This window comes from Streptomyces sp. NPDC006296 (genome assembly GCF_040613235.1).
Lineage (GTDB): Bacteria > Actinomycetota > Actinomycetes > Streptomycetales > Streptomycetaceae > Streptomyces.
In genome coordinates, this window is the sequence record NZ_JBEXRT010000012.1 from 98,218 (window position 1) to 153,783 (window position 55,566).

Consider the following 55,566-nt stretch of genomic DNA (forward strand, 5'->3'; position numbering starts at 1 on the left):
CTATCTTTTACCTGAGCCCCCGCTCCCCGGTGTCCGGGCGGGTCCGCGTGCACGCGCACCGGCCGGAGTGCGTCGTACCGCGCTCAGCCCTCCCAGGCCCAGTCGGCGACCTCGGGCAGGTCCGTGCCGTGCTCCCGGATCCAGGCGTGGTGCCGGGTGCGGGCGTCCGCCATCGTCTGCCGGACGGCGGCGGCGCGGACCGCGAGGCCGGGCACCCGGTCGAGGACGTCCATGACCAGCCGGTAGCGGTCCAGGTCGTTGCGGACCACCATGTCGAACGGCGTGGTGGTGGTCCCCTCCTCCTTGTAGCCGCGCACGTGCAGGTGGGCGTGGCCCGCGCGCCGGTACGCGAGCCGGTGCACCAGCCACGGGTAGCCGTGGTAGGCGAAGATCACCGGCTTGTCCCGGGTGAAGAGCGCGTCGTACTCCGCGTCCGGCATCCCGTGCGGGTGTTCCTCGTGCGGCAGCAGGCGGGTCATGTCGACCACGTTGACCACGCGCACGGCGAGCTCCGGAAGATGACGGCGCAGCAGGCCGGCCGCGGCCATCGTCTCCAGGGTGGGGACGTCGCCGGCGCAGGCCAGCACCACGTCGGGCTCGCGGCCGCCGTCCTCGGTACCGGCCCACTCCCAGACACCGGCTCCCCGGGCGCAGTGCGCGCGGGCCTGGTCGAGGGTGAGCCAGTCGAAGCCGGGCTGCTTGCCGGCCACGATCACGTTGACGTAGTCCCGGCTGCGCAGCACGTGGTCCGCGGTGGACAGCAGGGTGTTGGCGTCCGGCGGCAGGTAGACCCGGACGACCTCGGGGCTCTTGTTGAGGATGTGGTCGACGAAGCCGGGGTCCTGGTGCGAGAAGCCGTTGTGGTCCTGCCGCCAGACGTGCGAGGTGAGCAGGTAGTTCAGTGAGGCGACGGGCGCGCGCCAGTGCAGCCGCCGGGCGGTGCGCAGCCACTTGATGTGCTGGTTGACCATCGAGTCGACGATGTGGGCGAAGGCCTCGTAGGAGGAGAACAGGCCGTGCCGCCCGGTGAGGAGGTAGCCCTCCAGCCAGCCCTGGCAGAGGTGCTCCGACAGGACCTCCATCACCCGGCCGTCGCGGGCGAGGTGCTTGTCGGTCGGAAGGGTCTCCGCCTGCCAGGCCTTCGCGGTGGCTCCGTAGAGGGCGCCGAGACGGTTGGACTCGGTCTCGTCGGGGCCGACCACCCGGAAGTCCCTGCGGTCGGCGGTGGCCGCCATGACGTCCTCGAGCAGTCCGCCCAGGATCCGGGTGGGCTCGTGCAGGACGGTCCCCGGCCTGTCGACGTGCACCGCGTGGTGGTCGAGGGGAGGCAGCGGAAGGTCACGCAGCAGGAGCCCGCCGTTGGCGTACGGCGTCGAGCCGAGCCGGGCGGTTCCCTCGGGGACGCACGCCAGCACCTGGGCGGTGGGCCGGCCCTCGGGGTCGAAGAGTTCCCCGGGCCGGTAGGAGCGCATCCACTCCTCCAGCTGGCGCAGGTGGTCGGGGTTGTCCCGGACCCCGGACAGCGGCACCTGGTGGGCCCGCCAGGTGTTCTCGACGGGGAGTCCGTCCACGTGCCCGGGCCCGGTCCAGCCCTTGGGGGTGCGCAGCACGATCACGGGCCAGCGGGGGCGCGTCCGCGCACCGTCGGCGCGGGCCGCGTGCTGGTACTCATCGATGCGGTCCACGGCGAGGTCCAGGGCGGCGGCCATCGCCCGGTGCACCGCCGCCGGCTCGTCCCCCTCGACGTGCACCGGTTCGTGGCCGTACCCGCGCAGGAGTGCGTCGAGCTCGTCGCGGGGCAGCCGGGCGAGGACCGTGGGGTTCGCGATCTTGTATCCGTTGAGATGGAGGATCGGCAGGACCGCGCCGTCGTGCACGGGGTCGAGGAACTTGTCGGAGTGCCAGGACGCGGCCAGCGGTCCGGTCTCCGCCTCCCCGTCGCCGATGACGCAGGCGACGAGAAGTTCCGGGTGGTCGAAGGCCGCGCCGTAGGCGTGCGCCAGGGCGTAGCCGAGCTCGCCGCCCTCATGGATGGATCCCGGGGTCTCGGGGGCGACGTGGCTGGGGACGCCGCCGGGGAAGGAGAACTGCTTGAACAGCGCCCCCATCCCGGCCCGGTCGCGGGTGACGTCGGGGTACGTCTCCGTGTAGCTGCCCTCCAGCCAGGAGTTGGCGAGGACGGCGGGGCCGCCGTGGCCCGGTCCCCAGACGCACATCGCGGGCCTGCCGCGTGTCCGGACGATCCGGTTGAGGTGGGTGTGGACCAGGTTCAGCCCGGGTGAGGTGCCCCAGTGGCCGAGCAGCCGCGGCTTGATGTGCTCGGGGGCGAGCGGCTCCTCCAGCAGCGGGTTGGCCATCAGGTAGATCTGGCCCACGGCGAGGTAGTTGGCGGCACGCCAGTGCGCGTCGAGGGCCGCGAGCTCGGTGTCGGAGGGGGCGGATGCCCGGGACGGCGTGCGGGTGTCGCTCATGGGACGTCTCCCTGGGGTGGCGGGGGTGCTCCGCGTCCGTACGGACCTATCGGGCGTCCGATCCGGGTCCGTACCAGACGGTGGTGGCGTTGCAGAACGCGCGGATGCCGTGGCCGGCCAGTTCCCGCCCGTATCCGGAGCGCTTGACGCCGCCGAAGGGCAGCGCGGGGTGGGAGGCGGTCATGCCGTTGAAGAAGACGCCGCCGGCCTCCACGTCGCGCACGCAGCGGTCCATCTCCTCCGGGTCACGGGTCCAGACGGTGGAGCTGAGCCCGAAGGGGGTGTCGTTGGCGAGGTCCAGGGCCTCGTCGAGGTCCGCGACCCGGTAGAGGGTCGCCACCGGTCCGAAGGTCTCCTCGTGGTGGATGCGCATGTCCGGGGTGATCCCGGTGAGGACCGTGGGCTCGAAGAACCAGCCGGCGTCGAGCCCTTCGGGACGCCGGCCGCCGCACAGGGCGGTCGCGCCCTTGTCGAGGGCGTCCTGGACGAGCTCCTCCAGGTCGGCGCGGCCCTGCTCGCTGGAGAGCGGCCCCACGTCGGTGGACTCGTCCAGGGGGTCCCCCACGGTCAGGGCACGCATGCCCGCGGTGAAGCGTGCGGCGAACGCGTCGTGGACGTCGGTGTGGACGATGAACCGCTTGGCGGCGATGCAGGACTGCCCGTTGTTCTGGACGCGGGCGGTGACCGCCGTGTCGGCGGCCTTCTCGACGTCGGCCGACGGCAGGACGACGAACGGGTCGCTGCCGCCCAGTTCCAGCACGGTCTTCTTCACCTCGTCGCCCGCGACGGAGGCGACGGCGCGGCCGGCGGGTTCGCTGCCGGTGAGGGTCGCCGCGGCGACCCGCGGGTCGCGCAGCACCGCCTCGACGGCGCCCGAGCCGATGAGCAGCGTCTGGAAGCAGCCCTCCGGATAGCCGGCCCGGGTGAACAGGTCCTCGAGGTAGAGGGCGGTCTGCGGCACGTTCGAGGCGTGCTTGAGCAGGCCGGTGTTGCCGGCCATGAGCGCGGGCGCCGCGAAGCGCATGACCTGCCAGAGCGGGAAGTTCCAGGGCATCACGGCGAGCACCACGCCCAGCGGCCGGTGGTGCACCCGTGCGCGGGAGGCACCGGAGTCCCGGACGTCGGCCTCGTCGGGGTGTTCGTCGGCCAGCAGCCGCTCGGCGGCGCCGGCGTACCAGCGCATCGCCTTGGCGCACTTGGCGGCCTCCGCGCGGGCCGCCCCGACCGGCTTGCCCATCTCGGTCGTCATGGTGCGGGCGATGTCCTGCCGGTCCTCGTCCAGGAGATCGGCGGCCCTGTTCAGCAGCCGGGCGCGTGCGGCGAAGTCCGTGGTGCGGTAGGAGCGGAACGCGCGGTGGGCGGCGGCGATCCTGCGTTCGGTCTCCTGCCCGTCCATCGCCTCGAACGTCCTGAGCGTCTCGCCGTTCGCGGGGTTGACCGTCGCGATGGGCATGGCTGTGCCTCCTTGCGTCGTGATTCGACCGTGGCCCGCGGCGCGGCGGTGCGCGACGCGGCTCCGCACATGCGCGTACCCGGCCGGTGCGGATCATGCGTGCCGGCGGCACACCGTCCGCACCGGCCGGGCGGGGAACCGGGGTACGTCACACGGGTTCGGTCACCGGACCGTCGAGGAACGTCCGGCCGCCGGGGAGCGGTGCCTGCGGGAGCAGCCCGGTGGTGCAGGGGCTCTCCGCGTAGCGCGTGAACCACACGACCTTGCCGTCGGTGGTCCGGCAGGTGCCCCAGCTGTCGCTGAGGGCCATGACGCGGCTCAGTCCGCCGCCCCCGCCCTCCAGCAGCCGGGGCATCCGGGGATCGTCGTCGGCCACGGACACCGTCAGGTGGCGGCCGGTCCAGCGGAGTTCGAGGACGCAGCGGCCGGTGTCGCCGACGTGCCGCCGGACGTTCACCAGCAGCTCCTCCGCGGCCCGGCACACCGGCCGGACGTGCAGTTCGAGGTTCCAGTGGCGCAGGTGCGCGGCGACTATCCGCCGCAGCTGGGACACGCGCTCCGCGGTCACCCGCAGTTCGACCAGGTAGTGCCGGTCGGGTGGAACGGTCATCGTTGAGGCTCCTCCTCGCGAGGCTCACGTGCTTCACCCCGTTCGACCGGACGACCCCCGAACACGAAGCGTGAGCAGCCATCACTTCTCGGTCACTTCTCAGGGTGGCCCCGGGGGGCCCGTCCCGCAACCGAGGGCCCCGTGCCGGTGTCACGGCAGGTAGGGGAGCACCGTGTCCGGGGTGAGGGGCAGGGTGCGCAGCCGGGCGCCGGTGGCGTGCCGCACGGCGTTCCCGATCGCGGCCGCGGTGCCGACGATGCCGATCTCGCCGATCCCCTTGCTGCCCATGGGGTTGAGGTGCGGGTCGTCCTCGTCGATCCAGTGCGCCCGGATGTCGGGGACGTCCGCGCAGGAAGGCACGTGGTAGGAGGCCAGGTCGCTCTCGGTGAAGTCGCCGAAGACCGGGTCGAGGGTGCTGCCCTCGGTGAGGGCCATGCCGAGGCCCATGACCATGCCGCCGATGAACTGGGAACGCGCCGTGCGGGAGTTGAGGATGCGTCCGGCGGCGTACACACCGAGGAGCCGCCGCACCCGCACCTCGCCGGTGAGGGAGTCGACCGCGACCTCGGCGAAGTGGGCGCCGAAGGCGTGCCGGGCGTACGGCGACTCGCGGGCCGTCTCCTGAGCGGTGTCAACGGTGACGGTGACGCCCTCCGGCGGCAGCGGCCCGGTGTGCCCGGCGAGCCGGTCCAGCAGGGCGGTGGCGGCCTTGTGCACCGCCCAGCCCCAGGAGGCGGTGCCCGAGGAGCCGCCCGCGACGGAGGCGGTGGGCAGGTCGCTGCTGCCGATGTCGATCCGTACGTGCTCCGGGCCGGTGCCCAGCACCGACGCGGCGATCTGCGCCAGGACGGTGCGGGCGCCGGTCCCGATGTCGGTGGCGTTGACCCGGACGCGGTAGGAGCCGTCCGGGAGGGCCTGCGCGGAGGCCGCCGCCTTCGCAACGAGCACGGGGTACGTCGCCGAGGCGACCCCGGTGCCGGTCAGCCACGGCCCCTCCTCGCGGACCGCGGGCCGGGGGTCGCGGTCGTGCCAGCCGAAGCGTGCCGCCCCCTCGGTCAGACAGGCGGTGAGGTTCCGGCTGCTGAAGGGGCGTCCGGAGTCGGGCTCGGCCGCGGGTTCGTTGCGCAGCCTGAGCTCGACCGGGTCGATCCCGAGGGCGCAGGCCAGTTCGTCCATGGCCGACTCCAGCGCGTACATGCCCGACGCCTCCCCCGGCGCGCGCATCCAGGACGGGCTGGGCACGTCGAGCGCCACCACCCGGTGCTCGGTGCGGCTGTGGGGCGAGGCGTACATGACGCGGGCGGGGACGGCGGCCTGCTCGACGAACTCCTTGATGCGCGAGGTCTGCGTGACGATCTCGTGGGAGACGCTGGACAGGACGCCGTCGCGGTCCGCGCCGAGCCGGACGCGTTGCAGGGTCGGTGCCCGGTGGCCGACGACCGCCGCCATGGACCGCCGGGGCAGGACGACCTGGACCGGGCGTCCGGTGTGCCGTGCGGCCATCGCGGCGAGCACGGAGGTGGGGCGTGGCGTGCCCTTGGAGCCGAAGCCGCCGCCGACGTGCTCGGAGACGACGGTGATCCGGTCGCGGTCGAGCCCCAGGGCCGTGGCGAGGCTGTTGCGCACGGCGGTCGATCCCTGGCTGGAGTCGTGGACCGTGAGGTGCCCGTCGGCCCACCGGGCGGTCGAGGCGTGCGGCTCCATCGGGTGGTTGTGCAGCCCCCGCAGGGTGTAGGTGGCGTCGATCCGGACCGGGGCGGCCTCGAACGCGCGCAGCGCGTCGCCGCGTTCGCGCAGGCCCGGGTGGCCGCCGTTCGCCTCCTCCGGGACGTAGAGGCCCGGGTGGTCCGCGGTGAGGACGACGTCGTGCGCAGTGGTGGCGTACTCGATGTGCACGGCCTCCGCCCCGGCCCGGGCGGACTCCTGCGTCCCGGCCAGCACGAGGGCGACGGGCCAGCCCCGGTGCGGCACCCGGTCGTCCTGGAGCACGGCGAGGATCGGGTCGTCGGTCTCCTCGAGCTTCGGCGCGTTGTCGTGGGTCAGGACGGTGTGCACGCCCGGCACGGCCAGCGCGTCGGCGGTGCGGACCGCGGTGACCCGGCCCGCGGGGACGGCGGCGGGCACGATCCAGCCGTACAGGAGGTCCGGCGGGGTGTGCTCGGCGGCGTAGCGGGCGGTGCCGGTGACCTTGTCCCGGCCCTCGCGGCGGACCACGGGGGCGCCCAGCGCCCGGAGGGAGTCGCTCATGACGTGGAGTCCTCGGTTCGTCGGGGGTGTGCGGTGCGGCCTCGGGTTCAGACGGGTACGGACCGGGAGGCCAGGCCGCCGAGTGCGGCGACGGCCATCCGGCGCGCCAGCTCGACCTTGAAGGCGTTGTCGCGCAGCGGCCTGGCGGCTTCGAGTTCGGCGTCCACCGCCCGGGTGAAGGCGTCCGCGCCGGGTGGGGCGCCGCGCAGCAGGTCCTCGGCGACCCGGGCACGCCAGGGCCGGTGCGCGAGCCCGCCGAACGCGAGCGAGACGCGGTCGACCCGGCCGTCCCGCAGGCTCAGCACAGCCGCGACGGAGACCAGCGCGAAGGCGTACGAGGCGCGGTCCCTGGCCTTGCGGTACAGGGAGACGGCACCGGCGGGCGGCGGCGGCAGCACCACTTCGGTGATCAGCTCCCCGGGCCGGATCACCGTGTCCTGGTCGGGGTTGCCGCCGGGCAGCCGGTGGAAGTCGGTCGCCTGCACCGTCCGCTCCCCCTCGGGTCCGTGGAGCTGGACGGTGGCGTCGAGCGCGGCGAGGGCGACCGCCATGTCCGAGGGGTTCGTCGCGACGCAGTCCGGCGAGTGGCCGAGCACGGCGAGGTCGCGGTGCGCCCCCTCCCGGGCGGGGCAGCCCGAACCGGGGATCCGCTTGTTGCAGGGCTTGGTGACGTCCTGGAAGTACGGGCAGCGGGTGCGCTGGAGCAGGTTCCCGCCGGTGGTGGCGGTGTTGCGGAGCTGCCCGGACGCACCGGCCAGCAGGGCCTGCGACAGGGCGGGGTAGCGCCTGCGCACGTCGGGATGGGCGGCGAGGTCGCTGTTGCGCACCGTCGCACCGATCCGGAGGCCGTCGTCGTCCGTCCGGGTGATCCGGTCCAGCGGCAGCCGGCTGACGTCGACGAGCAGTCCGGGCTCCTCCACCCCGAGCTTCATCAGGTCGACGAGGTTGGTGCCGCCGCCCAGGAAGCGGGCGCCGGGGTGTCCGGCGCCGGCCCGGACGGCCTCGGCCACGGAGGCGGGACGCAGATAGGCGAAGGGTTTCACGGTGCCACGTCCTCGATCGCGTCGACGATGTGCGGGTAGGCCCCGCACCGGCAGAGGTTGCCGCTCATGCGTTCGCGGATCTCGTCCGCGTCGAGCGGGACCGGGCCCGGGGCGGCGAGCGCGTCCGGAGCGGTGGCGTGCGAGGGGAAGCCGTCCTCGGCCTCGCGGAGCATCCCGGCCGCCGAGCAGATCTGCCCGGGGGTGCAGTAGCCGCACTGGAGCGCGTCCCGCTCCAGGAAGGCCGCCTGCAACGGGTGCAGCCGGTCCCCCTCGGCCAGCCCTTCGACGGTGGTGACGGTCGCGTCCTGCTGGGCCACGGCGAGCAGCAGGCAGCTGTTGGCGCGCCGGCCGTCGACGAGCACGGTGCAGGCCCCGCACTGGCCGTGGTCGCAGCCCTTCTTGGCCCCGGTGAGCCCGAGGTGCTCGCGCAGCGCGTCGAGCAGTGTGGTGCGGTGATCGAGCGTCAGGGTCCGGACCGTGCCGTTGACGTGCAGGGCGAGGGTGGAGCGGTCGTCGGCGGTCGGCGTCCGGTCCGGTTCCGTCTCGACGGTCCACGGGGTGACGTCCATGGGCGGTTTCCTCCCGGGTCGGGTGGTGCGGTCGTCACGCGGGCCGGTGGCTCTCCAGGCGCAGGCGGATCTCCTGCTCCTGGTCGCCTGCGGCCGTTCCGACGAGCCGGACGGTGAAGGCGTCCGCCAGGCGTCTGCGCAGCCGGTCCACGGCCCAGTAGCCGCCCTGCGCCTCGACGGTCACGGGCGCGGAGAGCCGGGCCGGTGCGGCGCCGGCCTTCGCCCCGGAGACGTCGACGGTCGCCGTCCACACCGTGGGGCGGGTGTCCGACGCGCTCTCGGGGGTGTCACCCGCCGGGCGGTCGGAGACGAACGAGCGGCGCAGGACGTCGAACACGGTGCGCGCGTCCTCCGTGGGGCAGCCGGTGACCGCGACCACGACGTCGTCGCTCTCCCGGTGTTCCTGTGCGGGTTCCTGCGTGGTGTTCACCCTGCGTTCCTTTCCCTGGAAGTGCCGCGGGCGGACTTCGCCGACGGGACCCGCCCCCGCCCGCGGCGCGGCCTCCGTCTCCGGAGGGCGGCCGCCCCGGAGGACCGGAGCCGGTGCGCGGCCGGGGCCGAGCGGTCCGCCCGGTTTCCCTGCGGCGGTCCGGAGCTCCTCTCCAGGCTCGCCCCGCAGCTCCGTGTCGGCCACACGAACGGTCGCCGGCGCGGGGCCGGCGGGCTTGCGCGCGGCCGGATCCCGCGGGCCCGGGCCGCGTCCGCCGGATCCCGCCCGCCCCGCGGCGTCGCCGGCACGGACGCCGTGGGGCGGACACGAAGGCGATGAAACGCATTTGCCATGACATCGCCATAAAACATGAATTCGTGTCACCGGCCGTCTGTGATCGGTTCCCCGGGGTATGCGCCATGCATGGAAGCAACGAACCCAGCATGGGAATCGCTCGCCGGCACCGTGGCCGCCGGCGGGCCGGGCGCAGCAGGCGTGGTCATCGGCATCGTCGGCCTGTTCGTGGTGGTGCTGCTGATCGGGGGCTTCTGGTTCGGGATGAGGCGCCGCGACAAGGAGTCGCGGCCTCCCCGCCCCGACGAGCAGCCGACGCGCCCCGAGCACCGGACGGAGATCCGGGAGAGCGGGCACCACGGCTCGGACCACTTCCCGGAGAACGGCCGCGCCCTCTCCCCGTACGAGCTCGGCGACCACGGCAACGAGGCGATCCCGCCCGCCGAGGACGAGCGGCGGCGCGACTGAGTCCCGAGCGCGCCTGGGGACCGGGGTACGGGGGACGGCTGCTGATCGGGCGGCCCCGGACTGCTGTCTCCCACCGGGCGCGCCTCGGGGGCACGCGCTCCGGGGACGGGGCGTGAGCACCGGGGCCGCGTGTTGCGGGACGCGCCGCGTCGCACGAGGCTGATCCTGGCCGCGCGGCACGGAAAGGGTCATGCCGCAGAACCGATAGGGCAAGGGACCATGACTCCTGGCGATCCTCGGACCGTGCCGGAACCCGCAGTGCTGAGCGGCGCGAGCGCCCCGTGCTGGGTCCACCTGGTGACCCGCGACCTGGGCGACGCCCGGCGCTTCTACGGGGCCGTCCTCGGCTGGACGTTCCGCCGCGGACCGCTGGGCAAGGACTTCCTGATGGCGCGGTCCGACGGGGTGCCGGTCGCGGGGATCGGCGCGGTGGCGTCCGCCTACCGGGTGGCCGTGGCCTGGATGCCGTACTTCTCCGTCCGGGACACCGAGGTCGCGGCGGCCCGCATCCGCGAACGCAGCGGCACCGTGGCGGTCGGTCCGCTCACGGTGGGGCAGGGCCGTGCGGTGCTGGCCGCCGACCGGGACGGCGCGTCCTTCGGCGTCTGGGAGTGGACGGGCCGCGCCGCCACCCTGGCACCGTCCGGGAACCGGGCGCACGCCTGGCTCCGGCTGCGCACCAGGGACGCCTTCGACGCCGCGATCTTCTACGGCGAGGTGCTCGGCTGGGAGAGCGGCGAACCCGGGGGCTGCGACATCGCCTACGTGCGCGAGGAGGTGCTCGTACGCTGCAACGGCCGCCCGCTGGCCCGGATCAGCTCCGGCGCCGTGGAGGCCGCCCCGGACCCGCAGGTGCGCCCGCACTGGCAGGTGCAGTTCCCGGTGGACGACGTGGACGCGACCGTTCTCGCCGCCGAGCGCAGCGGCGGGACCCTGATGGAGCGGCGCGGGGTCCGGCACGGCAGTGAGGCGACGCTGCGGGACCCGGACGGCGGGCTGTTCACCGTGACGGACGTACGCAGCCCGGCCGACGAGGACGACGACCGGGACTGAGCGGGCGGCCGGGAGCGGAGCCGGGGAGCAGGACCGCAGGATCAGGGGCGGGGGCCGTCGGCGTCGTGGGTGCCCTGGGCGTTCTCGTCGTCCGGCCCCCGGTGGCCGCCCCGGGCGATGACCCGCAGCGGGATCACGAACCAGCAGGCCAGGAACCACAGGGCCATCCCGCCCACCAGCCAGAGGACGGCCGCGTTGTGCAGGGCCACCCGCAGGATGAGCAGCAGCGTGCTGCACATCGTGCAGAAGAGCAGGCCGAGCCCCGTCTTCGTCAGGCGGGCGGCCCAGGTCACGGTCTGCGGCTTCATCCGGCGGCCGGTGAGCAGCCGGTGGTACGACACGGGGCCGATCAGCGCGGCGGCGGTGGCCGACCCCAGCATGACGGTCACGACGTAGATGTTCCGGTCCGTGGTGGAGAGGTCGGCGAAGCGGGGCTGGAAGACGACCGCGAGCAGGAAGCCGAACAGGATCTGCACGCCGGTCTGCGCGACCCGGAGTTCCTGGAGCAGGTCGCTCCACTGGCGGTCCGCCCGCTCCTCCTCGGTCTCCCGCCGGCCGCTGCGCGGATTCACGCCGCCCGGGTCCGGCCCGGATCCGTCACCGTCCTCCGGTGTCCTTCGCATCGATGCCTCTCCCACCGCGTCGAGGTGGTGCCGGCCGCGGCCGGGGTCCTGTGTCGCCCGCAGCGGCGGGACCGTACGCCCGCCGGTCCCCTTCATGGTGGCAGGAGTCGGGGGAAGCACCACACCGGCGCCGGGGACGGGCCTCGGCGCCCGGCCGGGGCCACCGCCCCGTCGTGCCTGCTCCTCGCACCCGGGGCCCGGCAGCCCGTACGATCGTTGTCAGGGCATCGCGCGCCGGTCACCGGCCGGGTGAGGCGTGGAGGTGGCCCTGAGATGCCCGTTGGAGGCATTCCACCGTGTCGGTCGAGCTGAACCACACCATCGTCCACTGCCGGAACAACCGCGAGTCCGCCGAGTTCCTGGCCCGCCTTCTGGATCTGACCGTCGGGACCGAGTGGGGTCCCTTCGTCCCGGTCGTGCTGGCGAACGGCGTCACCCTGGACTTCGCGACCGTCCCCGACGGGCCGGTCACCCCGCAGCACTACGCCTTCCTCGTCTCCGAGGCGGAGTTCGACACCGCCTTCGCCCGCATCCAGGAGCAGGGGATCGCGTACTACGCCGATCCGCACCGCAGGCTCCCCGGCGAGATCAACCACAACGACGGCGGGCGCGGGGTGTACTTCCCCGATCCCAGCGGCCACGGGCTGGAGCTGATCACCCGCCCGTACGGCGGCTGGTCGTAGGGTCCGCCGTCGCCGTGCACGGGCGGCCGGGCCGCGCCCGTCGGTGCGGCCCGGCCGCCCGGCTCAGCCGTCGTCGACCGTGAGCAGCAGTTCGGGCCGGTCCCACATCACCGCGGGCGGTCGGGCCGCCACGGTGCCGGTGCGCCGGGCTCCCACCCCGCGGTAGAACCCCTCGGCCGGAGGGTGCGCGACCACGCGCACGCCGGTCAGGCCCGCGTGGCGTGCCCGTTCGCGCAGGTGGGCGATGAGGAGCCGTCCGATCCCCCGCCCCTGGGCCTCGTCGGCGACGAACATCAGGTCGAGTTCCGGCGGGGACGTGACCAGCGCGTAGAAGCCGAGCACCCGGCCGTCGTCGTCCACGGCCGCGTGGACCTCGTGCGCCTCGATGTAGTCGGGACCGACCTTGTAGCCCTCGACCAGGGGCGCGTAGGGGCCCCGGTAGGCGCCCGACCTGGTGACCAGGCGGGTGAGCCGCCTGGCGTCCCGGGCCACGGCCCGTCTGATCCGGACCCCGCCGCGGCGGCCCGTCGTGCTCGGTCTCATGCGCCGAGTATCACGCACGCGGGGAGCGGGGCGCGCCCGGCCCTCGGCGTCGGCGCACGGCGGTGCGGCCCTCCCCCGGCGTGCCCCGGGCGGCTTCCCGTCCGGCCGGGTGCGTCCGCTCCGGCCGCTTCCGTGATCCCGGGGAGGTTCGCGGCATGAACCGCGTGGAGGGGGTTACACGCCCTCATGCACGCAGCCCGGCCTCCTTCGGACCGGGACCCGGACCGGAAGGGGTTGACGAGAGTGACACAGCAGGACGCACCGACCGCGGGCCGACGGGAGCGCCGGCCATGACGATCGTGTTGATCATCGTTGCCGTCGTCCTGGTGGCAGCGGTCGCCGCCTTCCTCCTGCGCGGCCGGGGAACCACCGGCGGGCGTGGGCTCCAGCGCCGCTTCGGACCCGAGTACGACCGCACCGTCGCCCGCCACGACGGTGACACCAAGGCGGCGGAGCACGAGCTCTCGGAGCGGGTGAAGGCCCACGGCGACCTGCCCGAGCGGCCGCTGCGGCCGGAGGCGCGCGAGGCGTACACCCGCCGCTGGACCGAGGTGCAGGAACGGTTCATCGACTCCCCCGGGGACGCGATCGCGGAGGCTGACGCGCTGCTGGCTCAGCTGGCGCAGGACCGGGGTTTCCCGGACGGCGGCAGCTTCCAGGAGCAGACGGACGCACTCTCCGTCCACCATGCCGAGCAGGTCGACGGCTACCGCAGGGTGCACACGGCCGTGCGGGGCCAGGGCAGCACCGAGGAGATGCGGCAGGCCCTGATGGCGTCGCGGGCTCTCTTCGACGCACTCCTCGGGGACGCACAGGACGAATCCGGCCGGACGGGCCGGCACGACGGACCGGCCCGGACGGACCGGCACCAGACGAAAGGCAGTGCAGCATGACCGAGCACACCGAGCGCACCACGGAGTCCGTCCTCGGGACGGAGCCCCGTCACGGCGCCCCCGCGGTGGGCGCACCCGAGCAGGCTCCCCTCGGCACGCAGGACCGGGCCGCCGGCACGGCCGCCGCGCACCTGCGGACGGACCGGACGGGTGACCGCGAGCGCACGGCAGGCGGCCCCGACGGTCAGCCCGTCCCGCCCGCCCCGCACACCGCCCCCGACGGCCACGCCGCTCCTGCCGCACCGCGCACCGCGTCCGAGGACCACACCGTTCCTCCCGTCCCGCGCAGGTCCCCCGAGGACCACGGGGCGGCCGCCTCCGCCCCGCACACCGGCACCGGCACCGAGGACCACAGCGTCCCGCCCGCCCCGCGCACGGCCCCCGCCAACGGGCACACCGAGCGGACCGGCCGCCCGGAGGCCGCCGGCGCCGACCGGCCGCTGGTCGCCCGGGAGCACCGGGACGAGCTGTCCCAGCGCATGCAGCACGCGGTGACCGACTTCGTCGAGAGCCCCCGCAGGGCGGTCGAGGAGGCGGAGAGCACGTTCGACCAGATCGTCTCCGGTCTGACCGAGGCGCTGGCCGAGCGCAAGCGCGTACTGCGGGCGAGTTGGCACGATCACGACACCGAGGCGCAGACGGAGGAGCTCCGCGTGGCGCTCCAGCACTACCGCGACCTCAGCGAACAGCTGCTGAAGATCTGAGCGGCGCCCCGCCGCACACGGGCCCGGTGGCATGTCGGAGGACGTGCCACCGGGCCCGTGTGCGGGCCGGCCCGTCAGACGGGGACGGCCAGCTCGGTGCGCAGCCGCTCGGCCACCGCGGAGGGGAGGCGCAGCGCCTTGCCGAGGTAGCCGTCGAGTCCGCCCCAGCGCTCGTCCATGGCGTCCAGGGCGGCGTCGAGGTAGCGGGGCCGGGCCTCGATGACCGCGGACGCGATGTCCGGGTCCCCGCCCGCGTCGAGGAAGCGGCGTACCGCGGGTCCGAAGGCGGCGCGCACCGCCCGGTTCACCGCGAGGAACTCCGCGCGGACGACCTCGCGCGAGGCGCCCGCCGTCATCAGCAGCAACGCGGCGGCCCAGCCCGTCCGGTCCTTCCCGGTGGCGCAGTGGAAGAGCACCGGCCTGGCCCGCGGGTCGGCGACGGTGTCGAGGAAGGCGCGGTAGGCGGCGGCTGCCCCCGGGGAGAGCACCATCTTCCGGTAGGTCTGGGCGAAGAGTTCCTCCGCCTTCCCGCCACCCAGCACTCCGGCCGCTCCGTCCGGGTCGTCGAGCAGGGCCTTGAGCCGGGCGGGCGTGATCCCCGGATGGTCGCCGAGCACGTCGGCCACGAAGAGCCGCGCGCCCGTCGGCAGCCGGTCCGGCGCCCATCGGCGCTCCTCCGCGGTCCGCAGGTCGACGACGGTGCGGATGCCGAGCGCGGCCACCGCCCTGTCGTGCTCGGCGTCGAAGTCGCTCAGCTGGCCCGAGCGCAGGAGGATCCCCTGCCGCAGGCGGCTGTCGGGCCCCAGGGCGATGCCGCCCAGATCGCGCAGGTTGACAATGGTCGAGGCGGGTACGGCCCGGGCGGTCTGCACGATGAACTGCCTCTTTCCCGACAGACTGCAGGTCGGAATCAACGTCGCACGGCGTGCGCGTATCGACAAAAGGGAACGGGGGAGCACGGGCACCGGCATGCGGGACGGGTCAGTCGGCGAGGATCCTCGTCTTCTGCGCCGCGAACTCCTCGTCGGTGAGGACGCCCCGCTGCTTCAGGTCCGCGAGGCGCTCCAGCAGGGTGATGACGTCGTCCCCGCCGTCCGCGGGGACCCTGGCGTGCGCCAGGAGCCGGCCACCGGCCCCTTGGACCACCCGGGTGAGGGGCACGGACCAGAGGTCCTCCCACGCGATGAGCGCCGCGCAGGTGTCCGCGGGCAGCTCTCCGAGCACATCGAGCTCCGTGACCTGCGGCAGCCCGGCCGGGCGCTCGTCCGGCGGGTCGAAGGGCACGAGCCCCTGGGGGTCCGCCTCCGCCCGTTCGACGCGTTCGACGGCGCCGCCCGCTGTCCCGCGGGCGAAGTCGAGACCGAGGATGCGGACCGACTCGGTCGCCACGGCGCCGGCGAGCGCGGGGGCGATCGCTGCGTCGAAGCGTCCGGCGGGAAAGGTGACGACGAGGTACTCCACGGGTCCCACTGCCACGGTGCGTCCTTTCCCCGGGGTTCTGGATCGGGATTCCGGACCGGAGTCCCGGATCGACAGCAGCATAACTTCGGACAATCAGTGACGCACGGTGAGAATCCCTGACAGAAGCGATGCGGGTGCGGCGCCGCCCCGGGACGCTCCCGGCCGCCCGTCACCACCGGGGTGCTGCGCGGACCGCTCCCCACCCGGTTCCCGCACGGGCCCTGCCCGGTTCTGATAGACAACGACCGTCGCCGCGACCGCGCCGGTGACGCCGACGGCGGCCGTCCGGGCCGCCGCCGCGAGACGGATGGGAATCGACGAGCATGGCCACCAGGACGGACACGCCGGCGCCCGCGCCGCAGGTTTCCGACAGCCACGACCTGATCCGCGTGCACGGGGCGCGGGTGAACAATCTGAAGGACGTCAGTGTCGAGATCCCCAAACGCCGGCTGACCGTCTTCACCGGGGTCTCCGGCTCGGGCAAGAGCTCACTGGTGTTCAGCACCATCGCCGCCGAGTCGCAGCGGATGATCAACGAGACCTACAGCGCCTTCGTCCAGGGCTTCATGCCCACGCTGGCGCGGCCCGACGTCGACGTGCTCGAAGGGCTGACGACGGCGATCATCGTCGACCAGCAGCGGCTCGGGGCCGACCCGCGCTCCACGGTCGGCACCGTCACCGACGCCAACGCGATGCTGCGCATCCTCTTCTCCCGCCTGGGCGACCCGCACATCGGGCCGCCCGGTGCGTACGCGTTCAACGTGCCGTCGGTCCGGGCGAGCGGGGCGATCACCGTCGAGCGCGGCGACAAGAAGGCGGTGCGGGCGACCTTCAGCCGTACCGGCGGCATGTGCCCGCGCTGCGAGGGCCGGGGCACGGTGTCCGACATCGACCTGACCCAGCTCTACGACGACTCCAAGTCCCTCTCCGAGGGGGCGTTCACCATCCCCGGCTGGAAGTCGGACAGCCAGTGGACCGTTCAGGTCTACGCCCAGTCCGGTTTCGTCGATCCGGACAAGCCGATCCGCCGGTACACGAAGAAGGAGCTCCAGGACTTCCTGTACGGGGAGCCGGTGAAAGTGAAGGTCAACGGCGTCAACCTCACCTACGAGGGCCTGATCCCCAAGATCCGCAAGTCCTTCCTGTCCAAGGACAAGGAGGCCATGCAGCCGCACGTCCGGGCGTTCGTGGAACGGGCGGTCACCTTCACCGCCTGCCCCGCGTGCGCGGGCACGCGGCTCACCGAGGGCGCCCGCTCCTCGCTGATCGGAGGCGTCAGCATCGCCGACGCCTGCGCCCTGCAGATCAGCGATCTGGCCGCCTGGGTGGCCGGTCTGGACGAACCGTCGGTGGCTCCCCTGCTCACCGCGCTGGGCAGGACCCTGGACTCCTTCGTGGAGATCGGCCTCGGGTACCTCTCGCTCGACCGGCCGTCGGGCACCCTCTCGGGCGGTGAGGCCCAGCGCGTCAAGATGATCCGCCACCTCGGCTCCTCGCTGACCGACGTCACCTACGTCTTCGACGAGCCGACCATCGGTCTGCACCCGCACGACATCCGGCGGATGAACGGCCTGCTGCTGCGGCTCCGGGACAAGGGCAACACGGTGCTGGTGGTGGAGCACAAGCCGGAGACCATCGCGATCGCCGACCACGTCGTCGATCTCGGCCCCGGTGCGGGCTCCGAGGGCGGCACCGTCTGTTTCGAGGGGACCGTCGAGGGGCTGCGGTCGGGGGACACCGTCACCGGCCGCCACTTCGACGACCGGGCCGCCGTCAAGGAGACGGTGCGCCGGCCCACCGGGGTGCTGGAGATCCGCGGTGCGAGCACGCACAACCTGCGCGAGGTCGACGTCGACGTCCCGCTCGGGGTGCTGACCGTCGTCACGGGCGTGGCGGGCTCCGGCAAGAGCTCGCTCGTGCACGGGTCAATCCCTCCCGGCGAGAACGTGGTCTCCGTGGACCAGAGCCCGATCCGCGGCTCGCGGCGCAGCAATCCCGCGACGTACACGGGGCTGCTCGACCCGATCCGCAAGGCGTTCGCCAGGGCCAACGGCGTGAAGCCCGCCCTGTTCAGCGCCAACTCCGAGGGAGCGTGCCCGGGTTGCAACGGCGCCGGCGTCGTGTACACCGACCTGGCGATGATGGCCGGTGTCGCCTCGGTCTGCGACGAGTGCGAGGGGAAGCGGTTCCAGCCCGCCGTGCTGGAGTACCTCCTCGGCGGGCGCGACATCAGTGAGGTGCTCGCGATGCCGGTGACCGAGGCCGAGGAGTTCTTCGGGACGGGCGAGGCGCGTACGCCGGCCGCGCACCGCGTCCTCGGCCGGCTCTCCGACGTGGGGCTCGGCTACCTCACCCTCGGCCAGCCGCTCACCACGCTGTCCGGCGGCGAGCGGCAGCGGCTCAAGCTGGCCACCCACATGGCCGAGAAGGGCGGCGTGTACGTGCTCGACGAACCGACCGCCGGTCTCCACCTCGCCGACGTACGGCAACTGCTCGGCCTGCTCGACCGGCTCGTCGACTCCGGTACGTCGGTCATCGTGGTCGAGCACCACCAGGCGGTCATGGCGCACGCCGACTGGATCATCGACCTCGGCCCCGGGGCCGGCCACGACGGAGGCAGGGTCGTCTTCGAGGGGACTCCGGCCGACCTCGTCGCGGCCCGCTCCACCCTCACCGGCGAGCACCTCGCGGAGTACGTCGGCGCCTGAGCGGACGCCCGGGGCCCGGCACGCCGCTCACCGCGCGTGCCGGGCCCCTTCCTGCCGACGACCCCGGTCCTGGCCGGGGCCGCCGGCACGAAAGAGCCCGGCCGGGCCCGGCGCCGTGAGCGGCCGGTGGACCGGACCCGGTCGGTGGTACGCGACGAGCTGCCGGACGGCCCGCGGGGCCGCCCCGGGAGTACGCACCCGGACACCGGAGCCCGAACGGCGCGTCCGCGGGGGCGGGTCGACGGCCGCGCAGCCGGACGAGCAGGTCCTGCGGGCCCGTCGCGGGGAGGGCGGAGGACGCACCGGGCGGCCGGGCCCGGACGCGGGCGGGCCCGGGGCGGGCCCGCCCCGACGGTCAGCCGGCCGCGCCGAGTGCGTCGGACACCAGGGCGCGGGCCTCGTCCTGGACCCGTGCCAGGTGCGCGGCCCCCTGGAAGCTCTCCGCGTACACCTTGTAGACGTCCTCGGTGCCCGACGGACGGGCCGCGAACCAGGCGCTGTCGGTGCAGACCTTGAGCCCTCCGACGGCCGCGCCGTTGCCGGGTGCCTCGGTGAGCACCGCGGTGACCGGTTCGCCGGCCAGGGTGCCGGCGGTGACCTGGTCCGCGGAGAGCCGGCCCAGGACCGCCTTCTCCTCACGCGTCGCCGGGGCGTCGATGCGGGCGTAGGCGGGATCGCCGAACCTGGCGGTGAGTTCGCCGTAGTGCTGCGAGGGGGTGGATCCGGTGACGGCGGTGATCTCCGAGGCGAGCAGGGCGAGCAGGATGCCGTCCTTGTCGGTGGTCCACACCCGGCCGTCGCGGCGCAGGAAGGACGCTCCCGCGGACTCCTCGCCGCCGAATCCCAGGGTGCCGTCGAACAGCCCGTCGACGAACCACTTGAAGCCCACCGGGACCTCCACCAGCCGCCGTCCGAGGTCGGCGGCGACACGGTCGATCATGGAGGAGGAGACCAGGGTCTTGCCGATGCCGGCGCCGGCGGGCCAGCCCTCGCGGTGCGTGCAGAGGTAGCGGATCGCGACGGCCAGGTAGTGGTTGGGGTTCATCAGCCCGCCGTCGGGCGTGACGATGCCGTGCCGGTCGGCGTCCGCGTCGTTGCCGGTGGCGATGGTGTACGCGTCGCGGCGCTCGATCAGCGAGGCCATGGCGTACGGCGAGGAGCAGTCCATCCGGATCCTGCCGTCCCAGTCCAGCGTCATGAAGCGCCAGGTGGGGTCGGCGAGCGGGTTGACCACGGTGAGGTCGAGCCGGTGGCGTTCGGCGATGCGCCCCCAGTAGGCGACCGAGGCGCCGCCGAGCGGGTCGGCGCCGATCCGGATGCCGGCGTCCCGCACGGCGTCCAGGTCGAGGACGGCGGGCAGGTCGTCGACGTAGCCGGTCAGGAAGTCGTGCCGGCCCGTGGTGGCGGCGGCGAGCGCCCGGGCGTGGGGGATCCTCCGGACCTCCTTCAGGCCTCCCTCGATCAGGGCGTTGGCCCGGTCCTGGATCCAGGAGGTGGCGTCGGATCCGGCCGGACCGCCGTGCGGCGGGTTGTACTTGAACCCGCCGTCGGCGGGCGGGTTGTGCGACGGGGTGACGACGATGCCGTCCGCGAGGCCGGACGTGCGCTCGCGGTTGTACGTCAGGATCGCGTGCGAGACGGCCGGGGTGGGGGTGTAGCCGTCGTCGCTGTCGATCAGGACGACGGCGTCGTTGGCGGCCAGCACCTCGACCGCCGTGATCCGGGCGGGCTCGGACAGGGCGTGCGTGTCGGCGCCCAGGAACAGCGGCCCGTCGGTGCCCTGCCGCTTCCGGTAGTCGCAGATCGCCTGGGTGGTGGCGGCGATGTGGTCCTCGTTGAACGCCGCCGCGAGCGCAGATCCGCGGTGCCCCGAGGTCCCGAAGGCCACCCGCTGGGCGGGCTCGGCCGGGTCGGGGTGGACGGTGTAGTAGGCCGTCACCAGCCGTGCCACGTCCACCAGGTCTCCGGGCTGCGCCGGCTGACCGGCCCGTTCGTGAACCATCGCTTCTCCTCTGTCCTCGTCGGGCGTTCGCGGACCGCCCCGGGGCGGACGATCGGCACGCGTCGTACCCGATACTGCCCGTTCGGCCACGCGTACGGACACGCGGCCCGACGGGAGATGGGTCCGGGTGCGCGGCGGACGGCGCCCCGTCCCTGCGCGGCGGGCCGGCGGACGACACCGACGGCGACGGCGGTGACGCGTGCGACGGCGTGCGACGGCGACGTGCGGCGGCGTGCGAAAGGGCGGGGCGGGCCGGGGGAATGCCGCACCCGGGCGGACGGGACTTCCGCAGGCGGAATTCACGCGCGCAACTCGGCGGGAAATGCGAGGCACTACCGCTCGGCGCATCCGGGGCGTCCGGGACGCGCAGATGCATACGGCACGGTCATCATGCGGCACCACCGCACATAAAAAGAGAAATGATCGTCCGACACGCCGAGCGAACAGAGGAACCGGTGGTCGGCGGCCTTTTCGAGGTCAATCCATGTGGACACGAGCGCGAGTCGGCGTGTTTTCCCTCGCATGGTCTGCAACAGTTCCTTTCGGTTTTCCGTTCTACTCATTTGATCTCCGCCGCCATATTCCTTGCCGCCGGTGTTCACCCGAACCGGCTCTTCGGGGGCATGTGAAAGAGAGCCATGCGTGCTGCAGAAGAGTTGCGCCGACAGAAGTCGGCTGACAGTCCTTCACCTGGTCCAGCCGGTGGAGGGAGGCGTCGCACGGGTCGTGACCGACCTGGTCGCGGCGCAGGTGCGGGCGGGGCTCCGTCCCGTGGTCGCCTGCCCGCCGGACGGGCCGCTGGCCGCCGGGGCGTCCACCGCCGGGGCCCGGGTGTGCTCCTGGCCCGCTGAGCGGGCTCCTGGCCCGCTGCTGGCCCGGGAGGTGGCCACCGCGGACCGGCTGGTCCGTGCGTACGCCCCCGACGTCGTCCACGCCCACAGCGCCAAGGCGGGCCTCGCCGGACGCCTGGCCGTACGCGGCCGGGTGCCGACCGTGTTCCAGCCGCACGCCTGGTCGTTCGAGGCCCTGGAGGGCAGGGCCGCCGGACTGGCCGCCGCGTGGGAGCGGTTCGGCGCCCGGTGGAGCGACCGCATCCTGTGCGTCAGCGAGTCCGAGCGCAGGACCGGGCAGCGCGCGGGGGTCACGGCACGCTGGTCGGTGATCCACAACGGCATCGACCTCGGCCGCTTCCGCCCGGGGGGCGCGGACGCCCGGGCGTCGGCCCGGGCCTCGCTGCCGCTCCTCGACGGGATCCCGGCGGACGTGCCCCTCGCGGTCTGCGTGGGCCGCCTGAGCCGCCAGAAGGGACAGGACGTCCTGCTGCGGGCCTGGCGGACGGCGGCGCCGGCCGGGGCGCGGCTGGTCCTGGTCGGCGACGGGCCGTCCGGCGACGAGCTGCGGCGCACCGCCCCTCCCGGCGTGCTGTTCGCGGGGGCCACCGCCGATGTGCGGCCCTGGATCCACGCGGCGGACCTGCTGGTCCTGCCGTCGCGCTGGGAGGGGATGGCCCTGGCCCCCCTGGAGGCGATGGCCTGCGGCACCCCGGTCCTGCTGACCGATGTCAACGGGGCCAGGGAGAGCCTGCCGCCCGGGCACCCGCCCCACTGCCTGGTGCCGCCCGGCGACGCCCCCGCCCTCGCGGCGGCGCTGTCCGCACTGCTGGGCGACCCGGCCCTGCGGGCGGAGCTGGGCCGCACCGCGCAGAGCCGCACCCGGTCGGTCTTCGACGTGTCGAGGACCTCGGGCGCGGTCCTGAATCTCTACGAGGAACTTGTCGGCCCGTCCCACCCCATGACGAGGAAGCGCACCGAGCGATGACGACGGAGAGTGCACCTGTCCCCCATGCCGCCCAGGCGACCGCCGTACGGCGTGCGGCGTCCGCGATCCGGCCGCCGCGCAACGGCGGGAAGGACGCCACGGCCCCACGACCCGCCGCACGCGCCGCCCGGCGGCGTGCCCCGGCGGCCCTGCCGGCCGCCGACGCGCTCGCGCTGGGCGTGACGGTGGCCCTGGTCGCCCCCGGGGTGTGGCCACCGGCCGTGCTCCTGGTGCAGGCGGCGGTCCAGGCGCTCCTGCACGCCTACCGCGGCCTGTACCGGCCGGGGTTCTCCCCGTCCGCCCTGGCGGAACTGCCGGCGCTGGCGTGGCTGGCCGTCGTGCAGTGGTACGCCGTCGCCGAGGCGGTGACCCTGTACGACCCGCGGCTGGCCGCGGACTGGACGACGCTCGGCTGCGCGGCCGGCCTCCAGACCCTGGTGGGCTGCGGCGCCCGCGCCGTCGTCCACCGGACACGGCTGTGGTCGGCCGCGCGCAGTCCGCAGTCCACCCTGGTGGTCGGCGAGGGTCCGGTCGCCGACCGGGTCGTCGCCGTGCTGCAGGAACACCCGCGGTACGGGATGCGTCCGGTCGGCCGGGTGGCGGGTCCCGGCACGGAGGCGGACGGGACGCCAGGAGAGGCGCCGCTGCCCCTCCTCACGTCGGTGCAGGACGCGGGCCGGGCCGTCGTGCAGAACTCCGTCCGGCACGCCGTGTTCACGGTTCCGCCCGAGGGCGTGCCGGACGGCTGGGAGCTCTTCGCCCTGTTCGCGCGGCACGGGTGCCGGGTGTGGCTGATCACCGATCAGGGCACGGCCGCGCAGTGCGGGACCACGGGCCGGCCGGACCATGTCTGGGGTTTCGCGGCCCACGCGCTGACCACCCGGCCGCACCGTCCGGTGGCGCACCGGGTGAAGCGGGCGATGGACGCGGTCCTGGCCTCGGTGGCCCTGGTCGTGGCGTCACCGGTGATGGCCGGGTGCGCGCTCGCGGTCCGGGTGTGCGACGGCCCGGGGGTGATCTTCCGGCAGGAGCGGATCGGCGAGCACGGACGGCCGTTCGTCCTGCTGAAGTTCCGCACCCTGCGCCCCGCCGACGCCCATGAGTCGGCGACCCGGTGGAACGTGTCGTCCGACGGGCGGATGAGCCGCGCCGGCAGGCTGCTGCGCAGGACGTCGCTGGACGAGCTGCCGCAGCTGTGGAACGTCGTGCGGGGCGATATGAGCCTGGTCGGTCCACGACCTGAACGCCCTTACTTCGTCCAGCAGTTCAGCCGTACGCATCCCGGCTACCGGGCCCGGCACCGGATGCCCGTCGGCATCACGGGACTGGCCCAGGTGCACGGGCTGCGCGGCGACACCTCGATCGAGGACCGCGCCCGTTTCGACAACCGGTACATCGAGACCTGGTCGCTGTGGCAGGACCTGTGCGTGCTGGCGCGCACGGCGGGTTCGGTGTTCCGGCTCGGAGGCAGCTGAACCGTGACCCTCACCGTGACCGCGGCGCCCGCCGCACCCGTCCTGCGGGAGGAGACCGCCTCCCGCGGGTGGAGCGGGCGGTGGCCGTTGCTGCCGCTGATCGCGACGGTCCTGCTGGTGGCCCTGCCGGGCGACGGGACGGACCCCGGGACCGTGTCCGGCGTGCCCGCCGCCGACCTCCTCTCCGGCGTGGCCGTCCTCGTCTGCGTGGGCCGTCTGCTGTACCTGCGGCGGCGTCCGCTCTCCCCGGCCGCGGCGGTGGTGCTGGGCCTGCCGGTCGTGGGACTCGCCCTGGCCACGGTGACCGCCGCGGACCCGGTGGCGGCGCTGCCCGGCCTGGTCCGCTACCTCCAGATCTTCGTCCTGGTGCCGGCCGCCGTCCTCCTGCTGGTCAGGGACGCGCGGGGGTTCCGGGCCGTCGCGGGCACACTCGTCCTGCTGGCGGCCGTCCAGGGGGCCACGGGTGTCCACCAGTACCTCACCGGCTCCGGCGCGTCCTACATGGGGGAGGACGTCCGCGCGGTCGGCACGTTCGGCCCCGGCGACGTGATGGGGATGGCGACGGTGGTCGGCTACGGCCTGATCGCGGTCGCCGCGTACGCGCTGCGTCCGCCCGCCGGTTCCGCCCGACGGCTGCGGCCGTGGGCCGCGGTGACCGCGGCCCTGCTGGTGCTCCCCCTCGCGCTGTCCTTCAGCCGGGGGGCGTGGATCGCCACGGCGGCGGGGGCGCTCGCCGTGATCGCGCTGACCGGACTCCGGCAGGCGGTCCGGGTGCTGGCCGTGCTGGGCGCCGCCGGTGTGGTCCTCGTCGGGGGCCTGGGCGTCGGGTCCGAGATGATCTCGCAGCGGCTCACCAGCATCACCGAGGTGACGAGCGCACCCGACCGGTCGGTCAACGACCGCTACACCATGTGGGCCGCCGCGACGGACATGTGGCGCGAGCACCCCGCGGCGGGCGTCGGCCTGAAGGGCTTCCCCGCGCACCGGGACGGGCACGCCTCGATCGGGCTGTCCGCAGGCAGCGACACGGCGGGCGCGGGGCAGGCGTTCCGCCGGCAGCCCCTCCTCTCCCCCCACAACATGTATCTGCTGGTGCTGAGCGAGCAGGGACTCGTGGGCCTCACCGCGCTGGTGGGCTCCTGGGCGGCCCTGCTGGCCGGCGGGGTGCGCAGGCTGCTGCTCGCCCGGGCCCGGGGATCCGCCGCCCTCGACTGCGGCCTGGCCGCCGTCGGACTGATGACCTGGCAGACGGTCGACTTCCTGTACGCGGACATCGGCGGTCCCTCCACCGTGCTGACCGGGATCGTGCTCGGTCTCGCCGCGTGGTGGGCGCTCGCCGAGCCGGAGAGGACGACCGCGGCATGAGCGGCACCACCACCACCGAACCGGCCCCCGGGACGACGGCCGCCGGTCCGTCCGCAGCCGGCCGGCCACGTCAGGGGAGCTTTCTCGCCCGGGCGGCGGGCGGCGCGGCGGGACTGACCGTCGTCGCCGCCCTGCTGGGGCTCGTGCGGGACCAGGCCGTCGCCCGGCTGTTCGGCGCCAGCCACGCCAGCGACGCCTTCCTGATCGCGTGGACGGTTCCGGAGATGGCCGCCACCCTGCTGATCGAGGACGGCATGGCGCTGCTGCTGGTCCCGGCGTTCAGCCTGGCACTGACCCGGCGCACCGGGGACGTCCGGACGCTCGACCCGGTCCGCGCCCTGGTGGCGGACACCCTGCCCCGGCTGTCCGCCGCGCTGGCGTGCGCGGGCGGGCTGCTGGTCTGGGCCGCTCCGTGGGTCGTGGGCGTTCTGGCGCCGGGGCTGGAGGACCCGCGGCTCGCGGTGGACTGCACCCGTCTGACGGCCGTCACGGTGCTCACCTTCGGGATCACCGGGTACTTCAGCGCGGCGCTGCGGGCGCACGGCAGGTTCCTGGCGCCGGCCGGTGTCTACATCGCGTACAACATCGGCATCATCGGCGTGACCCTGGCCCTGCACTCCGTCTGGGGGGTCCGGGCCGCCGCGGCGGGCGTCGCCGTCGGGAGCGTGCTGATGATCCTGACCCTGCTCCCTGCGTTCGTCCGGCTGGTGCCGGGGCGGGGCGGGAGCCGGGCGGTGCGGGAGAGGGGCCCGGCGCTGCTCGGCGCGACGGTGCTGGCCCCGGTGATCCTGTTCGTGCTGACCCGTCAGTCGCAGGTCCTCGTCGAGCGGTTCCTCGCCTCGTCCCTGCCGGAAGGGGCGATCTCGCACCTCAACTACGCGCAGAAGGTGGCGCAGTTGCCGATGGTGCTGTCCATGATGATCTGCACGGTGACCTTCCCGGTCGTCGCGCGGGCCATGGCGGCCGGGGACCGGGAGGGGGCCAGGCGGCGGGTCGAACGCGATCTCGCGCTGGCCGGCACCGTGGTGCTGCTCGGTACGGCGGCGGTGCTCGGCTGTGCGCCCCGGATCGTCGAGGTGCTCTTCCAGCGCGGCGCCTTCGACGCGGCGGACACCGCGGCCACCGCCGGTGCCATGCGGGTCTACGCGCTCGGCCTGCTCGGCCACACCCTGGTCGGCGCCCTGTGCCGGCCGTACTTCTCGGCGGGCCGGCCGACCTGGTACCCGCTCGGCGCGATGGCCGCCGGGCTCCTGGTCACCGCGGCCGCCGGTCTGCTGCTGACCGGCCCCTTCGGCGTGAACGGGATCGCGGCCGCCAACGCCGTCGGCATCAGCACGAGCGCCCTGCTGATGCTCCTGGGGCTGGGCACGCGGGCGGTCGCCGTGCGGCCCGCGGCGGTCGTCCTCTCGCTGGCCCGTCCGGCGGCCGCGGCGGCGGTCGCCGCGGCGGCGGGCCGGCTGGCCGCGGAGCAGGCGCCGGGTCCGGTGACCGGTCTCGCGGCCGGGTGCCTCGTGGTCCCCCTGGCGTTCCTGCTGACCGGGCTCGCGCTGCGGGCCCCCGAAGCCGTCCATCTGCTGGCACTCGTCCGACGGAGGTTCCCTCATGGCCGCTGACACCTCGCCACTCCGTGCCCGTGCGCTCCCGGGCCGGTCCAGGCCCTGGATCCTGACGTACCACTCGGTGAGCGATCCGACGGACGACCCGTACGGCATCACCGTCTCCGCCGACCGCCTCGACGAACAGCTGGCCGTGCTGCGCCGCCGGGGGCTGACGGGGGTGGGGACGGCAGCCCTGCTGCGGGCGCACGCCGCGGGCCGGCGCGGGCTGGTGGGGCTCACCTTCGACGACGGGTACGCCGACTTCCTCGACGAGGCGCTCCCGGTCCTGCTGGCCCACGGCTGCACCGCGACGGTCTTCGTCCTGCCGGGCCGGCCCGGCGGCTCCAACGTCTGGGATCCGCTCGGCCCGCGCCGACCGCTCCTGACGGAGGACGGCGTCCGCGCCGCCGCCGCGGCGGGGATGGAGATCGGCTCGCACGGGCTGCTGCACCGGGACCTCACCGAGCTGTCCGACGCCGAGCTGCGCGAGGAGACCCACGGCAGCAGGGAGGCGCTGCGCCGCATCACCGGCCGGGCGCCCGACGGCTTCTGCTATCCGTACGGCACCGCCGACCGCCGGGTCGTCGCGGCGGTGCGCGCGGCCGGGTACGCCTACGGCTGCGCCCTGACCCCCGGCGCCCTGTCCGGTCCGCTCGCCCTCCCCCGCACGCATGTCAGCCACGCCGACCGGGGGGCGCGCCTGCGGGCCAAGGAGGTGCGCCACCGGCTGCGGTACCGCGCGTCCGGTTCCGCGGGGCCGGGTGACGCCGCGTGAGGGTGCTGCACGTCATCACCGGGCTCGGAGCCGGCGGGGCCGAGCAGCAGTTGCGGCTGCTGCTGCGCCATCTGCCGGTGCACTGCGACGTGGTGACGCTCACCAATCCGGGAGCGGTCGCCGAGGGGCTGCGGGCCGACGGCGTACGGGTCCGTGACCTCGGGATGCGGAGCAACCGGGACCTCGGCGCGGTGCCCCGGCTGGCCCGGACCGTCCGGCGCGGCGGGTACGACCTCGTGCACACGCACCTCTACCGGGCCTGCGTCTACGGCCGGATCGCGGCGCGCCTGGCCGGTACGCCCGTCGTGGCGACGGAGCACTCCCTGGGGCGTGCGGAGATAGAGGGACGGCCGCTGACCCGGGGCACCCGTGAGCTCTACCTGCTCACCGAGCGGCTGGGGGCGGCGACCGTCGCCGTCTCCGAGACCGTCGCGGGCCGGCTGCGCGACTGGGGCGTGCCGGCCGCCCGGATCCACACGGTCCCCAACGGCGTGGACGCGGCGGCCTTCCGCTTCGACGGGGGGCTGCGCCGCTCCACCCGGGCCCTGCTGGGCATCCCGGAAGGGGACTTCGTGGTGGGGGGCGTGGGCCGGCTGGTCCCCGGGAAGCGCTTCGACCTGCTGATCCGGGCCGTCGCCGCCCTCCCGGGCGCCCGGCTCGTCCTGGCCGGGGACGGTCCGGAGGCGGCGTCGCTGCGCGCGCTGGCCGTCCGGCTCGGTGCGGCCGGCCGGGTCACCTTCCTCGGCGAGTGCGGCGGCGCGGGCACGGCCCCGGGTGTCCCCGCGGTGCTCAGCGCGGTCGACACGTTCGTCTCGGCGTCCCGCGAGGAGTCCTTCGGACTCGCCGTCGTCGAGGCGCTGGCCGCCGGACTGCCCGTGGTGCACGCGGCCTGCCCCGCCGTGGAGGACTTCCCGGCGGGCCGCGTACCGGGCACCACCCGCATCGGATCCGCCTCCGGCGGGACCGGTGCCACGGCCGAACTGACGGCCGTGCTGCGGCGGCGGATGGAGGACGGCGCCCGCAGGCTGCCGCCCCCCGCGGCCGTGGACCACTACGACATCCGGCTGAGCAGCAGGCGCCTCATGGACGTCTACGCACAGGCCGTCGACCCCGTCACCGTCCCCCCGACCGAGAGAGCACTCCGATGACCGAATCGCCCGAGCAGAAGCCGACCGTCGCCGGACGGTTCCGGCGGCTCCGCCCCGCACCCGCAACGACCGGCCGGTGGGCCCTGCCGGCCTGCGTCCTGCTCGGCGCCGCCTGCGGACTGTCCTACGGTGTGCTCGCCGAGCCCGAGTACGCGGCCACCGGCTACGCCGTGGTGACCGCCGACAAGAACGTCGACCCGGCCGCCGCCCTGGGCTACGCGCAGTCGTACGGCCGGCTGGTCACCAGCGACGCCACCCTCGCCTACGCCAAGGGGGCCGCCGGGGAGCCCGTCCGCGAACTGCGCACCCACGTGCGGTCCGAGACCTCACCGGACTCGCCCATGATCGCGGTGACCGGCACCTCGGCCGACCGGGACCGTGCCGCGGACATCGCCAACGCGGTGACCGAGGCCGTGGTCGTGAGCAGCGGTCACGTCGCGAAGGAGACGGGCGTGAAGCTGATCAAGTTCTCGCACGCGGTGCCTCCCGTCGACCAGGTGTCGCCCTCCGCGCCGCTCGCCGCGGCGGTCGGCGCCGCCGCGGGCGGACTGGTCGGCGGACTGGTCCTGCTCGTCCGCCCCCGCCAGGACCGGCGCGGCGTCACCGCGCAGGTGCCGGGCCCCGCCCAGGGCGGCACCACCGGGGAACGGGAGCTCGTGCGATGAACGACGACCGACGCGGACGGCTGACCGTCACGCTCTGCCGCGACCTGGCGGACTTCGCGGACCTCGCGGCCGAGTGGGACGCGCTGCACCGCCGCTGCCCCACCGCCACCCCGTTCCAGAGCCATGCGTGGCTCCACTCCTGGTGGCTCTCCTACGGGGTCCCCGGCCGGCTCCGGGTCGTCCTGGCGCGCCGGGACGGCCGTCTGATCGGCGCGGCACCGCTGATGCTCGTCCACCGTCCGATGCCCCTGCTGGTGCCGATGGGCGGCGCGATCTCGGACTTCTTCGACATCCTGGTGGACGGCGGGGAGACACCCGCGGCGGTCACCGCGCTGGAGCGCGGGCTCCACCGGGCGGCCTCGCACACCGTCGTGGACCTGCGCGAGGTCCGGCCCGACGCCTCGGCGCACCTGCTGTTCGATGCCTGGCAGGGCGTGCGGAGCAGCCGTACGGACTCGACGTGCATGGAGCTGCCCGCCGAGCCCATCGACGCCCTGATCGGCCGGATGGCCGGTTCACGGGCGCAGCGGGCCCGCGCGAAGCTGCGCAGGGTCGACGCGCTCGGCATCGAGTGCCGCACGGCGCCGGTCCCCCGGGTGGCGGCCGCCGTCGGCAACCTGCTCGCGCTGCACGAGCTGCAGTGGCGGGGCCGGGGGGTGAACCCGGAGCACCTGCGGCCGCGCTTCTGCTCGCACCTGGTGCGCTCGGCCCGCCGGATGGTGCGCGACGGGGAGGCCTCGGTCAGGGAGTTCGTGCTGGACGGCGAGGTCGTCGCCGCCGATCTGTCCTACCGTTCCGCGCGGCTGACCGGAGGTTACCTCTACGGCGCCGATCCGCGGCTGCGGGAGCGGAAGGTCGACGTCTCCTCGATGCTGCTCCGCGAGATCGCGCGGGAGGCCGGGGAGCTGGACCGGGGTGTGCTGAGCCTGCTGCGCGGCGCGGAGCAGTACAAGAACAGCTGGGGTCCCGTGGCGGTCGTCAACAGGCGGCTCCTGCTGGCCCGCTCGGGACTGGAGCCGCTGCTGCGGCTGCGCGAGACCCAGCTGTCGGTCCGGGACCGGGCCGCCGGGACGGTGAAGGCCCGGATCCCCGCCGCCCGGGACTGGCGCGGCCGGATGGGCGAGCTGCCCGCGGCCGGGCTCGCGTTCCTCGGGCGAGGTTGAGCCGGGATGGTGACTTTTCCGCCGATCCGTTACCACCTGTCGGTTTTCGCGTTGTCAGAGCGTGTCGGCCGCAGTCAAGGTGGCCGGATTCGATCGTCTCAAGGAGAACAGATGTCGCGTATCTCGAAGGTGGCCGCCGTCATGGCAGGTACCGGTGCCCTGATCGCCGGCGGCGCCGGCATGGCTACCGCCGACGCCGGGGCGGAGGCCGTCGCGGCCCACTCCCCCGGCGTCCTTTCGGGCAACGCCGTCCAGGTGCCCGTCCACGTCCCGGTCAACGTGTGCGGCAACACGGTCAACGTGATCGCCCTGCTCAACCCGGCGTTCGGCAACACCTGCGCCAACGTCTCGGACAGCCACGCGGACGAGGGCGACTACGGCTACGGCAGCTGATCACCCCGACGCACCGCCGGGCCTCCTTCCTCCGCCTCCGGGCGGCGGGAGGAGGCCCGGCCCCGTTCCGGGCCGCGGGCCCGCGCCGGTCAGACGTACCGGTAGAGCCGGGTGTGGTCCATGAGCTGCGAGGGCGGCACGTCCCACGGCGGCATCGGCCGGTCGAGCGGGAAGATCCGGTCCCGCTGCGGGTCGTCGGCGGGGAGGGTGCGGGCCGGCAGGTAGCGGGAGCGCGGATGCGCCTTCTGCCACCGCGTCCAGAGCAGGTCGATGAAGGCGTGGTGGAGCCAGAAGACCGGGTCGTCGGGAGAGGCCGCACCCCCCATCGATCCGCCGATCCAGCGGTGCACCCGGTTGTGGTTGGCGACACCTCGGCCGCCCCTGATGCCCCAGCCCTCGATCCGGTTGCGGAAGCCGGTCGTGCTGACGCTGTTCCAGGGGGCGGTGTCGTACACCGGGTCGGCGAGCGCGCGGTCCACCTCCGCGGCGCCGGGCAGGGTGACGGGTGCGGCGGGCCGGCCGAAGTCGCGCCGCAGGAAGTGGTCGTCGGTGACACCGGCCCGGATGCGCCAGTCTCCCCGCCGGTAGGCGAACGGGCCGGTCATCACCTGCCGGTCGCCGGGCCGGCCGTTGCCCCCCATGAAGTCCTCAGCCCAGAGCGAGGCTCCCGCGGTGTTGTCGCGCGTCCAGTCCCAGTACGGGACCGAGACGCGCGGGTCGACGGAGCGCAGCGCCTTCTCGAACTCCAGTAGGTACTGGCGGTGCCAGGGGAAGAAGGACGGGGTCATGTGGGCGGGACGGGGCCTGCTCTCGCCGTCGGTGACGTAGTACTGGCGGTGCAGGGTGACGAAGTCGTCGTAGCGGCCGGAGCGTTTGAGCTCCAGCATCGCGTCGACCAGGCGTTTCTTCTCGGTGCGCGTGAGGTCGCGCTGATTCTTGCGGCTGTACACCCGTGCGTGTCCTTAGGGGTCAGATGGTGTGCGGGGAGGAGGCCGCCAACCGGGCGGTGCCGAGGGCATCGACCGCCGCGCGGGCCGTCTCCCGGAGGGTCGGGAACGATTCGTAGTGGTTGACGGTGCTGAGGTAGCTGCCGTCGGCGCGCCGCATCACGTGCAGGGTCCTGCCGTCGATGCTGACGTCGGCGGCGGGGGCCGGGACGGTCTCGGCGTCGTGCGGGGGCGCTCCGGCCGCGACGACGGCGGTGGCCGTGCCCCGGATCTCGCGGCCCTTGTAGAGCTCGGAGAACCGTTCCGGCCCGACGTCGCGTTCCCGCGCACCTCCTCCGGGCTCCTGCGCCTGGAGGAGGACCGGGGCGAGCGCGCCCGCGGTGCCGGCCACCACGGCCGCGGTGAAGGCGGTGCGCAGCACCGCGCGGCGGGCCGGATGCGGGGCGCCGGCCCGCTCGCCGTCGGGGCCACCGGTCGGATGCATCGTGGGGTACCTCCCTCTCGTCCGCTCCTGCGAGATCTCTCGCTCCCGTGCGCAACGAGACGGGGCGCGAACGGTTCTCTCCCGCGCCGGACATCGCGCGACCGTGGGAACTTCCCGCGCCCGTCCGGCCGTGTCGGCCGCCCGGCGCGGCCCGCCGGGCCACCATGGCCGTCCGAGATCCCGGAGGTTGTCCATGAACGCGCCGACGCAGCTGTCCACCGGCCCCGTGCGGGGAACGGCGGAGGCCGACCTGGCCGATCCGGCGTTCTGGCGGCTGCCGCGGGCGGAACGGCTGTCCGCCTTCGCCCGGCTGAGAGAACGCGACGCACCGGCCCTCTTCACGCCCCGCACGGGCTCGCGCACCCCGTTCCGGGTGCTGGTGCGGCACGCGGACGTGCGGTCGGCCAGCCGTCAGCCCCAGTTGTTCGCCAGCGCTCCCGGTGTGACCGACCCCGAACCGGCCCCCTGGGCCAAGGCGGTGTTCGGCAACTCGATGGTCCACATGGACGGCGCCGAGCACGCGGGGCTGCGGAGGACCGTCTCCCGGGCCTTCACCCCGCGGCTGCTCGCCGCCGCCGAGAGGAACATCGAAGCGGTCGCCCGGCGGCTGGTGGACGAGGTGGCCGCCGAGGGGCCGGGCGACTTCATGCGCTCGGCCGCCGCGCGGATGCCGTTCGAGGTGATCTGCGACCTGATGGGCATCCCCGCCCGGCACCGGGCCGCCATCGCCGCGCGCGTCGACCACGCGTCGGAGTACGTCGGCGTGCAGAGGCGCGGCCTCGCCCGGGTACGGATCCCGGGGCGGGGTCTGCGCTCCCTGGCCCGCATGCAGCTGGAGATGTCGGGGATCGCCCGGGAGCGGCGCCGCGTCCCGGCGGACGACCTCATCTCGGCGCTGGTCCGCGCGGACGTCGACGGGCAGGCCCTGTCGGTACGTCAGCTGGGGGCGTTCTTCTCGCTGCTCCTCGTCGCGGGTGTGGAGACCACCCGGAACGCGATCGCCCACGGGCTGGTCCTGCTGGACGCGCATCCGGACCAGCGGGCCCTCCTGGAGTCCGACTTCGACCGCTACGCCGACGGCGCGGTGGACGAGATCGTCCGTCACTCGACGCCGATCATCCAGTTCCGCCGGACGGTGACCGCCCCCTGCTCGCTCGGCGGCTGTTCCTTCGCGCCCGGGGACAAGGTCGTCCTGCTCTACGCGTCCGCGAACCGGGACGCGTCCGTGTTCGAGGATCCCGACGTCTTCGACATCACCCGGTCCCCCAATCCGCACCTCGGGTACGGAGGAGGGGGTCCCCACCACTGCCTGGGGGCTCACCTGGCGAAGCTGGAGATGAAGGCCCTGTTCCGCGAGCTGCTCACCCGGCTGGGAGATGTGCGGCTGCCGGCCGCGCCGGTTCTCGTCGACTCGAATTTCGACAACCGCGTCGGTTCCCTTCCCTTCACCTTCTCGGGCGTTCACCCGAACGGACCGCTGTAGGGCCGTGTGTGTCGCGAATGGTCCATCGAGGGGCGGTACGGCAGCCCATTGTTGAATCTTTCTCCTTAGGGTCGGAGCGTCGGAGTCAGGCCGCAGTCCTAGGAGGATCCGTGCCCGTACAGCGCCGTCTCAGCACGTTCGGCATCGGGGCGACCGCGCTCTGTCTCCTCGCCGGCGGAGCGGTCCTCACCGATCGCGACACGGGGGACGTTCAGAGCGACAAGGGGGCGCCGGAGCCCGCCCGGACGACCGCCGTCGGTGCCTATCTGGACTACGGACCGCAGGGCGTGAAGCGGATGGCGGAGCTGTCGCGCTGGCTGGGCGGCACGGAGCTCCGCGTCGGGCACACCTATCTGCCGGGCGACGCGTGGGAGAACATCGAGGGCCGTCCCGGTTTCCTCGGTTCCTGGGCGGCGTGGCGCAAGGCGGCCGACGACCGGATGCTCGTGCTCAACACGCCGATGCTGGCGCGGAACGAGGAGCGGGTCCCGGACGCCGAGGTCCGCGGCCTGCTGCGGGCGGGCGCCCAGGGGCGGTTCGACGAGCACTTCCGCAGGCTGGCCGAGCGTCTGGTGGCGCTGGGGGTCCCGGACACGGTGATCGTCCTCGGCTGGGAGATGAACGGCACGACGTACACGCACCGGTGCGGCCCGGACCCGGAGGCGTGGAAGGCCTACTGGAACCGCATCGTCACCGCGATGCGGTCCGTCCCGGGCCAGAAGCTCCGCTTCGACTTCGCGCCGAGCCGGGGACGGGACGCGGTGCCCTGGACGGAGTGCTATCCGGGTGACGACGTCGTGGACATCATCGGCATGGACTCGTACGACCAGCCCCCGGCGCGGTCCTTCGACGAGCAGGTGAGCGAGCCGTACGGCCTGCAGAAGCAGGTGGACTTCGCCGCCGAGCACGGCAAGCCGATCTCCTTCCCCGAGTGGGGGCTGTTCCGCAACGGCGACAACGCCACCTACATGCGCCGCATGCTGGAGTGGATGGACCGGCACGAGCCGCTGTACCAGACGATCACGGACTACTGCCCGCACGGTGTCTGGCAGTGCGCCGACAATCCCCGGTCCTCGGAGGTGTTCCGGGAGAAGCTGAGCGGCCTGCCGGACGCCACCGAGCCCCCCGCGGTGGAACCGAGCCCGACGCCCACGCAGCCCGTACCGGACGAGCCCGCTCCGACGGAGCCGGTCCCGGACACGAACGATCCCGGATGGTGCATCACCGTGCCGCTGAGCGAGTGGTTCGGTGCGTGGGTGACCGACCGCCAGGTGTGCCTGCGCCGCTGAGTTCCCGGGCCGTCCGGCGGTCCCGCGGGTCCCGCGGCCGGTTCTTCCGGCACGTGTCGCTCCGACGCGTCGCTTCCGGATCACCCGTGTCTCTTCGATACTGGTGCCGAACGCAGGACCGGACTCAGACCGCCGGGCGGCCAGGACCACCGGCCGCCGTTGCTCCCCCAGGAGGAACCGTTGCGCATGCTCATCAACGTGCCGGAGACCGTCGTCGCGGACGGGCTCCGCGGCATGGCCGCCGCCCATCCGGACCTCGTCGTGGACGTGGACAACCGCGTCGTCGTCCGGCGTGACGCCCCGGTCGCCGGGAAGGTCGGCCTGGTCTCCGGGGGCGGGTCAGGGCACGAACCGCTGCACGCGGGGTTCGTCGGGCCCGGAATGCTGTCCGCGGCGTGTCCCGGGGAGGTCTTCACCTCACCGGTGCCCGACCAGATGGTCCGGGCGGCCGTCGCGGTCGACAGCGGCGCGGGCGTGCTGTTCGTCGTGAAGAACTACACCGGGGACGTGCTGAACTTCGACATGGCCGCGGAACTCGCCGAGGACGAGGGCGTCCGGGTCGCCCGGGTCCTGGTCGACGACGACGTGGCGGTGTCGGACAGCACGTTCACGGCGGGCCGGCGCGGCACCGGGGCGACCCTGTTCGTCGAGAAGCTCGCCGGCGCCCTCGCGGACGAGGGTGCGCCGCTGGAGCGGGTGGAGGCCATGGCGCGGCGGGTGAACGAGTCCGCCCGGAGCTTCGGGGTCGCGCTCAGCTCCGTCACCACACCGGCCAAGGGCACCCCGACGTTCGACCTGCCCGCGGGCGAGCTGGAGTTGGGCATCGGCATCCACGGTGAGCCGGGCCGGGAGCGCCGCCCGATGATGACGTCCGGGGAGATCGCCGATGTCGCGGTCCACGCGGTGCTGGAGGATCTGCGGCCGGACGGACCCGTGCTGGTGCTGGTCAACGGGATGGGCGCGACCCCGCTGCTGGAGCTGTACGGGTTCAATGCCGAGGTCCAGCGGGTGCTGTCGGAGCGGGGGGTGGCGGTGGCTCGTACGCTGGTGGGCAACTACGTGACGTCGCTCGACATGGCGGGCTGCTCGGTGACGCTCTGCCAGGTGGACGAGGAGATGGTGCGGCTCTGGGACGCGCCGGTCCGCACGCCCGCGTTGTGCTGGGGCCGGTGAACCGGCCGTCCGCCGTACGAGGAACAGGAGATCTTGTGCTCGACACCGATTTCTTCCGTCGCTGGATGGCCGCCGCCGCTGCCGTCGTCGACCGTGAGGCCGACCGGCTGACCGAGCTCGACGCCGCGATCGGGGACGCCGACCACGGGAGCAACATGCGGCGCGGCTTCGCCGCCGTGAGCGAGGTGCTCGGCAAGGAGGCCCCGGACACGCCCGGTGCGGTGCTGACGCTGGCCGGCCGGCATCTGATCTCGACGGTCGGCGGGGCGTCCGGACCGCTGTACGGGACGCTGCTGCGCCGCACGGGGAAAGCGCTCGGCGACGCACCGGAGGTGACCCAGGAGCAGTTGGCCGAGGCCCTCGGGGCGGGCGTGGCCGCGGTGGCGCAGCTGGGTGGGGCGCAGGCCGGGGACAAGACGATGCTGGACGCGCTGTTGCCGGCCGTGGAGGTGCTGGGCAGTTCGTTCGCGAAGGCCCGGGAGGCTTCGCTGGCGGGTGCGCTGGCGACCGTGCCGCTGCGGGCGCGCAAGGGCAGGGCCAGTTATCTGGGCGAGCGCAGCATCGGGCACCAGGATCCGGGTGCCGCCTCGTCGGCGCTGCTGATCGGGGCGCTCGACGAGGCCGCGGGGGGCGGGTCGTGAGCGGGGCGGAGCAGGTCGGGATCGTGCTGGTCTCCCACAGCGGGCCGGTGGCGGAAGCCGTCGTCGCGCTGGCCAGGGAGCTGGCGGCCGGTGGGGCGACGGCGCCGATGGCCGCGGCGGGGGGTACCTCGGCCGGCGGTCTGGGGACGAGCTCGGAGCTGGTCGCCGCGGCGGCGGAGAAGGTCGACCGGGGCGCCGGTGTGGCGCTGCTGGTGGATCTGGGGAGCGCGGTGCTCACGGTGAAGTCCATGCTGGCGGAGGGCGACGAACTGCCGGAGGGCGCGCGGCTGGTGGACGCCCCGTTCGTCGAGGGCGCCGTCGCCGCCCTGGTGACGGCGTCGGCGGGCGGCGACCTGGACGCGGTGGAGGCCGCGGCCACCGAGGCGTACGGCTACCGCAAGACCTGAGCGGGGCCGCGACGGTCCCGTGCGGCACCCGGGCCGGACCCGGGAGCCGCACACCGGCGGCACCACCGCCGGTGACGGGAGGTCAGGGCGCGGGCCGGCCCTCCGTGATGCCGATCTCCGCCCGCCGGGTGACCCCGTTGACGGTGACCGCGAGCGTCACGGTGCCCGGCCGCAGCGCGGTGAGCCTGCCCGTGGCCGGGTCCAGCGTCGCGAGGTGGCACGGACGGGCCCGGCCGGCCGCTCCGATGTGGACGTTCGGGGAGCCGGTCCAGTCCGCGCTCAGCGGGAAGGCCACCGGTACGGTCCGTGCGCCCTGGGTGACGTGTGCGGCGACCGTCGTGCTCCGGCCCCTGACGAGCCGCGCGGGGGCGTCGAGGGCGAGTGCGTCGACGTGGGCGCGGGTCTGGACGGAGAGCCAGTCGGGCCCGCCCCGCCACGGCCGGCGGCGTGCGGCTGCCTGGTCCCCGGGTGTGACCCGGTCGGCTCCGACCAGGGACCAGCCGGTGAATCCGCCGCGGTCCGCGGGGCCCGCAGGTGCCTTGCCGGAGTTCCCGTTGACGAGGTAGGGGACCCCGTCCACGCGTGAGGCGTCGAAGACCCCCGCGTGGCCGGCGACGAGGGCCGCGCCCTTGCCCGTCGTACGGCGGAAGTCGGCGAGCCACCGCTCGACGAGTGCCGCCTCCTTGCGGTCGCTCAGCCGGGAGGCCTGCTGCCCGGTGGGGTCCCGTGGGGGCACGTGCTCGATCAGCAGCACGGAGCCGACGGAACGGTCCCCGGCCGCCGCGTCCAGCCGGGCCCGGAGCTCCTCGATCTGGGCGAAGCCGCCGCTGCGCAGGCTGAGACCCGAGGTGTCGAGCGTGATGACCCGGGTGCCCCGGTGGTCGAACGTCCGCCGGGCGGGGCCGAACTCGGCGGTGAACCGGTCGATCGTGCCGCCCGTCACCTCGTGGTTGCCCGGCACGTAGTACCAGGGCAGCGCGTCGCCCAGCTCCTCCTCCAGGACCTTCCGGGCGAAGGCGAGGTCGGCGGCCGATCCCTCGTCGACGAGATCGCCGTTGACGACGAGGAAGTCGGGCCGGGCCGCCCTGATCTCGCGCAGGGTGCGGCGGGCCTGCCGGACGAGGGTGCTGTCCGGGTCGCGTGCGACGAACTGCGCGTCCGACATGACGGCGAACCGCCAGTCCCGTGCCGCGGTCCCGGCGGCGGTGTCGATCAGCGGGTCGGGGGTCTGCGCCGGTCCGGGGAGTTCGACGGCGGGCGGCACCAGGGCGGTCAGGCCGTCGACGGCGATCTCGCCGGTGTACTGCCGGGCCGCGGCCGTCTCGGCGAGGTAGAAGCGGTGCACGGACAGCGGTGTCGGGGCGCCCGGCGGGACGGCGAAGGTGACCTGCCGCCAGCCGGTCCAGTCGACGTACGGTCCGCGCAGCAGCTGGTCGGAGCCCTCCGCGTCCTTCAGGTGCAGGGTGGGCCACGCGCCGTTGCCGTCCCCCCGGATCCAGAGGGTGAACGCCTGCGGCCGGTCCGGTACGACGAGCGGCCGGGGCGGGGCGGCGTAGGCGGCGCGCGTCGCCGTGGAGCGGGTGAAGTCGTAGGTCAGCAGGAGGCCGGTGCCGGGGTGTCCGTCGGGCGTCGCGGCGAGCGAGCCGTCGGCGCGGGCCTGGCTGAACGTCCACGCTCCGGCGTCGTCGAAGTCCGACACGGTCCGCTCGGTGAGGCCGACGCTCACGGCGAGGGTGGTGCTGACGCCGGCCACGGTGGCGGTGATCCGTCCCGCGCCGGAGCCGGTGAGGGACCGGACGGTGAACGATCCGCGGCCGTCGTCGTCGACGGCGAAGAGGGCGCGGTCGTAGTCCAGGGTGAGGTCGGCCGGTTCGACCGGGGCGCTCGCACCGTGGGCGTCGAGTCCCACGACGCCGAATCTCCCGGTGGCGGCGCCGTCGGCGAGGCCGACGCGCGTGGTCGTCGGCCGGATGCGGTCCAGCCGGTCGAGGACCGTGAGCCGGGTGCCGCCGCGGGCGGCGCCGCGTTCGGCCACGACGTCGGTCGTGCCGCCGTGCCGGGCGGTGAACGTTCCGCGTGCGTCGACGCTGCCGACCGCCGGGCTGACGGTCCGCCAGTGCGGGGTGCCGGCGGCGGGTCCGTACGTCTCGTCGTGTCCGGACGCGGTGAGCCGTCGTGTCAGGCCGGGGAAGACCCGCTCGGGGTGGCCTCCGGCGACGGGGTCGTCGCCGGGGGCGGCGACGGCCGGTGTCCTGGGCTCGACCCAGAATCCCGCGAGCCGCCCGCTGCCGTCGGGGGCGGTGAGCGCGAGGCCGTTGGGGACGGTGCGCTCGCTCCCGTCGGACGGGCTGTTCTCCACCTGGAGCGCGTCGCTGCCCGGTGGACGGGCTACCAGGGTCGAGGACCCTCCGCCGTCGAGGTTCAGGGCGCTGTACGAGCCGGCCCGGCGCATCATCACGCCCAGCTCGGTGAGGGTGACGCCACCGCTGTCGGTCTGCCGGCCGTCCACGGTGACGACCTGCATGGTGCGGCCGTCCTCGGAGAACCCGACCGCCGTGCGGGGTGCCGCGGTGTCGTTGCCCTCGCCGTCGTGGTTCTGCGCCACCCCGTCGACGACGAGCAGTTCCCGGCCGCCCACGGCGGTGCGCGGGACGCTCCCGTCGTCGGTGCGGGTCCGGTACGCGAGGGTGGCCGGGTCACCGGGTGCGAGGGCGGCCAGCAGTCCCGCTCCGGCCTCCCGGCCGACCAGGACCACCGTGTCCTGCGGGACGGGTCCGGAGCCCGGGCGGTCCGACACGGAGACGACCCTGCCGTCGCGGACCGCCACTTCGGCGGCGGGCCGTGCGCCGTCGACGGTCAGCGCGCGGTCGGCGGTGCCCCAGGCCGCGGTGTAGGCACCCACGCCCCCGGCGGGCACGTTCGCCGCGTTGAACGCGGCCAGCGGGTGGGTGCCGGAGGGCAGGGTCAGGGTGCCCTCGAAGTACAGCTCCCGGACCCGGCCGGCGTTCTCGGGCCCGATGGTCACCGCACGGCTGACGCCCGGGGCCGGGGAGTGGACCGTCCGCCCGTCCTCGATGCCCGGGCCCTGGGGCGCCCCGGTCTGTGCGATGTCGAAAAAGTCCGCGTTGATCGCGGCCACGGTGCGCCGGCCCTTCCCCGGGTCGTGCCCGGCGGCCAGCTCGGAGACCGTGCGCCGGTCGGTGACCCGGCCCGAGGACAGGTAGTCGGCGCGCACGCCGCTGCCGTCCAGATCGACGGAGAGGCTGTCGACCCGGAGCCACGTGTCGGACTCCAGACGGTCGTAGGAGGTCAGGCGGACTCCGGGGGCGACGGGCCGGGTGGCGCGGGCGGTCTCGATGCCGTCGCCGTCCACGACGGACCGCGTGGCGCCGGACGGGCCGCTCGCGGCCGGCGGGGCGACCGGCCTGAGGATCTCCGCGGTGGTGTGCGGGCGGGGGTCCGGAGCGGAGTCGGCGGCCGCCGGGGCGACGGCTCCGGCCACCGTCACCACCGCGGTGGCCAGCAGGACGAGCGACCGACGGATGCCGTGCGGGGTGCCAGGGACCATGAGTCCTCCTGGTGCGGTGCGGCTGCGGCGCGGAACGCGACGTCAGGCGACAGCATGACCGGGCCGGGAGGGGCGCACCAGAGGACGACGGGGACGCCGGGCGGAACGGCACGCGACGCGGAGGTGACTCGTCCGGCCCCGGCCGCGGGACACGAGGGGCCCCCGCACGCACACTTGACGGTATGTCGACGGTCAGGCGCAGCGCGGGTCTCCTGCTCTTCCGGGTCGTGGCGGGCGAGGACGGGAGGCCCGACGCGGAGGTGCTGATCGGCCACATGGGCGGACCGTTCTGGGCCCGGCGCGAGGCGGGCGCCTGGTCGATCCCCAAGGGCGAGTACGAGCCCGCCGACGAGGAGCCGGCCGCCGCCGCGCGCCGGGAGTTCCGGGAGGAACTCGGGCTGCCGGTCCCGGACGGCGTCTGGGTGCCCCTGGGTGAGGCGCGGCAGTCCGGCGGCAAGGTGGTGACCGCGTGGGCCGTGGAGGCCTGGCTGGACCCCGCCGGGGCGGTCCCGGGCACCTTCACCATGGAGTGGCCGAAGGGGTCCGGGGTGCTGCGCGCGTTCCCGGAGATGGACCGGTTCGCCTGGTGCACACCGGACGAGGCCCGGGTGCGGCTGGTGGCGGGCCAGCGGGTGTTCGTCGAGCGGCTGCGGGCCTGTGTGCGCGAGGGGCGCGCGCCCTCGCAGAACTGAAGGACCGTCGAACGCCCGGGGCCCCGCGGGGCCACCGGCGGACCGCGGAGAGCCTGGTGGCTGCCGGCTCCGCGCCCCCGAGGGCGGAGGCCGAGCGCACCGGGCGGGGCGCTCCGGGCCGGCACCGGCCGGGAGGAGGTCGCCCACCGGCCGTGCGCACCCGGCCGCACCGGCCGGGTCTCAGGGGCTGCGGCCGCCGACGCTACCGAGGTGCGGGCGACCGGGCCGTGGTGGCGTCCTCGCCCACGCGGCCCTCGACGCACTCCCGCTCGGCGTCCGCCGACGCCGGACGGAAGCAGGCCCGGACGGTGCTGCCGGGGCGGACCTCGGTCATCTCGGTGTAGACGAAGGTGGCCGCTTCCTCCTCGTTCCTGATGCGCACGCCGTGTGTCGGGCCGCCTGCCGTGACCTCCACCCGGTCGCCGATCCCGGTCCCCCAGACACGGACCCAGCTCGCACCGCACTTCCTGCTGTGGCGCAGCTCGATGTGGGCGCCGGTGGCGGTGCGGTGCGAGGCGAGGGTGTCGGGTTCGATGCCGCAGATCAGACGCATCGGGTCCCGCCCCTCGCAGGCGGCGCCGTTGCACTCGGGAGCGAAGGAGAACGGCACGGAGGTCGGCCGGGGCTCGGTGCCCTCGTGCTCCGATTCGGGCAGCAGGAGGAAGAGCAGGCCGGCGACACCTCCGACGATCACGGTGTAGACCGACGCCAGCACCACCAGGAGCCTGCTCCCGCCGAGTCGGCGCCATCCGGTCCCGGCGGGCGGTGGCGGCTCCTGAGGGGCCGGCGGCGCAGGCTCCTCCGGAGGAGGGGCCGGTGCGGGGGTCGCCGCCCGCCCGCTCCACTGCGCCTCGGCGATCTCCCACAGGGCCAGCAGCCGCCCGTCCGGTTCGTTCGCCAGCAGGCACAGGTCCCGTACGGCCTGGCGAGGGGGCAGGCTCTTGCCGTTGAGGTACCGCTCCCACGAGGACTTGCTGTAGGGCGTCCGCTCCGCCAGCGCCGACAGGCTCAGTCCGGCACCGGTCCGCAGCTCCCGCAGCGCCGCGAGCAGCCGGGTGTGTTCCGTGCTCATGCGGGCGTCCCCTCCCGCAGGGCCTGCCAGGTGGGCGGGTCGATGACTCCGTTCACGATCAGTCCGTTCCGCTTCTGCAGGTGCTCCACCGCTCGTCGCGTCTTCGGACCGAAGATGCCGTCGATCTCCCCCGGCGCCGTGCCCGCCCGGCGCAGCAGGCACTGCGCCTCGGCGACTTCGAGCCCCACCTGAGTGTTGGACAGGAGGACGTCCGCGGCCGGGCTCAGGTTCGCGTGCCAGCGGCCGTCACGCTGCTCCAGCCGGCAGGTGTAGATGACCGGCACCAGGGACGCCGACACGGTGGCCGGGGCCGTCGGGACGGCATCGCGGCGTTCGTCCGCGAGCCGGCCGCGCGCCTCGGTGAGCCGCATGGCCAGCAGGAGTGCCGCGGAGACGGACAGCACCGTGACCACGGCTCCCGCCGCGACGGCGGCGCGCAGGAGGCGCCCGTACGACGGCTGCTTCGCGGGGGTGGGTTCCGCCGCCGCGGGGAGGTCCTCGGGGGTGTCGGTGGTGACCGGCCGTCCCTCCGCCCAGCGCCGGGCGGCGCCCTCGTGCAGGACCAGCAGCCGGGCCGGATCGTCGCCGCTCAAGCGGGCCAGCGCCTCGACGGCCTCCCGGGGCGGCAGAGACCTGCCGTTCAGATAGCGCTGCCACGACTTCGCGCTGTACCCGGTCTTCGCGGCCAGATTCCGCGTGGACAGCTCGTTGTGGTCCTTCAGCCTGCGCAGTCGGACGATCAGCCGATGGACGTCCGGATGCAGTTCTGCGGGCAGTACCTTCCAGCGCGACACGCGTCCCCCACTTGTGTTCGGGACCCTCCGTGTCCCGGCCTCATTCTGCACCAGCCGTCCCGGGTCCCGCCGCGCCGCACCTGGCGCGTGCCCGGCCGTCCGCCTGCCGTCGCACCCCGCCGCAGGGACTCGGCGGGCGACATCTCCGCAGGTCAGCGCGTGGGACGTCCCGGGACGAGGTCACTTCGGCGTCGTCGGTGGCGAAGCTCTCGCCGGACCCGCAGGCTCTTCACGGAACCGGCCTCCGCGGTCGGCTCCTTCACGCACACGTCAATCGAGGGGGACAGCATGCGAGCTCTCACGAAAGCTTTCGTCAGTGTCACCGCCGCGGTCGGGATCGCCGCCACCGGCAGCCCGGCCACCGCGGGCACCGCCGTCGCCGGCGCGCCACCGGCGCCGGCCGCCACCACCTGGCAGGCCATGGACACGGTCTGTACGTCGTACACCGCCCTGGACGGCGTCACCTCCATGGGGAAGATCTGTGCCGAGGTGCAGAAGCGCGTCACCGACACCGGCTCGGTCACGGGCCGCCGGGGAAGGGTGGTCCTCTCCCCCGCCAACGGCTACGAGATGAAACCGACCACCTACCACTGGTACGCCGGCACGGGTCTCCCCGAGGTCTGTGCGGGCGGCTGCGCGCCGCAGTCCAGCGCGTGGACCTCTCCCTGGTCCGCGGTCCAGACGGCCGACTCCGGACCGTACAAGGTGCAGGGCGAGTTCGGCGACGGCTCCCTGTGGGACCTCCACGCCGCCTGGGGCGCGTGGCAGACCGCGGCCGAGAAGTGCTCCACGTACCAGGCCGGCACGGCGTGCGTACGGTACGAGGTGCGTCGCTACCGTGACACCCCCCAGGAGCGCAGCCGCCTCACCTACACGCCGGCCAACGGCGGATACATCATCCCGAAGACGATCGGTGTGGGCTCCGAGATCGACGGGAAGACCACGGGCAAGACCAATGACCTCTGCCAGCCGTGCACCAAGCGGACGAAGTCCTACTCCGTGACGGCGACCCGGGAGACGCCCAATCCGGCCGGCACCAACGAGTACTACGCCACCGCGAAGTTCGAGCGCCCCAACGGCGCGACGTCGACCCTGAAGGCGTCGATCACCGGCTGACACCGGAGCGACCGCCCGTCGCGGAGGCCCAGCTCCCGCGAGCGCCTCCACCCCTTCCAGGTGTGGGGAGCCGCGGGTACGGGGGGCGAGGGCTGTCCCAGGAATCGCCGGTGGACCGGCGCACGGCGTCGGACGACGCGCACCGCACGGGGGACGGACGCCTGCATACCGGATGTATGCGGCGTTCCGGCGATGCGGCGCGGCGTCCCGACCGCCCTCGTGCGCCCACCGGGGACGGGACAGCCCTCGCAGGGGGTGCGGCTTCCGTCGCGGTACGCGGTCCGGTGGACCGCTACGCCGTCGCCGGGGGGGTCCCGCTCATGCCTTCACCCTTCGTCCCACCTCGTCCGGTCGGGACCGGCGCCGCGGCGGCCTTCACCGGCAGCGCGCCGCGGGCGATTCGCCGCCCCAGGCGATCGGCCGGGACGAGGACGGCGACGCCCTCTTCGACGCCCGGGACCCACGACACCCGGCCACCGCCGGTGCCGGCGAGGACGGTCAGGGGGAGGGCCGCTGTGCCGCCGTGGTCCCGGGGGGATCCGCGGCGCCCCCGCACTGCGACGGCCTGTTGAGGACGAGCACGGCGACGTCGTCCCGGCGCACTCCGCCGGCGAAGTTCTGCAGATCGCCCCGCAGCGCCTCCAGGACCTGTTCCGGGTCGTGGTCCGCCCAGCGGCCGAGCCGCTCGTCGAAGGGGTAGAAGTCACCCGTCGCGTCGCGGGCCTCGGTGACCCCGTCGGTGAGCACGATCAGGGTGGCGCCCTGCGGGAAGGCGACCCATTCCGCGGCTCGCGCCTCACCGGCGAGCTCCGCCATGCCCAGGGGGACGGAGGTCCGGTGCAGGGCGACCACCGAGGCCGCGCCGTCCCGTAGGAGCCGCGGTGCCAGGTGCCCGCAGTTCACGACCCGCACCCGGTCGCTCCCGTCGAATCCGAGCACCAGCGCGGTGACGAAGCGTTCGGCCTCCCCGGTCTCGGCGGAGAAGGCGTTGTGCCGGACGACCGCGTCCTCGACCGAGTCGGCCACCGCGATGAGGTCGGACTCCCGCACGGCCGCCTCCCGGAACGCGCCGAGCGCCGCGAACCCGGTCCCGATGGCGGGCAGCCCCTTGCCCTGCACGTCTCCGATGATCACCCGGGTCCCGTGGGGCGACTGCACCACCTCGTAGATGTCCCCGCCGACGAAGCGGTCCTCCTCGATCGGCTCGTAGAGGCCGTGGGCACAGATCTGCCGCGTGATGATGGGCAGCGGGCGCAGGATCTGCCGCTGGAGCGCGACGGCCGCCGAGCGCAGCCGTGCCACCTCGTTGGCGTGCCGTATGCGCGCGGCGCAGGCGAAGACGCCGAGAGAGCTGGCCAGTGCCGTGAAGCCGACGAGGAAGAGCACGCCCCAGAAGGAGCTGTTCGAGGCGATCCGCGACGCGGCGACGACCGCGGTGACCCAGACCGCGACGGCGGTGGTCTGCCGCACCGTGCAGAAGACCGAGGCCAGTGCGGGCAGGACCACCAGCAGGGGGATGAGGGGGACGTCGCTGCCGGTGAAGGCGTCCAGGGTGACGACCACGGCGGTCAGCAGGACGAGCCACAGGGCGAGCGCCCCGTTGCCGATCCGGGAGGCGCCCGCGGTCGCCTCTCCCCCGTCCGCCCCGGGCGGCGACCACCCGCGCGCCTCCGACGAGCGCCGAAGTCGCATGACCACGGCACGCCTCCCGCCTTTCGTCCCTAACGCCCCATGTGTTCCAAACTACCCGCCCCCCGGCCCCGGGTCCTGGCGTCGGCGCCCCTGGCCGCGTCCGCCGGGACGACCGCCGACAGGAAGGCGGTCCTGCGGCGCAGGGTGAAACCGAGGGATTCGTAGAGCCGGACGGCCGAGGTGTTCGATGCGGCGGCGTGCAGGAAGGGCGTCTCGCCGCGCTCCCTGATGACGTGGGCCACCGCCCTGACGAGACGCGACGCGAGCCCCTGGCCGCGTACGGAGTCGTCGGTGCAGACGCCGCTGATCTCGGTCCAGCCGGGCGGGTGCAGCCGCTCCCCGGCCATGGCGACGAGCACGCCGGACCGGCGGATGCCGAGGTAGGTGCCGAGCTCGACGGTGCGGGGCAGGAACGGCCCCGGCCGGGTGCGCTCCACCAGGGCCAGCATCTCCGGGACGTCGGCCGGACCGAGGAGCCGGGCCTCCGGATCGGGTACGGCGTCCACGGTGCCGTCCACCAGCTGGACGCCTTCGGCATGGAAGACGATCTCCCAGTCGGCGGGCGGGGGCTCGCGGAAGGCGGTGAGCGTGACGGCCCGGCCGGGGCCCGCGAGCGCGGCCACGTCGGCCCAGTCCTGGGCGTCCGGCGCGTCGGGCAGGGCCACCCAGGGGGTGACGTCGGGGCCGTAGCGCAGGACGCGGCCGCGCCGCTCGGCGAACCGGGCGTGCGGACCGGTGAGCGAGCTGCGGACGGGGTTGTCCAGCGGGTGGGGCGCTCCGGTGACCGCCCCGGAGCCGGCGGGGCCAGGCCCGGCGGACGAGCCGGGCGCGGCGGGACGCGGCACGGACGGATCTGCGGCGCCCGGGAGGGACGGGTCCGCGGACGGGGATGTGGCCTCGGGCATGGGTGCTCTCACTCCGGTCGATATCGGCGGCCGACGACAGGGGTGGAAGGCGGGACGGCCCCGTCCCTATTCCCGGACCGCCCGTCCGTGCACCCGCGTGTCATAGCCGAGGAGGTGTCCGCGGGGCGCGGAGGCGGGGCGCGGACACGGGGCTCCGACGCAGGGCGCAGACCTGCCGGTGCCCCGCCGTGCGGAACAGGACGGACGCGCAGGACGGCCGTCCGGCCGAACTGCCGTCCGGCCGAACTCGCCGTCCCCGGACGTGCCCTCGAGCGGGTGAGCGAGCAGCTCGCCGACGAACGGGCGGGCAGGCGAGGCCGGCGTAAGGGCAGGTGAGGGGCCGGGCGGTGACGCTGGTCCCGCACCGCGTGCCGGGCGCGGACGGAGGCACGCGCCCGCCGGACCGGCGGCGCGTCGTCGGCGCGGTGCGACGGGCCGCAGGACCGGTCGTGGAAGACGCGGCCGGCGGTGCGGTGGGGGCGGATGCCGGTGTGCGGGGCAAGGTGCGGGATACGGCCCCAACTGGTCTCCGCCTGTGGCACTCTGGAGGCGACCGCCCCACCGGGCTCCCCCGTACCGGTGGGGCGGTTCTGTGCGTCCCGGTGCTCCACCCGCCCGGGGACCGCCCCGTCGGAGCCCGGGAGTTGCCGCCGCCGGCCCGTCCGGCGGCCCTCCCGGCCGACGTCCCCGTGCTCCGTCGAAGTGATCAGTCGCGGGGCGGTCCTGCGGCGGGGCGGCCGGCGTAGTAGGTGGCGATCATGTCCTGGCCGCCGTGTCCGGCCGCCTCCGCCCGGGTGAACCGTTCGGCGGAGGCGGCGACCAGGTCGAGCGCCACCCCGGCCGCTCCGGCGGCGTCGAGGATCAGCCGGGAGTCCTTGAGCGCGGTGGAGAGCGCGAAGCTCGGGCTGAGGTCCCCGGAGAGCACCGCCGCGGACTTGCCCTGGAGGTACGGGGTGTCCAGCGGCCCGCCCTTCACCGCGTCCAGGAAGAGCCGCGGGTCGAGGCCGAGGCCCTCGGCGAGGTTGAGGCACTCGGCCACGCTGTTCACCAGGTTGATCACCCAGGTGTTGGCGACCAGCTTGAGCCGGGTGGCGGCTCCCGGCTCCTCGCCGACCCACACGGTGCGCTGCCCGATCGCCTCCAGGACGGGCTGCACGGTCGTGCGGGCGTCCGAGGGTCCGGAGACGAACACGGTGAGCGTGCCCTGTTCGGCGGGCTGCTTCGTGCCGGAGACCGGGGCGTCGAGGTAGACGAGTCCCAGTCCGGCGGCCCGGCCGACGAGCTCGGTCGTGGCGTCCAGGCCCACGGTGGAGCTCTGCAGCCAGACCTGCCCCGGCCGCAGACCGGGTGCGGCGGCGGTGAGGGTGGCCGCCACGGACGGCCCGTCGTTCAGCGCGGTCAGGACGACGTCGGCTCCGCGCACGGCGTCCTCCGCCGTGTCCGTGACGGTGGCGCCGAGGGCGGCCAGCGGCTCGGCCCTGGACCGGGTCCGGTTCCAGGCCCGGACGGGCAGCCGCTCCCTGAGCAGGCTGCGGGCCATCCCGGACCCCATGATCCCGGTGCCCAGGACCGCGACGGTCGGTGTGCCCGGGCCGGCGCCGGCGGGGGATGCGGTGGTCATCGGGAGGTTCCCTTCGTCGGTGCGGCCCGGTCCCCGGACCGGCGGGTCTCAAGAGTGCCGCAGCGCGCTCTCCAGCACGGCGCGGTGCACGGCTCTGGCGAGTCGCGCGCCCCAGACCGAGCGCGGTCCGGCGAACGGTTCGCCCGGCCGTCCTCCGGGGTCGGGCGCGGCGACGCACACGGCGTCCGTGGGGGTGCCGGAGCAGTCGAGTCCGGCGTCCAGGAGTGCCTGGACCTTCGCTTCGGTGGCGGTGGCGACGGCGTTGACCAGGGCCGCGTCGGAGAGTGCCACGGGGAGGGTGACGACGATGTTGACGGTGCCGGGCGGCAGCGGGCCGGCCGCGCCGCCGGCCGGTGAGGCGGCCCATCCCCGGACACCGAGGCCGCTGGTCACGGTGGCGGTCGCCCCGTCGTCGTCGGCGACCGTGCGGGCGGTGACGTCGGCCGCGGTCATCAGCCCGGCCCCCGGGCCGTCGAGCGCCTCGGCGGCCGCGATCTCCGCGAGGTGCCGGGCGGGGTCGAGCCGGGGGTAGCCACCGGGGACCTGGGCGTTCAGGATCCAGGCGCGCGGCCCGATCCCGCCGCCCAGCACGGCGCTGCTGCACACCCGCCAGCCGGGTCCCAGCCGCCAGACCAGGTGGTGCAGTGCGAGGCCGTCCTCCCGCCTGGCCAGCAGCTCGCCGCGCTGCCGGGGCGGACGGGTGCCCACCGATCCCACGAGGCACCCCCTGACGAGCCGGCCGGCGGTCGGCGGCGCGTCGATCATACGGCCGGGCCGGGGGCCGTACGTCCGCTGCGCCCGGGCGAGTGCTCACTCGAATGGCGTAACCCAGGGAGCGGTCCGCCAACCGCGTGGATCCGGGCCGCCGCACCCGCCCGGCGGCCCGGGGCCCTGTCCCCCGCCCGTGCCGGGAGGTTGCACCGTCCAACCGGGTGAGGCGCGATGGAAGCCGGACGCGCCTCCTCTGCCGGACCCGACCGCAGGACGCGCCCGGGCGAGGAGGGATCGGCCATGGGAGCCGCTGACGGTTTCACGGATTCCGGAGAACTCGACGGTCTGACCGTCTACGACAGCGACGGGGAGAAGGTCGGCACGGTGGGCCGGGTCTACGTCGACGACGACACCGGCAAGCCCGACTGGATCACGGTCAAGACCGGCATGTTCGGCATGAAGGAGAGCTTCGTGCCGCTGGCCGGGGCCCGCCGGGTGGGCTCCGACCTGCACGTCTCGCACGCCAAGGAGAGCGTCAAGGACGCTCCCCGGGTGGACGCGGACGCGCACCTCTCCGTCTCGGAGGAGCAGGAGCTCTACCGGCACTACGGGATGACCAGGAAGGGGACCGCCGAGGCCGGCGCGGGCGGTGACGGACGCACGACGTCCGGGACCGGCACCGCGGCCATGGGTGCGGCAGGCGCGGCCGGCACGGCCCGCTCCGGACGCGCCGAGGAGACCGGCACCACCACGGCCGGCATGGGCACCGCCGGTGCCGGCACGGGCAGGCACCGGGACACGGAGGCCACCGCCGCCTCGCGGCCGCTCGCGGGTGCCGGAGCCGAACGCTCCGCCGCCGGCACCGGCCGGGAGGAGATGGTCAGGTCCGAGGAGCAGCTCCAGGTCGGGACGGAGGAGTACGAGAGCGGGAGGGCCCGCCTGCACAAGTACGTGGTGACGGAGAACGTCACCCGGACCGTGCCGGTCTCCCACGAGGAGGTGCGCGTGGTGCGCGAGCCCCTGCAGCCGGGCGAGCGGGGAGCCGCGCGGAGCGAGCTCGGCGAACAGGACGTCGAGGTCACCCTGCACGCCGAACGAGCCACCGTCCACAAGGAGGCGGTCCCCGTGGAACGGGTCCGCCTCGAGACCAGCAAGGTCACCGAGCAGAAGGAAGTGTCCGCGGAGCTCCGCAAGGAGAAGATCGACTACGCGGACGGCAAGGACACGGGCAGCGACAAGGACATGGGCGGAGAGTACGGCCAGGGACGTCGTCGCTGACCTGACCCCTCACACAGCGGCGACAGGCCGTGCGACACCGGCGAGGGGCGGACCCGGGAGGTTCACGGGCCCGCCCCCTCGTCGTTGCCCCGGTATGCGGGGACGGCCGCTCCGGGCAGGAAGCGCACCGAGGGGCGCCCGCCGGGTCCCTCCGGTGCGACCGACGCGCGCACCCGGTACACGTCGGCGATGAGTTCCTCGGTGATCACCTCCGAGGGCGTCCCGGCGGCCACCACCCGGCCCTCCTTCATGACCGTGACCCGGTCGCAGAACATCGCGGCCAGGTTGAGGTCGTGCAGCGCGAGCACCGCGGTCACGGGGAGCTCGGCGACCAGCGAGAGCAGTTCCAGCTGGTGCTGGATGTCCAGGTGGTTGGTGGGTTCGTCGAGCAGGAGTTCGCGGGGCCGCTGGGCGAGCGCGCGGGCGATCTGGACGCGCTGGCGCTCGCCGCCGGACAGGGTGTGCCAGGACTGCGCGGCGCGCCCCGTGAGCCCGGTGCGCGCCAGGGCCTCGCGCACGGCCTCCTCGTCCTCGGGTCCGGAGGCGGACCAGGCGCGCCGGTGCGGGATGCGGCCGAGCCGTACGACGTCCAGGACGCTCAGGTTGACCTGGGTGACGGCGTGCTGGTCGACGACGGCGACACGGCGGGCCACGGCCCGCCGGCCGGTCTCGGCGAGCGTGCGGCCGTCGAGGGTCACGACTCCGGTGCCGGGGGTGAGCACGCCCGCCATCACCCGCAGCAGCGTGGTCTTGCCGGATCCGTTGGGTCCGAGGAGCCCGACCGTGGCGCCGGGCGGCGGGGCGATGCTCACCCCGTCCAGGAGGAGGCGTCCGCCGGCCTCCCTGCTGACCCGTTCGGCCCGCAGGCCGTCGCCGGGGACGGCCGTCCGCCGCGCGTCGCGGGTCATGCGCTCCTCCGGGTGCGGTGCAGGATCAGGACGAACACGGGCACGCCGATGAGCGAGGTGACCACCCCGACCGGGACCTCCTGGGGGTCGAGGACGGTCCTGGCCAGGGTGTCGACCCAGACCAGGAAGACGGCTCCGGCGAGCGCGGTCACCGGCAGCAGTCTGCGGTGTCCCGCTCCGGTCAGGGCGCGGGCGGCGTGCGGCAGGACGAGGCCGACGAAGCCGATGGCGCCGGCCGAGCTGACGAGGGCGGCGGTCAGCAGCGCGGTCGTGCAGAGCAGCACGATCCGGGTGCGGGCCACGTGCACGCCGAGGGCGGCCGCCGCGTCCTGCCCGAAGGCGAAGGCGTCGAGGGTGCGGGCGTGGCCGAGGCAGATCAGCAGGGTCGCGGCCAGCACGGCCGCGCAGGTCCCCACATCGGTCCAGCCGACCCCGCTCAGCGAGCCGAGCAGCCAGAACAGCACGCCCCGGGTCTGTTCCGCGTCGGCGGCGGTCATCACGACGAACGAGGTGAGCGCGGAGAACAGCTGCATGGCGGCGACCCCGGAGAGCACGACCCGGTCGGTGGATCCGCCGAGGGTGTGGCTGAGCAGCAGCACCAGGGCGAACGAGCACAGCGCCCCGGTGAAGGCGCCGCCCGCGACGGACACCGCTCCCCCGCCGACGCCCAGGACGACGACCACGACCGCCCCGGTGGACGCCCCCGAGGACACGCCGAGGACGAACGGGTCGGCGAGCGGGTTGCGGAGCAGCGACTGCATGACGGTGCCGCACACCGCGAGTCCGGCCCCGCACACCGCGGCGAGCAGGGTGCGGGGCATGCGCAGGTTCCAGATGATGCCGTCGCGGACGGGGGTCAGCCGTCCCTCGCCCAGGCCGAGGTGCGCGGCCACCGCGGACCACACGTCCGGGACCGAGATCCGGGCCGGGCCGATGGTCACGGCGACCGCGACGGACAGGAGCAGCAGGACGATCCCGGCGCCCCACACGAGCCCGTCGCGCAGGAGCCGCGGCGCGGCGGCCGGCGGTGCCGGGGGCGGTGGCCGGAGCGCGGTGTCCGGGGCGGCTTCGGTCCTCGTCACCCCGTCAGTCCGAACGCGCGCAGCCCCGCCGCGACGCGCTCGACGCCTTCCACGGTCCGGACGGTCGGGTTCATGGCCTGACCGCTGAGCAGGATGTAGCGCTTGTGGCGGACGGCGTCCAGGTTCTTCGTGGCGGGGTTGGACTCCAGGAACTCGATCTTCTTCGCGGCGCTCTCCGCCGTCTGGGACTTGCGGGTCAGGTCGCCGATCACCAGGACGTCCGGATCACGGTCGGCGACGGTCTCCCAGTTGATCTGGGGCCATTCCTCGTGCGTGTCGTCGAAGACGTTCTTCGCGCCGAGTTCGCCGGTGATGATCCCGGGGGCGCCGCAGCAGCCCGCCAGATAGGGGGCCTCCGCGTTGGCGAACCAGTAGAGCAGGGTGGTGTCGGAGGCGTCGATGTCCGCGGTCGCCTTCGTGATGCGTTCCCGGAGGCTGTCGATCAGCTTCTCGCCGCGCTCGGGTACGCCGAACACCTTCGCCAGATCGCGCACTTCGCCGTAGACGCCGTCCATGGTCAGGGGCGTGGTGCGGGAGCCGTCGCTGCTGCCGGTGTTGTCCTTGCCCGCGCAGTCGGTGGGAGAGAGGTACGTCGGCACGCCGAGCTCCTCGAACTGCTCGCGGGGCGCCACGCCGCCCTTGCCGAGCGTCGACTCGAACGACGCGCTGACGAAGTCGGGTTCCGCGGCGAGGACCTTCTCGGAGGAGGGCTGGTTCTCGGCGATCCGGGGGACCGTGGCCTCGTCCTTCTCCAGGCCGTTCATCACCGGGTCCGTCCAGTTCGCGGTCCCGGCGAGCCGGCCGCGGAGGCCGAGGGAGAGCAGGATCTCCGTCGACCCCTGGTTGAGGGACACGGCGTGGCGCGGCGCCGCGTCGACGGTCACCGTGCGGCCGCAGTTCCGGAGTGTCACGGGGAAGCCGTCGGCCGAGCCCTTCGGCGCGGCGCCGTCGGACGGGCCGCCGCCCGGGCCGCAGGCGGAGAGGAGCAGAAGTCCCGTGACGAGCAGGGCGGTTCGGCGTGCGGTGCTGGCTATGGGGGGCACAAGGTCCTCGGCGTCTCTGGGCTCATGCGCGGAGCCCGGTACGGAGTTCCGCTCCCGGTGCGGAAGCGGGTGCCAGCAGGTCTTCGGACTCGGGTTCGTCCGGACGGGGCGCCTTCCCGGTGCACCCGAGGGTGTCCCAGTGGCCGTGGCCCCGCCCGTTCCCCTCACCGCTGCGCGTCAGCTCCGGATTCGCACCGGATTCCCTGACTCCCTGGGGAGTGTGACTGGCGCCTGCAAGCTATCACGCGGCGTGTCGCCGGCCTCGGGGGCCGTCGCCGGCCGGGCGGGACCGGTCCTGGCGCCCGGCCGGCGACGGCTGCCGCACGGGTCAGCGCCCGGGGTGAACCGATTCGCCGCCGGCGGTGTGCGGCCGGTGTTCCCGGCGGGCGAGCACAGCCGTCGTCCCCCAGTAGGCCAGCAGGACGGCGCGCAGGCCCAGGATCTCCAGGCGTCCGGCGATCCGGCCGCAGCTCGTGCGCTCCGGGCGCGGGGCGCTCACCGGGCGTCCGCCGCGGCGGAGTTCCAGGGGCCCTCGGGGTCGTCGTAGGCGTCGGCGTAGCCCGGACCGGCGATCGGCCAGTCGGCGAGCAGCGCCTCGGGCAGGGCGAAGGAGTCGGCGAGCCGCGGGGCGTGCGCGGCGACGGCCGCGATCAGTTCCTCGGCCTCGTGGGCCAGCTCCCCGACCTGATCGGCGTTCAGCAGGCCGGCGGCCAGCAGGTCGCCGCTGCTGCGGGCCACCCGTTCGACGGCGAACAGCCGCTCCAGCTCGCCCAGCCGCTGTTTCGCCTCCCCCTCGGGGAGTGCGGCGCGGGCCTCGGCGTAGGCCGCGGCGGCCTCCCGGTGGGCGTAGGCCTCGACCCCGCGCAGGGCCGGGCCCGAGACGGCGTTCCAGCGTCCGAGGGCGTCGGCGTCGGGGGCCCGCGAGGCGCGCTCCCTGGCCCGGACGAACCAGATGTCCTGGACCGAGGCGAGGAGTGCGCCGAGGAAGCGGGGGTCGGAGAGGTCGCCGGTGTACGGGGGCAGGACGTCCGCGCGGCCCGGTTCGGCGGCGAAGAGCATGTCGGCGGCGGCCCGGGCGTAGAGGGCGATGTTGTCGCCCTCCGCGGTGATGGCCCCCTCCACTCCCGTGACGAGTTCGGTCATGCCGTTGTTCTCCAGCAGCGCCTGCGCACCGCAGCGTTCACGGCTCTCGACGATGACCTCGCGCGCACGCCAGGTGATCCAGGCCTTGGCGACGTCGACCAGCGTCCCCGCCCGGGTCCTGGCCTCCTCGTCCGTACAGGCCTCCCAGCGCTCCTGGGCCCGCCGGTGGAGCAGGGTCATGGCGAAGACGGTGGCCATCGCCGAGGCGAGCGGGCCGTGGTGCGTCCGGTGGGCGTTGACCGGGACGGGCGGGGCGCCGCGGGTGCCGGAGATCATCCGGTGGCCGCCGTAGCGGACGGCCACGGCGAGGGTGGCGCGGGCCGAGCCGGCCGCGCAGGCGCTCATGGCGATCCGGCCGGGGGTCACCCGCCCGATCGAGGCCAGGAAGCGCCGGCGCCTGTCCCCCGGTCCCGTCCTGAACTCCCCCGGGGCGCCGCTCTCACCGTCGGGATCCAGCAGCGCGTCACGCGGCACGAAGAGCCGGTCGAACGCGGTCAGGCAGTGGTCCACGGGACTGCCCATCCGGGCGGGGAGCAGCCGCACCCGGACGCCGGGGAGCGCCCGTTCGTGGTCGGTGAGCGGCACCAGGAAGAGGCGCACCCCGTGGTCCGCGCCGTCGGCCACCAGGCGCGCCGCGACCAGCCCGGTCTTGGCCCCGCCCGCGGGGCTCGTGTTGGGCATGAACTTCTGCGCGCCCGCGTTCGGGGTGTGCAGGACGAACCCGTCCCGTTCCCGGTCGTACGTCGCCGTGGTCTCCATCGCCGCCGCGTTGTTGCCGTGGGCCACCTCCGTGCAGAGGAAGGTGCCGATGCTGCGCATCGCCAGGTGGTCCGACAGGTCGCGCCGGCCGGCCGGATCGTGG

50 protein-coding genes and 1 riboswitch (1 of these 51 only partly in view) are annotated in these 55,566 nt (G+C 74.5%); of the genes, 23 read left to right on the forward strand and 27 right to left on the reverse strand.

The window, feature by feature from the left end; genetic code table 11:
- Positions 1 to 83: 83 nt before the first annotated feature.
- From ABZ172_RS11300 to ABZ172_RS11330, 7 genes are all read right to left on the reverse strand, one after another.
- Entirely contained in the window at positions 84 to 2,471 is a 2,388-nt protein-coding gene (locus ABZ172_RS11300; protein ID WP_356882623.1) for a phosphoketolase family protein, read from the reverse strand.
- Positions 2,472 to 2,517: 46 nt separating this feature from the next.
- Positions 2,518 to 3,924, reverse strand: a complete 1,407-nt coding sequence (locus tag ABZ172_RS11305) for an NADP-dependent succinic semialdehyde dehydrogenase (RefSeq protein ID WP_356882625.1) — start codon at positions 3,922 to 3,924, stop codon at positions 2,518 to 2,520.
- A 148-nt stretch (positions 3,925 to 4,072) separates the two neighbouring features.
- Positions 4,073 to 4,534, reverse strand: coding sequence for an ATP-binding protein (locus ABZ172_RS11310; RefSeq protein ID WP_356882627.1), 462 nt, complete (start codon positions 4,532 to 4,534; stop codon positions 4,073 to 4,075).
- Between the two features lie 150 nt (positions 4,535 to 4,684).
- Positions 4,685 to 6,781, reverse strand: coding sequence for a xanthine dehydrogenase family protein molybdopterin-binding subunit (locus tag ABZ172_RS11315; protein ID WP_356882629.1), 2,097 nt, complete (start codon positions 6,779 to 6,781; stop codon positions 4,685 to 4,687).
- Positions 6,782 to 6,828: 47 nt separating this feature from the next.
- Positions 6,829 to 7,824 (reverse strand): xanthine dehydrogenase family protein subunit M, encoded by a 996-nt coding sequence (locus tag ABZ172_RS11320; protein WP_356882631.1) that lies wholly within the window; start codon positions 7,822 to 7,824, stop codon positions 6,829 to 6,831.
- Entirely contained in the window at positions 7,821 to 8,393 is a 573-nt protein-coding gene (locus ABZ172_RS11325) for a 2Fe-2S iron-sulfur cluster-binding protein (protein ID WP_356882633.1), read from the reverse strand. The genes ABZ172_RS11320 and ABZ172_RS11325 overlap by 4 nt, the downstream gene beginning before the upstream one ends.
- Before the next feature lie 34 nt (positions 8,394 to 8,427).
- Positions 8,428 to 8,823: a hypothetical protein gene (locus ABZ172_RS11330; protein WP_356882635.1), complete on the reverse strand. Its 396-nt coding sequence runs from the start codon at positions 8,821 to 8,823 to the stop codon at positions 8,428 to 8,430.
- 423 nt (positions 8,824 to 9,246) lie between these two features.
- On the opposite strand from ABZ172_RS11330, the gene ABZ172_RS11335 reads away from it, so the two are divergent.
- Together ABZ172_RS11335 and ABZ172_RS11340 are read left to right on the forward strand one after the other, a co-directional pair.
- Entirely contained in the window at positions 9,247 to 9,585 is a 339-nt protein-coding gene (locus ABZ172_RS11335; protein ID WP_356882637.1) for a DUF6479 family protein, read from the forward strand.
- A 219-nt stretch (positions 9,586 to 9,804) separates the two neighbouring features.
- Positions 9,805 to 10,638 (forward strand): VOC family protein, encoded by an 834-nt coding sequence (locus ABZ172_RS11340; protein ID WP_356882639.1) that lies wholly within the window; start codon positions 9,805 to 9,807, stop codon positions 10,636 to 10,638.
- Between the two features lie 41 nt (positions 10,639 to 10,679).
- On the opposite strand, the gene ABZ172_RS11345 is transcribed toward ABZ172_RS11340, so the two are convergent.
- Positions 10,680 to 11,261 carry a DUF6328 family protein gene (locus tag ABZ172_RS11345; protein WP_356882641.1) on the reverse strand — a complete coding sequence of 194 codons (582 nt, stop codon included), beginning with the start codon at positions 11,259 to 11,261 and terminating at the stop codon, positions 10,680 to 10,682.
- A gap of 296 nt (positions 11,262 to 11,557) precedes the next feature.
- On the opposite strand from ABZ172_RS11345, the gene ABZ172_RS11350 reads away from it, so the two are divergent.
- Complete coding sequence (locus tag ABZ172_RS11350; RefSeq protein WP_356882643.1) at positions 11,558 to 11,944, forward strand: VOC family protein; 387 nt, start codon at positions 11,558 to 11,560, stop codon at positions 11,942 to 11,944.
- Between the two features lie 63 nt (positions 11,945 to 12,007).
- Here the strand turns inward: ABZ172_RS11350 and ABZ172_RS11355 are convergent, their stop codons facing one another.
- On the reverse strand, positions 12,008 to 12,487 hold the full coding sequence (locus ABZ172_RS11355) for a GNAT family N-acetyltransferase (protein ID WP_356882645.1): 480 nt from the start codon (positions 12,485 to 12,487) through the stop codon (positions 12,008 to 12,010).
- Positions 12,488 to 12,777: 290 nt separating this feature from the next.
- Between ABZ172_RS11355 and ABZ172_RS11360 the strand changes: the two genes are divergently transcribed.
- Together ABZ172_RS11360 and ABZ172_RS11365 are read left to right on the forward strand one after the other, a co-directional pair.
- A complete protein-coding gene (locus ABZ172_RS11360) occupies positions 12,778 to 13,380 on the forward strand; it encodes a hypothetical protein (protein WP_356882647.1) in 603 nt (200 codons plus the stop codon).
- Positions 13,377 to 14,084 carry a hypothetical protein gene (locus ABZ172_RS11365; protein WP_356882649.1) on the forward strand — a complete coding sequence of 236 codons (708 nt, stop codon included), beginning with the start codon at positions 13,377 to 13,379 and terminating at the stop codon, positions 14,082 to 14,084. The genes ABZ172_RS11360 and ABZ172_RS11365 overlap by 4 nt, the downstream gene beginning before the upstream one ends.
- A 74-nt stretch (positions 14,085 to 14,158) precedes the next feature.
- Here the strand turns inward: ABZ172_RS11365 and ABZ172_RS11370 are convergent, their stop codons facing one another.
- Positions 14,159 to 14,956 (reverse strand): tyrosine-protein phosphatase, encoded by a 798-nt coding sequence (locus ABZ172_RS11370; RefSeq protein WP_356882651.1) that lies wholly within the window; start codon positions 14,954 to 14,956, stop codon positions 14,159 to 14,161.
- Positions 14,957 to 15,065: 109 nt separating this feature from the next.
- Entirely contained in the window at positions 15,066 to 15,560 is a 495-nt protein-coding gene (locus ABZ172_RS11375; protein WP_356882653.1) for an SHOCT domain-containing protein, read from the reverse strand.
- A gap of 308 nt (positions 15,561 to 15,868) precedes the next feature.
- Between ABZ172_RS11375 and ABZ172_RS11380 the strand changes: the two genes are divergently transcribed.
- Complete coding sequence (locus ABZ172_RS11380) at positions 15,869 to 18,253, forward strand: excinuclease ABC subunit UvrA (RefSeq protein WP_356882655.1); 2,385 nt, start codon at positions 15,869 to 15,871, stop codon at positions 18,251 to 18,253.
- Positions 18,254 to 18,608: 355 nt separating this feature from the next.
- Here the strand turns inward: ABZ172_RS11380 and pgm are convergent, their stop codons facing one another.
- Positions 18,609 to 20,255: a phosphoglucomutase (alpha-D-glucose-1,6-bisphosphate-dependent) gene (gene pgm, locus ABZ172_RS11385; protein WP_356882657.1), complete on the reverse strand. Its 1,647-nt coding sequence runs from the start codon at positions 20,253 to 20,255 to the stop codon at positions 18,609 to 18,611.
- A gap of 332 nt (positions 20,256 to 20,587) precedes the next feature.
- Positions 20,588 to 20,857 carry a hypothetical protein gene (locus tag ABZ172_RS11390; protein WP_356882659.1) on the reverse strand — a complete coding sequence of 90 codons (270 nt, stop codon included), beginning with the start codon at positions 20,855 to 20,857 and terminating at the stop codon, positions 20,588 to 20,590.
- 40 nt (positions 20,858 to 20,897) lie between these two features.
- Here ABZ172_RS11390 and ABZ172_RS11395 point away from each other — a divergent pair, with 40 nt between their 5' ends.
- The 9 genes from ABZ172_RS11395 (at position 20,898) to ABZ172_RS11435 (ending at position 30,655) form a co-directional block, all read left to right on the forward strand.
- Positions 20,898 to 22,073 (forward strand): glycosyltransferase family 4 protein, encoded by a 1,176-nt coding sequence (locus ABZ172_RS11395; protein ID WP_356882661.1) that lies wholly within the window; start codon positions 20,898 to 20,900, stop codon positions 22,071 to 22,073.
- Positions 22,070 to 23,548: a sugar transferase gene (locus ABZ172_RS11400; protein ID WP_356882663.1), complete on the forward strand. Its 1,479-nt coding sequence runs from the start codon at positions 22,070 to 22,072 to the stop codon at positions 23,546 to 23,548. Before ABZ172_RS11395 ends, ABZ172_RS11400 begins: the two co-directional genes overlap by 4 nt.
- 42 nt (positions 23,549 to 23,590) lie before the next feature.
- Positions 23,591 to 24,913, forward strand: coding sequence for an O-antigen ligase family protein (locus tag ABZ172_RS11405; RefSeq protein WP_356882753.1), 1,323 nt, complete (start codon positions 23,591 to 23,593; stop codon positions 24,911 to 24,913).
- Positions 24,910 to 26,526, forward strand: a complete 1,617-nt coding sequence (locus tag ABZ172_RS11410) for a lipid II flippase MurJ (protein ID WP_356882665.1) — start codon at positions 24,910 to 24,912, stop codon at positions 26,524 to 26,526. Before ABZ172_RS11405 ends, ABZ172_RS11410 begins: the two co-directional genes overlap by 4 nt.
- Complete coding sequence (locus ABZ172_RS11415) at positions 26,516 to 27,286, forward strand: polysaccharide deacetylase family protein (protein ID WP_356882667.1); 771 nt, start codon at positions 26,516 to 26,518, stop codon at positions 27,284 to 27,286. The genes ABZ172_RS11410 and ABZ172_RS11415 overlap by 11 nt, the downstream gene beginning before the upstream one ends.
- Positions 27,283 to 28,434, forward strand: coding sequence for a glycosyltransferase (locus ABZ172_RS11420; RefSeq protein WP_356882670.1), 1,152 nt, complete (start codon positions 27,283 to 27,285; stop codon positions 28,432 to 28,434). The genes ABZ172_RS11415 and ABZ172_RS11420 overlap by 4 nt, the downstream gene beginning before the upstream one ends.
- Positions 28,431 to 29,099 (forward strand): lipopolysaccharide biosynthesis protein, encoded by a 669-nt coding sequence (locus tag ABZ172_RS11425; RefSeq protein ID WP_356882672.1) that lies wholly within the window; start codon positions 28,431 to 28,433, stop codon positions 29,097 to 29,099. Before ABZ172_RS11420 ends, ABZ172_RS11425 begins: the two co-directional genes overlap by 4 nt.
- A complete protein-coding gene (locus ABZ172_RS11430; RefSeq protein WP_356882674.1) occupies positions 29,096 to 30,262 on the forward strand; it encodes a GNAT family N-acetyltransferase in 1,167 nt (388 codons plus the stop codon). Before ABZ172_RS11425 ends, ABZ172_RS11430 begins: the two co-directional genes overlap by 4 nt.
- 111 nt (positions 30,263 to 30,373) lie before the next feature.
- Positions 30,374 to 30,655: a chaplin gene (locus ABZ172_RS11435; protein WP_356882676.1), complete on the forward strand. Its 282-nt coding sequence runs from the start codon at positions 30,374 to 30,376 to the stop codon at positions 30,653 to 30,655.
- An 89-nt stretch (positions 30,656 to 30,744) separates the two neighbouring features.
- Here the strand turns inward: ABZ172_RS11435 and ABZ172_RS11440 are convergent, their stop codons facing one another.
- Positions 30,745 to 31,605, reverse strand: coding sequence for a tyrosinase family protein (locus ABZ172_RS11440; RefSeq protein ID WP_356882678.1), 861 nt, complete (start codon positions 31,603 to 31,605; stop codon positions 30,745 to 30,747).
- Positions 31,606 to 31,624: 19 nt separating this feature from the next.
- Positions 31,625 to 32,086, reverse strand: coding sequence for a tyrosinase family oxidase copper chaperone (locus ABZ172_RS11445; RefSeq protein ID WP_356882680.1), 462 nt, complete (start codon positions 32,084 to 32,086; stop codon positions 31,625 to 31,627).
- 193 nt (positions 32,087 to 32,279) lie between these two features.
- Between ABZ172_RS11445 and ABZ172_RS11450 the strand changes: the two genes are divergently transcribed.
- From ABZ172_RS11450 to ABZ172_RS11470, 5 genes are all read left to right on the forward strand, one after another.
- Positions 32,280 to 33,569 carry a cytochrome P450 gene (locus ABZ172_RS11450; protein WP_356882682.1) on the forward strand — a complete coding sequence of 430 codons (1,290 nt, stop codon included), beginning with the start codon at positions 32,280 to 32,282 and terminating at the stop codon, positions 33,567 to 33,569.
- Positions 33,570 to 33,679: 110 nt separating this feature from the next.
- Positions 33,680 to 34,858, forward strand: coding sequence for a glycosyl hydrolase (locus ABZ172_RS11455; protein ID WP_356882684.1), 1,179 nt, complete (start codon positions 33,680 to 33,682; stop codon positions 34,856 to 34,858).
- Positions 34,859 to 35,038: 180 nt separating this feature from the next.
- Entirely contained in the window at positions 35,039 to 36,031 is a 993-nt protein-coding gene (gene dhaK / locus ABZ172_RS11460; RefSeq protein WP_356882686.1) for a dihydroxyacetone kinase subunit DhaK, read from the forward strand.
- 35 nt (positions 36,032 to 36,066) lie between these two features.
- The gene (gene dhaL / locus ABZ172_RS11465) at positions 36,067 to 36,672 is read left to right on the forward strand and encodes a dihydroxyacetone kinase subunit DhaL (protein ID WP_356882688.1); all 606 of its coding nucleotides are present in this window, start codon (positions 36,067 to 36,069) and stop codon (positions 36,670 to 36,672) included.
- Positions 36,669 to 37,079, forward strand: a complete 411-nt coding sequence (locus ABZ172_RS11470) for a PTS fructose transporter subunit IIA (RefSeq protein ID WP_356882690.1) — start codon at positions 36,669 to 36,671, stop codon at positions 37,077 to 37,079. Before dhaL ends, ABZ172_RS11470 begins: the two co-directional genes overlap by 4 nt.
- An 82-nt stretch (positions 37,080 to 37,161) precedes the next feature.
- Here ABZ172_RS11470 and ABZ172_RS11475 read toward each other — a convergent pair whose 3' ends face one another.
- Positions 37,162 to 40,647, reverse strand: coding sequence for a phosphodiester glycosidase family protein (locus ABZ172_RS11475; protein ID WP_356882692.1), 3,486 nt, complete (start codon positions 40,645 to 40,647; stop codon positions 37,162 to 37,164).
- A 182-nt stretch (positions 40,648 to 40,829) separates the two neighbouring features.
- Between ABZ172_RS11475 and ABZ172_RS11480 the strand changes: the two genes are divergently transcribed.
- Positions 40,830 to 41,339 (forward strand): NUDIX domain-containing protein, encoded by a 510-nt coding sequence (locus ABZ172_RS11480; protein WP_356882694.1) that lies wholly within the window; start codon positions 40,830 to 40,832, stop codon positions 41,337 to 41,339.
- A gap of 202 nt (positions 41,340 to 41,541) precedes the next feature.
- On the opposite strand, the gene ABZ172_RS11485 is transcribed toward ABZ172_RS11480, so the two are convergent.
- Both ABZ172_RS11485 and ABZ172_RS11490 read right to left on the reverse strand, forming a co-directional pair.
- A complete protein-coding gene (locus ABZ172_RS11485; RefSeq protein ID WP_356882696.1) occupies positions 41,542 to 42,411 on the reverse strand; it encodes a DUF2690 domain-containing protein in 870 nt (289 codons plus the stop codon).
- Positions 42,408 to 43,205 (reverse strand): peptidoglycan-binding protein, encoded by a 798-nt coding sequence (locus ABZ172_RS11490; RefSeq protein ID WP_356882698.1) that lies wholly within the window; start codon positions 43,203 to 43,205, stop codon positions 42,408 to 42,410. The genes ABZ172_RS11485 and ABZ172_RS11490 overlap by 4 nt, the downstream gene beginning before the upstream one ends.
- Before the next feature lie 288 nt (positions 43,206 to 43,493).
- Here ABZ172_RS11490 and ABZ172_RS11495 point away from each other — a divergent pair, with 288 nt between their 5' ends.
- Entirely contained in the window at positions 43,494 to 44,321 is an 828-nt protein-coding gene (locus ABZ172_RS11495) for a hypothetical protein (RefSeq protein ID WP_356882700.1), read from the forward strand.
- 498 nt (positions 44,322 to 44,819) lie between these two features.
- Here ABZ172_RS11495 and ABZ172_RS11500 read toward each other — a convergent pair whose 3' ends face one another.
- From ABZ172_RS11500 to ABZ172_RS11515, 4 genes are all read right to left on the reverse strand, one after another.
- Positions 44,820 to 46,013, reverse strand: a complete 1,194-nt coding sequence (locus tag ABZ172_RS11500) for a PP2C family protein-serine/threonine phosphatase (RefSeq protein ID WP_356882702.1) — start codon at positions 46,011 to 46,013, stop codon at positions 44,820 to 44,822.
- Between the two features lie 29 nt (positions 46,014 to 46,042).
- Complete coding sequence (locus ABZ172_RS11505; RefSeq protein ID WP_356882704.1) at positions 46,043 to 46,918, reverse strand: GNAT family N-acetyltransferase; 876 nt, start codon at positions 46,916 to 46,918, stop codon at positions 46,043 to 46,045.
- 706 nt (positions 46,919 to 47,624) lie between these two features.
- Entirely contained in the window at positions 47,625 to 48,539 is a 915-nt protein-coding gene (locus ABZ172_RS11510; RefSeq protein WP_356882706.1) for an NAD(P)-dependent oxidoreductase, read from the reverse strand.
- 48 nt (positions 48,540 to 48,587) lie between these two features.
- Entirely contained in the window at positions 48,588 to 49,304 is a 717-nt protein-coding gene (locus tag ABZ172_RS11515) for an adenosylcobinamide amidohydrolase (protein WP_356882708.1), read from the reverse strand.
- 246 nt (positions 49,305 to 49,550) lie between these two features.
- Here ABZ172_RS11515 and ABZ172_RS11520 point away from each other — a divergent pair, with 246 nt between their 5' ends.
- Positions 49,551 to 50,528: a PRC and DUF2382 domain-containing protein gene (locus tag ABZ172_RS11520; protein ID WP_356882710.1), complete on the forward strand. Its 978-nt coding sequence runs from the start codon at positions 49,551 to 49,553 to the stop codon at positions 50,526 to 50,528.
- 62 nt (positions 50,529 to 50,590) lie between these two features.
- On the opposite strand, the gene ABZ172_RS11525 is transcribed toward ABZ172_RS11520, so the two are convergent.
- The 5 genes from ABZ172_RS11525 to ABZ172_RS11545 form a co-directional block, all read right to left on the reverse strand.
- Positions 50,591 to 51,436 (reverse strand): ABC transporter ATP-binding protein, encoded by an 846-nt coding sequence (locus ABZ172_RS11525; RefSeq protein WP_356882712.1) that lies wholly within the window; start codon positions 51,434 to 51,436, stop codon positions 50,591 to 50,593.
- Positions 51,433 to 52,518, reverse strand: coding sequence for an iron chelate uptake ABC transporter family permease subunit (locus tag ABZ172_RS11530; protein WP_356882714.1), 1,086 nt, complete (start codon positions 52,516 to 52,518; stop codon positions 51,433 to 51,435). The genes ABZ172_RS11525 and ABZ172_RS11530 overlap by 4 nt, the downstream gene beginning before the upstream one ends.
- The gene (locus ABZ172_RS11535; RefSeq protein WP_356882716.1) at positions 52,515 to 53,561 is read right to left on the reverse strand and encodes an ABC transporter substrate-binding protein; all 1,047 of its coding nucleotides are present in this window, start codon (positions 53,559 to 53,561) and stop codon (positions 52,515 to 52,517) included. The genes ABZ172_RS11530 and ABZ172_RS11535 overlap by 4 nt, the downstream gene beginning before the upstream one ends.
- Positions 53,562 to 53,617: 56 nt before the next feature.
- Positions 53,618 to 53,805, reverse strand: a riboswitch (cobalamin riboswitch).
- Between the two features lie 84 nt (positions 53,806 to 53,889).
- Entirely contained in the window at positions 53,890 to 54,060 is a 171-nt protein-coding gene (locus ABZ172_RS11540; protein WP_356882718.1) for a hypothetical protein, read from the reverse strand.
- Positions 54,057 to 55,566, reverse strand: the 3' portion of a protein-coding gene (locus tag ABZ172_RS11545; RefSeq protein ID WP_356882720.1) for an acyl-CoA dehydrogenase. Its footprint extends 335 nt past the window's final position; 1,510 of the gene's 1,845 nt are visible here — the last part of the coding sequence; its start codon lies off the right edge, out of view; its stop codon occupies positions 54,057 to 54,059. Before ABZ172_RS11545 ends, ABZ172_RS11540 begins: the two co-directional genes overlap by 4 nt.

What these genes read in the sequence shown, in the direction of transcription:
- ABZ172_RS11500 (WP_356882702.1), bottom strand. Translation starts at nt 46,013, where the DNA reads ATGCGACTTCGGCGCTCGTCGGAGGCGCGCGGGTGGTCGCCGCCCGGG.
- ABZ172_RS11505 (WP_356882704.1), bottom strand. Translation starts at nt 46,918, where the DNA reads ATGCCCGAGGCCACATCCCCGTCCGCGGACCCGTCCCTCCCGGGCGCC.
- ABZ172_RS11445 (WP_356882680.1), bottom strand. Translation starts at nt 32,086, where the DNA reads ATGCATCCGACCGGTGGCCCCGACGGCGAGCGGGCCGGCGCCCCGCAT.
- ABZ172_RS11510 (WP_356882706.1), bottom strand. Translation starts at nt 48,539, where the DNA reads ATGACCACCGCATCCCCCGCCGGCGCCGGCCCGGGCACACCGACCGTC.
- ABZ172_RS11325 (WP_356882633.1), bottom strand. Translation starts at nt 8,393, where the DNA reads ATGGACGTCACCCCGTGGACCGTCGAGACGGAACCGGACCGGACGCCG.
- ABZ172_RS11315 (WP_356882629.1), bottom strand. Translation starts at nt 6,781, where the DNA reads ATGAGCGACTCCCTCCGGGCGCTGGGCGCCCCCGTGGTCCGCCGCGAG.
- ABZ172_RS11310 (WP_356882627.1), bottom strand. Translation starts at nt 4,534, where the DNA reads ATGACCGTTCCACCCGACCGGCACTACCTGGTCGAACTGCGGGTGACC.
- ABZ172_RS11480 (WP_356882694.1), top strand. Translation starts at nt 40,830, where the DNA reads ATGTCGACGGTCAGGCGCAGCGCGGGTCTCCTGCTCTTCCGGGTCGTG.
- ABZ172_RS11435 (WP_356882676.1), top strand. Translation starts at nt 30,374, where the DNA reads ATGTCGCGTATCTCGAAGGTGGCCGCCGTCATGGCAGGTACCGGTGCC.
- ABZ172_RS11515 (WP_356882708.1), bottom strand. Translation starts at nt 49,304, where the DNA reads ATGATCGACGCGCCGCCGACCGCCGGCCGGCTCGTCAGGGGGTGCCTC.
- pgm (WP_356882657.1), bottom strand. Translation starts at nt 20,255, where the DNA reads ATGGTTCACGAACGGGCCGGTCAGCCGGCGCAGCCCGGAGACCTGGTG.
- ABZ172_RS11340 (WP_356882639.1), top strand. Translation starts at nt 9,805, where the DNA reads ATGACTCCTGGCGATCCTCGGACCGTGCCGGAACCCGCAGTGCTGAGC.
- ABZ172_RS11300 (WP_356882623.1), bottom strand. Translation starts at nt 2,471, where the DNA reads ATGAGCGACACCCGCACGCCGTCCCGGGCATCCGCCCCCTCCGACACC.
- ABZ172_RS11425 (WP_356882672.1), top strand. Translation starts at nt 28,431, where the DNA reads ATGACCGAATCGCCCGAGCAGAAGCCGACCGTCGCCGGACGGTTCCGG.
- ABZ172_RS11355 (WP_356882645.1), bottom strand. Translation starts at nt 12,487, where the DNA reads ATGAGACCGAGCACGACGGGCCGCCGCGGCGGGGTCCGGATCAGACGG.
- ABZ172_RS11520 (WP_356882710.1), top strand. Translation starts at nt 49,551, where the DNA reads ATGGGAGCCGCTGACGGTTTCACGGATTCCGGAGAACTCGACGGTCTG.
- ABZ172_RS11380 (WP_356882655.1), top strand. Translation starts at nt 15,869, where the DNA reads ATGGCCACCAGGACGGACACGCCGGCGCCCGCGCCGCAGGTTTCCGAC.
- ABZ172_RS11495 (WP_356882700.1), top strand. Translation starts at nt 43,494, where the DNA reads ATGCGAGCTCTCACGAAAGCTTTCGTCAGTGTCACCGCCGCGGTCGGG.
- ABZ172_RS11410 (WP_356882665.1), top strand. Translation starts at nt 24,910, where the DNA reads ATGAGCGGCACCACCACCACCGAACCGGCCCCCGGGACGACGGCCGCC.
- ABZ172_RS11415 (WP_356882667.1), top strand. Translation starts at nt 26,516, where the DNA reads ATGGCCGCTGACACCTCGCCACTCCGTGCCCGTGCGCTCCCGGGCCGG.
- ABZ172_RS11430 (WP_356882674.1), top strand. Translation starts at nt 29,096, where the DNA reads ATGAACGACGACCGACGCGGACGGCTGACCGTCACGCTCTGCCGCGAC.
- ABZ172_RS11485 (WP_356882696.1), bottom strand. Translation starts at nt 42,411, where the DNA reads ATGAGCACGGAACACACCCGGCTGCTCGCGGCGCTGCGGGAGCTGCGG.
- ABZ172_RS11525 (WP_356882712.1), bottom strand. Translation starts at nt 51,436, where the DNA reads ATGACCCGCGACGCGCGGCGGACGGCCGTCCCCGGCGACGGCCTGCGG.
- ABZ172_RS11360 (WP_356882647.1), top strand. Translation starts at nt 12,778, where the DNA reads ATGACGATCGTGTTGATCATCGTTGCCGTCGTCCTGGTGGCAGCGGTC.
- ABZ172_RS11400 (WP_356882663.1), top strand. Translation starts at nt 22,070, where the DNA reads ATGACGACGGAGAGTGCACCTGTCCCCCATGCCGCCCAGGCGACCGCC.
- ABZ172_RS11305 (WP_356882625.1), bottom strand. Translation starts at nt 3,924, where the DNA reads ATGCCCATCGCGACGGTCAACCCCGCGAACGGCGAGACGCTCAGGACG.
- ABZ172_RS11335 (WP_356882637.1), top strand. Translation starts at nt 9,247, where the DNA reads ATGGAAGCAACGAACCCAGCATGGGAATCGCTCGCCGGCACCGTGGCC.
- ABZ172_RS11475 (WP_356882692.1), bottom strand. Translation starts at nt 40,647, where the DNA reads ATGGTCCCTGGCACCCCGCACGGCATCCGTCGGTCGCTCGTCCTGCTG.
- ABZ172_RS11345 (WP_356882641.1), bottom strand. Translation starts at nt 11,261, where the DNA reads ATGCGAAGGACACCGGAGGACGGTGACGGATCCGGGCCGGACCCGGGC.
- ABZ172_RS11450 (WP_356882682.1), top strand. Translation starts at nt 32,280, where the DNA reads ATGAACGCGCCGACGCAGCTGTCCACCGGCCCCGTGCGGGGAACGGCG.
- ABZ172_RS11365 (WP_356882649.1), top strand. Translation starts at nt 13,377, where the DNA reads ATGACCGAGCACACCGAGCGCACCACGGAGTCCGTCCTCGGGACGGAG.